The sequence below is a fragment of the Stenotrophomonas lacuserhaii genome (assembly GCF_014836545.1).
GTDB lineage: Bacteria > Pseudomonadota > Gammaproteobacteria > Xanthomonadales > Xanthomonadaceae > Stenotrophomonas > Stenotrophomonas lacuserhaii.
Map to the genome: position 1 here is coordinate 222,607 of NZ_JACSQS010000003.1, position 57,671 is coordinate 280,277.

Annotated in this window: 46 protein-coding genes (1 of these 46 running past the window's edge); 18 read left to right on the forward strand and 28 right to left on the reverse strand. The window is 67.4% G+C overall.

Annotated features, from left to right (window positions below; all coding sequences use genetic code 11):
• From H9654_RS05225 to H9654_RS05265, 9 genes are all read right to left on the reverse strand, one after another.
• On the reverse strand, positions 1-1,175 hold the start of the coding sequence (locus H9654_RS05225) for a methyl-accepting chemotaxis protein (protein ID WP_191769552.1). The gene continues 1,390 nt to the left of window position 1, outside the view; the window shows 1,175 of its 2,565 coding nt (coding positions 1-1,175); the start codon lies at positions 1,173-1,175; the stop codon falls past the left edge of the window.
• A gap of 280 nt (positions 1,176-1,455) precedes the next feature.
• Positions 1,456-2,280: an alpha/beta fold hydrolase gene (locus H9654_RS05230; protein WP_101101395.1), complete on the reverse strand. Its 825-nt coding sequence runs from the start codon at positions 2,278-2,280 to the stop codon at positions 1,456-1,458.
• Positions 2,281-2,316: 36 nt separating this feature from the next.
• Positions 2,317-3,951 carry an MFS transporter gene (locus tag H9654_RS05235; RefSeq protein WP_191769554.1) on the reverse strand — a complete coding sequence of 545 codons (1,635 nt, stop codon included), beginning with the start codon at positions 3,949-3,951 and terminating at the stop codon, positions 2,317-2,319.
• Positions 3,945-5,243 (reverse strand): alginate export family protein, encoded by a 1,299-nt coding sequence (locus H9654_RS05240; protein ID WP_191769646.1) that lies wholly within the window; start codon positions 5,241-5,243, stop codon positions 3,945-3,947. The genes H9654_RS05235 and H9654_RS05240 overlap by 7 nt, the downstream gene beginning before the upstream one ends.
• Positions 5,222-7,069: an amidohydrolase gene (locus H9654_RS05245; protein WP_191769644.1), complete on the reverse strand. Its 1,848-nt coding sequence runs from the start codon at positions 7,067-7,069 to the stop codon at positions 5,222-5,224. Before H9654_RS05245 ends, H9654_RS05240 begins: the two co-directional genes overlap by 22 nt.
• Before the next feature lie 122 nt (positions 7,070-7,191).
• A complete protein-coding gene (locus H9654_RS05250) occupies positions 7,192-7,620 on the reverse strand; it encodes a DoxX family protein (protein ID WP_191769555.1) in 429 nt (142 codons plus the stop codon).
• 2 nt (positions 7,621-7,622) lie between these two features.
• The gene (locus tag H9654_RS05255; RefSeq protein WP_191769557.1) at positions 7,623-8,279 is read right to left on the reverse strand and encodes a hydrolase; all 657 of its coding nucleotides are present in this window, start codon (positions 8,277-8,279) and stop codon (positions 7,623-7,625) included.
• Positions 8,280-8,309: 30 nt separating this feature from the next.
• The gene (locus H9654_RS05260; RefSeq protein WP_101116329.1) at positions 8,310-8,699 is read right to left on the reverse strand and encodes a helix-turn-helix transcriptional regulator; all 390 of its coding nucleotides are present in this window, start codon (positions 8,697-8,699) and stop codon (positions 8,310-8,312) included.
• An 80-nt stretch (positions 8,700-8,779) separates the two neighbouring features.
• Positions 8,780-9,121 carry a hypothetical protein gene (locus tag H9654_RS05265; RefSeq protein ID WP_191769558.1) on the reverse strand — a complete coding sequence of 114 codons (342 nt, stop codon included), beginning with the start codon at positions 9,119-9,121 and terminating at the stop codon, positions 8,780-8,782.
• A 103-nt stretch (positions 9,122-9,224) separates the two neighbouring features.
• Here H9654_RS05265 and H9654_RS05270 point away from each other — a divergent pair, with 103 nt between their 5' ends.
• Both H9654_RS05270 and H9654_RS05275 read left to right on the forward strand, forming a co-directional pair.
• A complete protein-coding gene (locus H9654_RS05270; RefSeq protein WP_225211882.1) occupies positions 9,225-12,263 on the forward strand; it encodes a sensor histidine kinase in 3,039 nt (1,012 codons plus the stop codon).
• Positions 12,260-12,913 carry a response regulator gene (locus H9654_RS05275; protein ID WP_191769560.1) on the forward strand — a complete coding sequence of 218 codons (654 nt, stop codon included), beginning with the start codon at positions 12,260-12,262 and terminating at the stop codon, positions 12,911-12,913. Before H9654_RS05270 ends, H9654_RS05275 begins: the two co-directional genes overlap by 4 nt.
• A 6-nt stretch (positions 12,914-12,919) precedes the next feature.
• Here H9654_RS05275 and H9654_RS05280 read toward each other — a convergent pair whose 3' ends face one another.
• The 4 genes from H9654_RS05280 to H9654_RS05295 form a co-directional block, all read right to left on the reverse strand.
• The gene (locus tag H9654_RS05280) at positions 12,920-14,179 is read right to left on the reverse strand and encodes a carbohydrate porin (RefSeq protein WP_191769561.1); all 1,260 of its coding nucleotides are present in this window, start codon (positions 14,177-14,179) and stop codon (positions 12,920-12,922) included.
• Between the two features lie 151 nt (positions 14,180-14,330).
• Positions 14,331-14,909, reverse strand: a complete 579-nt coding sequence (locus tag H9654_RS05285) for a GIY-YIG nuclease family protein (protein WP_191769563.1) — start codon at positions 14,907-14,909, stop codon at positions 14,331-14,333.
• Entirely contained in the window at positions 14,906-15,634 is a 729-nt protein-coding gene (locus tag H9654_RS05290; RefSeq protein ID WP_191769565.1) for a DNA-formamidopyrimidine glycosylase family protein, read from the reverse strand. The genes H9654_RS05285 and H9654_RS05290 overlap by 4 nt, the downstream gene beginning before the upstream one ends.
• A complete protein-coding gene (locus tag H9654_RS05295) occupies positions 15,627-16,382 on the reverse strand; it encodes a DUF72 domain-containing protein (RefSeq protein ID WP_225211884.1) in 756 nt (251 codons plus the stop codon). Before H9654_RS05295 ends, H9654_RS05290 begins: the two co-directional genes overlap by 8 nt.
• Positions 16,383-16,496: 114 nt before the next feature.
• Between H9654_RS05295 and H9654_RS05300 the strand changes: the two genes are divergently transcribed.
• Complete coding sequence (locus tag H9654_RS05300; RefSeq protein WP_191769569.1) at positions 16,497-17,108, forward strand: DNA-3-methyladenine glycosylase; 612 nt, start codon at positions 16,497-16,499, stop codon at positions 17,106-17,108.
• A gap of 33 nt (positions 17,109-17,141) precedes the next feature.
• Here H9654_RS05300 and H9654_RS05305 read toward each other — a convergent pair whose 3' ends face one another.
• From H9654_RS05305 to H9654_RS05320, 4 genes are all read right to left on the reverse strand, one after another.
• Positions 17,142-21,893: an ATP-dependent helicase gene (locus tag H9654_RS05305; protein WP_191769571.1), complete on the reverse strand. Its 4,752-nt coding sequence runs from the start codon at positions 21,891-21,893 to the stop codon at positions 17,142-17,144.
• 116 nt (positions 21,894-22,009) lie between these two features.
• Positions 22,010-22,693, reverse strand: coding sequence for a type 1 glutamine amidotransferase domain-containing protein (locus tag H9654_RS05310; protein WP_191769573.1), 684 nt, complete (start codon positions 22,691-22,693; stop codon positions 22,010-22,012).
• Positions 22,694-22,786: 93 nt separating this feature from the next.
• On the reverse strand, positions 22,787-23,401 hold the full coding sequence (locus tag H9654_RS05315; protein WP_191769575.1) for a TetR/AcrR family transcriptional regulator: 615 nt from the start codon (positions 23,399-23,401) through the stop codon (positions 22,787-22,789).
• Between the two features lie 62 nt (positions 23,402-23,463).
• On the reverse strand, positions 23,464-25,749 hold the full coding sequence (locus H9654_RS05320; RefSeq protein ID WP_191769577.1) for a hybrid sensor histidine kinase/response regulator: 2,286 nt from the start codon (positions 25,747-25,749) through the stop codon (positions 23,464-23,466).
• Positions 25,750-26,098: 349 nt separating this feature from the next.
• Here H9654_RS05320 and H9654_RS05325 point away from each other — a divergent pair, with 349 nt between their 5' ends.
• From H9654_RS05325 to accC, 4 genes are all read left to right on the forward strand, one after another.
• Positions 26,099-28,702: a TonB-dependent receptor plug domain-containing protein gene (locus H9654_RS05325; RefSeq protein WP_191769579.1), complete on the forward strand. Its 2,604-nt coding sequence runs from the start codon at positions 26,099-26,101 to the stop codon at positions 28,700-28,702.
• Between the two features lie 176 nt (positions 28,703-28,878).
• Complete coding sequence (gene aroQ / locus H9654_RS05330) at positions 28,879-29,322, forward strand: type II 3-dehydroquinate dehydratase (protein WP_191769581.1); 444 nt, start codon at positions 28,879-28,881, stop codon at positions 29,320-29,322.
• Between the two features lie 62 nt (positions 29,323-29,384).
• Positions 29,385-29,867 (forward strand): acetyl-CoA carboxylase biotin carboxyl carrier protein, encoded by a 483-nt coding sequence (gene accB, locus H9654_RS05335; RefSeq protein ID WP_042614743.1) that lies wholly within the window; start codon positions 29,385-29,387, stop codon positions 29,865-29,867.
• A gap of 10 nt (positions 29,868-29,877) precedes the next feature.
• Complete coding sequence (gene accC, locus H9654_RS05340; protein WP_191769583.1) at positions 29,878-31,245, forward strand: acetyl-CoA carboxylase biotin carboxylase subunit; 1,368 nt, start codon at positions 29,878-29,880, stop codon at positions 31,243-31,245.
• Positions 31,246-31,283: 38 nt separating this feature from the next.
• Here accC and H9654_RS05345 read toward each other — a convergent pair whose 3' ends face one another.
• The 5 genes from H9654_RS05345 to H9654_RS05365 all read right to left on the reverse strand — a co-directional run bounded on the left by H9654_RS05345 (position 31,284) and on the right by H9654_RS05365 (position 35,462).
• Complete coding sequence (locus H9654_RS05345) at positions 31,284-32,369, reverse strand: fimbrial protein (RefSeq protein WP_191769585.1); 1,086 nt, start codon at positions 32,367-32,369, stop codon at positions 31,284-31,286.
• Positions 32,354-32,932 carry a hypothetical protein gene (locus tag H9654_RS05350; RefSeq protein WP_191769587.1) on the reverse strand — a complete coding sequence of 193 codons (579 nt, stop codon included), beginning with the start codon at positions 32,930-32,932 and terminating at the stop codon, positions 32,354-32,356. The genes H9654_RS05345 and H9654_RS05350 overlap by 16 nt, the downstream gene beginning before the upstream one ends.
• 305 nt (positions 32,933-33,237) lie before the next feature.
• Positions 33,238-33,975: a fimbrial biogenesis chaperone gene (locus H9654_RS05355; RefSeq protein ID WP_191769589.1), complete on the reverse strand. Its 738-nt coding sequence runs from the start codon at positions 33,973-33,975 to the stop codon at positions 33,238-33,240.
• A 141-nt stretch (positions 33,976-34,116) separates the two neighbouring features.
• Positions 34,117-34,491, reverse strand: a complete 375-nt coding sequence (locus H9654_RS05360; protein ID WP_101101439.1) for a hypothetical protein — start codon at positions 34,489-34,491, stop codon at positions 34,117-34,119.
• Positions 34,488-35,462: a hypothetical protein gene (locus tag H9654_RS05365; RefSeq protein ID WP_191769590.1), complete on the reverse strand. Its 975-nt coding sequence runs from the start codon at positions 35,460-35,462 to the stop codon at positions 34,488-34,490. The genes H9654_RS05360 and H9654_RS05365 overlap by 4 nt, the downstream gene beginning before the upstream one ends.
• A gap of 159 nt (positions 35,463-35,621) precedes the next feature.
• Here H9654_RS05365 and prmA point away from each other — a divergent pair, with 159 nt between their 5' ends.
• From prmA to purD, 5 genes are all read left to right on the forward strand, one after another.
• The gene (prmA, locus tag H9654_RS05370; RefSeq protein WP_191769604.1) at positions 35,622-36,542 is read left to right on the forward strand and encodes a 50S ribosomal protein L11 methyltransferase; all 921 of its coding nucleotides are present in this window, start codon (positions 35,622-35,624) and stop codon (positions 36,540-36,542) included.
• A 49-nt stretch (positions 36,543-36,591) separates the two neighbouring features.
• Positions 36,592-37,365: a DUF3426 domain-containing protein gene (locus tag H9654_RS05375; protein ID WP_191769606.1), complete on the forward strand. Its 774-nt coding sequence runs from the start codon at positions 36,592-36,594 to the stop codon at positions 37,363-37,365.
• 117 nt (positions 37,366-37,482) lie between these two features.
• On the forward strand, positions 37,483-37,758 hold the full coding sequence (fis, locus tag H9654_RS05380; RefSeq protein ID WP_042612679.1) for a DNA-binding transcriptional regulator Fis: 276 nt from the start codon (positions 37,483-37,485) through the stop codon (positions 37,756-37,758).
• 76 nt (positions 37,759-37,834) lie between these two features.
• The gene (purH, locus tag H9654_RS05385) at positions 37,835-39,418 is read left to right on the forward strand and encodes a bifunctional phosphoribosylaminoimidazolecarboxamide formyltransferase/IMP cyclohydrolase (RefSeq protein ID WP_191769608.1); all 1,584 of its coding nucleotides are present in this window, start codon (positions 37,835-37,837) and stop codon (positions 39,416-39,418) included.
• Between the two features lie 78 nt (positions 39,419-39,496).
• The gene (gene purD / locus H9654_RS05390; RefSeq protein WP_191769610.1) at positions 39,497-40,780 is read left to right on the forward strand and encodes a phosphoribosylamine--glycine ligase; all 1,284 of its coding nucleotides are present in this window, start codon (positions 39,497-39,499) and stop codon (positions 40,778-40,780) included.
• Positions 40,781-40,882: 102 nt separating this feature from the next.
• On the opposite strand, the gene rpoH is transcribed toward purD, so the two are convergent.
• The 6 genes from rpoH to rhlB all read right to left on the reverse strand — a co-directional run bounded on the left by rpoH (position 40,883) and on the right by rhlB (position 47,198).
• Complete coding sequence (gene rpoH / locus H9654_RS05395; RefSeq protein WP_042612682.1) at positions 40,883-41,758, reverse strand: RNA polymerase sigma factor RpoH; 876 nt, start codon at positions 41,756-41,758, stop codon at positions 40,883-40,885.
• 373 nt (positions 41,759-42,131) lie between these two features.
• Positions 42,132-42,833 (reverse strand): uracil-DNA glycosylase, encoded by a 702-nt coding sequence (gene ung / locus H9654_RS05400; RefSeq protein ID WP_182656216.1) that lies wholly within the window; start codon positions 42,831-42,833, stop codon positions 42,132-42,134.
• The gene (locus H9654_RS05405) at positions 42,833-43,672 is read right to left on the reverse strand and encodes a response regulator (protein ID WP_042612686.1); all 840 of its coding nucleotides are present in this window, start codon (positions 43,670-43,672) and stop codon (positions 42,833-42,835) included. Before H9654_RS05405 ends, ung begins: the two co-directional genes overlap by 1 nt.
• A gap of 10 nt (positions 43,673-43,682) precedes the next feature.
• A complete protein-coding gene (gene ftsX, locus H9654_RS05410) occupies positions 43,683-44,657 on the reverse strand; it encodes a permease-like cell division protein FtsX (protein WP_191769612.1) in 975 nt (324 codons plus the stop codon).
• On the reverse strand, positions 44,654-45,340 hold the full coding sequence (gene ftsE, locus H9654_RS05415; protein ID WP_101101455.1) for a cell division ATP-binding protein FtsE: 687 nt from the start codon (positions 45,338-45,340) through the stop codon (positions 44,654-44,656). Before ftsE ends, ftsX begins: the two co-directional genes overlap by 4 nt.
• A 121-nt stretch (positions 45,341-45,461) precedes the next feature.
• Complete coding sequence (gene rhlB / locus H9654_RS05420) at positions 45,462-47,198, reverse strand: ATP-dependent RNA helicase RhlB (protein WP_191769614.1); 1,737 nt, start codon at positions 47,196-47,198, stop codon at positions 45,462-45,464.
• Between the two features lie 526 nt (positions 47,199-47,724).
• Between rhlB and trxA the strand changes: the two genes are divergently transcribed.
• From trxA to H9654_RS05450, 6 genes are all read left to right on the forward strand, one after another.
• Positions 47,725-48,054 carry a thioredoxin gene (trxA, locus tag H9654_RS05425; RefSeq protein ID WP_042612690.1) on the forward strand — a complete coding sequence of 110 codons (330 nt, stop codon included), beginning with the start codon at positions 47,725-47,727 and terminating at the stop codon, positions 48,052-48,054.
• A 226-nt stretch (positions 48,055-48,280) separates the two neighbouring features.
• Positions 48,281-50,065, forward strand: a complete 1,785-nt coding sequence (gene rho / locus H9654_RS05430; protein ID WP_191769615.1) for a transcription termination factor Rho — start codon at positions 48,281-48,283, stop codon at positions 50,063-50,065.
• Positions 50,066-50,372: 307 nt separating this feature from the next.
• Positions 50,373-51,386: a LacI family DNA-binding transcriptional regulator gene (locus H9654_RS05435; RefSeq protein WP_182656218.1), complete on the forward strand. Its 1,014-nt coding sequence runs from the start codon at positions 50,373-50,375 to the stop codon at positions 51,384-51,386.
• 318 nt (positions 51,387-51,704) lie between these two features.
• Positions 51,705-54,695, forward strand: a complete 2,991-nt coding sequence (locus H9654_RS05440) for a TonB-dependent receptor (RefSeq protein ID WP_191769617.1) — start codon at positions 51,705-51,707, stop codon at positions 54,693-54,695.
• A gap of 6 nt (positions 54,696-54,701) precedes the next feature.
• A complete protein-coding gene (locus tag H9654_RS05445; RefSeq protein ID WP_191769619.1) occupies positions 54,702-55,733 on the forward strand; it encodes a cupin-like domain-containing protein in 1,032 nt (343 codons plus the stop codon).
• A gap of 355 nt (positions 55,734-56,088) precedes the next feature.
• Positions 56,089-57,657: a sensor domain-containing diguanylate cyclase gene (locus tag H9654_RS05450; RefSeq protein WP_191769621.1), complete on the forward strand. Its 1,569-nt coding sequence runs from the start codon at positions 56,089-56,091 to the stop codon at positions 57,655-57,657.
• Positions 57,658-57,671 lie beyond the last annotated feature (14 nt).

Below are 57,671 nucleotides of genomic sequence, written 5' to 3' on the forward strand. Positions count from 1 at the left end.
CGCGCACGGGCGTTCTCCTGCGCCACCGCCCGTTCGTGTTCGATGCGTGCGCGCAGCTGCTGCTGCATGTGGCCCAGCCGCTGCGCCAACTGGCCGATTTCATCGTGCGGGTTATGCACGCGCAACACGGTATCCAGGCGGTCCTCGGCGATGTCCTGCGCGAAACGCAGGGTGTCCTGGATCGGTCGGCGCACGGCATGCAGCACCATCAACAGCGTGCCGATCAGCACCACGGCCACCACCAGCAGCGAGGCGGCGAACAGCACACCGAGGCGTGTGGCCTGCGCCTGCTGGCGGCTGCGCGCCTGCTCCAGGCTGGCTGCCTGCGCCTGTTGGAAGGCCTGCAGCGCGGGGGTGATGCTGGCCGCCGTATCCACCAGCGACTGCGCTTCCACGTCCAGCCCCATGCGGGCGGCGGTGTAGGTCAGCAGGGCGCCCTGGTAGGTATCCATCAGATCGCGCAGCTGCTGCTGCGCATCGTCCGGCAGGCCCGCCAGCGCGAGATCGAACGGGAGTTTCTCCTCGCTGGCGCGGTCGGCATGCCGGGAGTCGCCGCTCAGCAGCAGCAGGCTTTCCTGCCGGCGCATGCGCTGCACATGCAGGGCCAGCAGCGGGCGTTGCGTTGCGTCCACCGCCGCCTGCACCGCGTCGGCCGCCTGCGCCAGCTGCGCCGACATCGCTTCGTCACCACGTCCCATTTCATCCACGCGCGCGTTGAGCGCGGCGATGCCTTCAGCAAACGCGTCGGCCTGGGTGGTCAGTTCGGCCAATGCCTGCCGACGCGTCGCGTCCATCGGCAGTGCCCGCAGCTGCTGCAAGGTGGCCCGCAGCCGCTGCTGGGCAACCTGCAGCGCATCGCGGTCGGCGGCATCGAAACTGCGTGCATACTGGGTCTGCAGCCGCCTGGCTTCGGCGATGTCGGCGGCCAGCGTGGCGGCCAGTCCGGTGCCCTGCTGGTAGACCGCGAAGCTCTGTGCGGCACGTTCGCTGCCGTGGCTGGTCCAGCCGTACATCGCGGCAATGGTGACCAGGCCCAGGCCACAGACCAGCAGGCTGGCCTTGATCTTGGCGGCCACGCTGAGCCGGGCCAGGTGCTGCAGGGAAGGCCGCGCGCGTGCTGCAAGGCGGCGCAGGCGGAGGGAGGCGGAACGCAGGATGTGGGGGGCAGCCGGCATGACAGGATCCGAGGCGGAATGACGCATCGGTATCGGCCCGTGCTGGCCGGACTTTAGCCCGTTGTTGCCGGAATGTGCCGCGCTGCACGCGGGACGCTGCTCGTTGTAACAGCGCCGCAAGTCGCATCGATGACAGTGCACGCTCCAGGCTGTGGCCTGGTTCGCCGCGGCACCCCGGTCATTGCGTACCTCACCGCGATCCTGCAACGCCGGAAACGAACTGGCCGAAGCGCTCGCACGCTCCGGCCATTCCGATGTACCGCTCGTGCGTGGGGCCTGATCAGGCCCTGGCGAAGGCCAGCAGGTCGGCGTTGAACTGATCGGCGTGGGTCGAGGTCAGGCCATGCGGCGCACCCGGGTAGACCTTCAGCGTGCCGTTGGCGAGCAGCTTGATCGACTTCTCGGCAGCGGCCTTGATCGGCACGATCTGATCGTCGTCGCCGTGGATCACCAGCGTCGGCACGTCGATCTTCTTCAGGTCTTCGCTGTAGTCCACTTCAGAGAACTCACGCACGCAGTCGTACTGGCCCTTCACACCGCCCAGCATGCCCTGCAGCCAGAACGAATCGCGCATGCCCTGGGTGACCGCGTTGCCATCACGGTTGGCACCGAAGAACGGCGTGGCCAGGTCCTGGAAGAACTGCGAGCGGTCACCCCCGGTGCCCTTGCGGATGCCGTCGAAGACGTCCAGCGGCGTGCCTTCCGGGTTGCCGGCGGTCTGCAGCATCAGCGGCGGCACCGCACCGACCAGCACCACCTTGGCCACGCGGCTGCTGCCATGGCGACCCACGTAATGCGCCACTTCACCACCACCGGTGGAGTGCCCGACCAGGATCGCGTCCTTGACCTCGGCCTGCTCCAGCACGGCGGCCAGGTCGTCGGCGTAGGTGTCCATGTTGTTGCCGTCCCAAGTCTGGCTGGAACGTCCGTGGCTGCGACGGTCGTGGGCGATGACGCGGAAGCCGTTCTGGCCCATGAACAGCATCTGCGGGTCCCAGGCGTCGGAGCTGAGCGGCCAGCCATGCGCGAATACGATCGGCTGGCCGGTGCCCCAGTCCTTGTAGAAGATGCGGGCGCCGTCTTTGACGGTAACGAAGTGGCTCATGTGGTTGGCTCCTGTCGAAGTGGATGGAACAGTGGGTCAGATGTCACTGTGGGTGTGCGGCACGGCGGCTTCCAAGGCATCACTTCCGCCGACGAAATGGCGTACCACCGGGTGCCGCTCGCCCCGGTGCAACGCACGCAACTGCTCCTGTACGGCCTTGTCATCGGAGGTGATGCGCTCGTGCTGGCGCAGGTGCTCCAGCCACGACGCGGTGACGAAATACTCCAGGTGCACGCCGGGGCTGGCGACATCTTCGGCCACGCCCCACAGCACCGCGCCATCGCGGCGGCGCACGCGGCCAAGCAGCCGCATGCACGCATGGAAAGCCGCGCGATCGGCGGCATCGATGCGGTATTCCACCGTCACCAGCACCGGTCCGCGGTCATGCGCCACCGCCACCGACAGTTCCGGTGCAGGCCAGTGGCCAGCCGGACGCAGGTCCAGTTCTTCGGTGCCAGAGATGCGCACGCGCCATACCAGCAGGCCCGCCACCACCGAACCGACGGCCGCCACCAGCAGCGCCAGGGTGGGCGTGCTGCGCTGGGCGAGTGCGCCCCAGCACAGTCCACCGGCCGCCATGCCGAGCGAAAACACCATGATGTACAACGCCAGCGCACGTGCCCGCACCCACGCCGGAACCGCGGTCTGCGCGGCGATCTGCAGCGAGGACAGCACGGTGATCCAGGCAAAGCCATTGACCAGCATCGCCAGCGGCAACAGCACCCAGCTGCGCAGCAGGGCCAGCCCGACCAGGCTCAGCGCCAGTGCCAGCGTGGCCAGCAGCACCAGCAGGTCACGGTCCAGCCGCGCACGCAGTTTCGGCAGCAGCAGGGCACCACTGACCGCGCCGATGCCCACGCAGCCCAGCAACATGCCGTACTGCCCTGCCCCGCCCTGCATCTGCCCGCGCACCACCACCGGCAGCAGCGCGGTCATCGCACTGGCGAAGAAAAAGAAGCCTGCGGATTTGATCAGCACCGCCTGCAGGTGGCCGGCCCGGCTGGCATAGCGCAGGCCGGATTTCAGCCCGGCGCCGAAGCCTTCCGGCGGCAGGCTGGAGGCCTTCGGATCGCGCTGCCAGCGCAGCAGCACCACCAGCATGGCCGCGAAGCTGATCGCATTGAACCCGAACGCCCACGTGGCCCCCAGCTGGGCGACGATCACCCCGCCGATGGCCGGGCCCAGCGAACGCGCGATGTTGATGCCGATCGAGTTCAGCGCCACTGCCGAGGCCAGCATCGGCGGCGGTACCAGTTCGGACACGATCGCCGCCTGCGCCGGCATCGCCATCGCCGCGCCGCAGCCCATGCAGAAGGTGAGTACCACCAGCAGGGTCGGGCTGAGCATGTCCAGGTGGGTCAGCACGGCCATGGTGCCGGCCACCGCCAGCATCCAGCCCTGGGTGGCCAGCAGGTAGCGGCGACGGTCGACGATGTCGGCCAGGGTGCCGGCCACCAGTGCCAGCAGCACGATCGGCACGGTGGTGGCCGATTGCACCAGCGCGACCATCAGCGGCGAGCCGGTGCGTTCGGCCATCACCCAGGCCGCGGCCACGTCGTTGACCCAGGTGCCGATGTTGCTGCCCATGATGGCCAACCACAACGCGCGGAACATGCTGATCTGCAGCGGCGCCCAGGCGCCGGGTGCAGCGGGGGAAGCGGTGTTTACCATTGCCACGCTCCTACGATGGAGGCAAAAAGAGTGTTGCGGCCGCCGGCCTGGCGCAGTGCCGGACCGGCATCCACCCAGGCCAGCTGCCATTGCCATAGCCAGTCCTCGCTGGCCTGCCAGCGGGTCTCGGCCTTGTACTGGGTGCCGATGCGGCGCGCGCCACCGGCACTGCCGGGCAACGGAACCAGGGGTGCCGGCGTGGTGTACACCGCATCGCTGCGCTGTTGTTTCCAGGCCAGCTGCACGCCAAGCTGCGTGCTGAGGCGCTCGCTGAGCTGCAGGTCCAGGGTCGGCTGGACGTCGAGCAGGTTGGCCGGCGCCAGCAGGCTGGCCTCGCTGAAATAGGACGACTTCGGGTACAGCGCATTGAAGGTCTGCAGGCGCCCATCGCCTGCATCGCGGTCACCGCTGGCGATGTCCAGCTTCACCCCCAGCCGTGGTTGCAGCGGCGCCTGGTGCCAGCGCCAGCCGGTATCGCTGGCCAGCGTCCAGGCACGGACGTGCAGCCGCTGCGTGGCGGTGTCCAGATGACCCCGCTGTGCCACTGCTTCCACGTTCCAATCGAGTGCATCGGCCTGGCCGAACCAGCGCGTACCCAGCGTCTGCCGCCGTTCGCGCCCGTTGCCGTCGGCGAAACGTGCGCCGTCGCGCTGGTAATCCAGCAGGTAGGCATCCCATTGGCCGCTGCCGGCCCTTGCTGCGCTGGTCGCGTACGCGCCCCACAGGTGGGCACCCGGCTCGCTGCGGTCGTCGAAGGCGCCGGGGCGGTTGTCCACCGCGCGCAGCGCCAGCAGATCCAGCCGGCCGGCTCCGCCACGCCAGCCCAACCGCACGCCATCGAACGCCAGCCGGATGTTCGGCCCATCGCGCACCGACAGCAACCGCGAGCTGCCATAGCTGGCTTCCTGCCGGCCCAGCTGCAGCCAGGCGTGCTGTCCCTGCCAGCGCCAGTAGGCCTGCTGCACGTCCAGCGCGCCTTGATCGGTGCCACCGGGCCCACCGGCGCGTCCCTGTTCGGCATGCACGCCCAGCTGCAGGCGCGCCTGCCAGTCATCGCGGCGATACATCGCCGATCCCAGCGCGCGCAGCAGGCCATAGCCATCTTCGCTGCCGCCAATGCCGAAGCGGGTGGGGTCGAAGTACATCCCACGCAGCCGCAGCGAGGCGTCCCACTGCAGGTCGCCGCTGCCCAGCGCGCTGCAATGACCCGCCTCGCAGCCGTCCTGCGCCCGCGCCTGTGCCAGCGCAGGCAGCGCCAGCACGGCGAGGGTCAGAACGCGAAGCACGAGCAGCCCATGGCGCCCCAGAACGCCTGCAGGTCACCGGTAGGCGCCGCATGGTGGGCCGCATGGCCGTGTGCGCCGTGGGTGGCACACGACGCGCCATGGTGATGGTGATGCGCCATCGCCAGACCGGTCGCCGTACAGCCGACGTGGTAGCCGCCGAAGCGGTTGACCGGTGACCAGTCCGGCATCGCCGGCGGCAGTACCGGTGCCAGCCCATCGTAGTCTTCGGCGGCGTGCACGATGCGTCCGCCCAGTACGGTCAGCACACTGGTGATGTCGGCGATCTGGTTGTCGTCCACGCGGAAGTAATCGGCCGAAAGCACGATGAAATCGGCCAGCTGGCCGGCCTTCAGCGTGCCCTTGTGGTCTTCATCGCCAGAGAACCACGCGCTGCCCTGGGTCCACAGGCGCAGCGCCTGTTCGCGTTCCAGCAGGTTCTCATCGCCATACAGTGCCAGCCCGCCCACGGTACGGCCGGTGACCAGCCACGACAGCGCGACCCACGGGTTGTAGCTGGCCACGCGCGTGGCGTCGGTGCCGGCGCCCACCGGGACGCCTTCAGCCAGCATCCGCTTCACCGGCGGCGTGTGGCGTGCCGCCTGCACGCCGTAGCGCTCGACGAACGCCTCGCCCTGGTAGGCCATGCGGTGCTGGATCGCCAGCCCGCCACCCATCGCGCGGATGCGCTCGATGTTGCGCGGGGTGATGGTCTCGGCGTGGTCGATGAACCAGTGCAGGCCGTCGAACGGCACCTCGCGGTTGACCTGCTCGTAGACGTCCAGGATGCGCGAGATGCTTTCGTCGTAGGTCGCATGGATGCGGAACGGCCAACGCTTTTCCACCAGCAGCCGCACCACGTCATGCAGTTCCGGCTCCAGTTCCGGCGGCAACTCCGGGCGTGGCTCGTTGAACAGTTCGAAGTCCGCCGCGGAGAACACCAGCATCTCGCCCGCGCCATTGTGGCGCAGCAGGTCGTCGCCCTGGCGTGGTTGCAGCATCTCGCTCCAGCGCTGGAAGTCACCGACTTCACCGCCCTTGTTCTGGGTGAACAGGTTGTAGGCGATGCGCACGCTGAGCTGGTCATCGCGGTGCAGCTGTTCGATGACCTGGTAATCCTCGGGATAGTTCTGGAAGCCACCGCCGGCATCGATCACCGAGGTGATCCCCAGCCGGTTCAGCTCGCGCATGAAATGGCGTGTCGAATTGGCCTGGTACTCGATCGGCAGCCTGGGGCCCTTGGCCAGCGTGGCGTACAGGATCACCGCGTTCGGCTTGGCCAGCAGCAGGCCGGTGGGATTGCCCAGTTTGTCGCGCACGATCTGGCCACCGGGCGGATCCGGCGTGTTCTTGTCATAGCCGCAGGCCCGCAGCGCAGCACGGTTGAGCAGCGCGCGGTCGTACAGGTGCAGCAGGAACACCGGCGTATCCGGGGCGATGGTGTTGATTTCTTCCAGCGTCGGCAGGCGCTTTTCGGTGAACTGGGCAGCGGTGAAGCCACCGACCACGCGCACCCATTGCGGTGCGGGCGTGCGATCGACCTGCACTTTCAGCATGGCCAACGCATCGGCCAGCGACCGCAGGCCATCCCAGCGCAGTTCCAGGTTGTAGTTGAGTCCACCGCGGATCAAGTGGGTATGGCTGTCATTGAGCCCGGGCACCAGCCGGCGGCCCTGCGCATCGATGATCGTTGCCTCAGCGGACCAGCCGCGCATGATGTCCTCGTCGCTGCCGACGGCGACGATGCGCCCATCCTGCACGGCCAGTGCCTGTGCGTGCGGCTGCGCCGGGTCGAGGGTGGTGATGCGGGCATTGCGGATGACCAGGGTGCTCATGCGACGCTCCTGCGATGAGGGGGAAGAAGCCGCTGCCAGGCCGCGGCCGGCCAGGCCCAGCGCGAGTGCCGCGCCAGCGCCCAGCAGCACCTCGCGGCGGCCAGGCAGGGAGGGGTCGGGGCTCATGACGGCACTCCAGGGGAAGCAAGGAAGGAATCAAGCGAGAACGTACCGGCGCCAGCCAGCGCGACCGACAGCAGCAGCAGCGTCCACATCACCGGGTACTCCACGCCGCCGCGCATCCAGAACCACCCGCGTGGCAGCGCCAGCAGCGCGGTGAACGCGATGAACGCTGCGCCGACCAGCGCGGCGAGGTGGGTCTGCCAGCCGAGCAGCACCGACAGCCCGGCCAGCACCTGTACCCCCGCCAGCAGCAGCGGCAACGGTGCCGCGGCCGGCAGGCCGAACCCACGCAGCTCGCCGGCAAAGCCGGCAAGGCCCGGGCCGTTGAACCAGCCGAACAACTTGCCCAGCGCGTGTGGCAACAGGAATCCTCCCACCGCCACGCGCAGCATCAGCAGCGCCACGTCCAGGGCATGGCTGCTGCCCATGCTCAGTGACCGCCTTCCTGTGCGCCGAACATGGTCTTGGCGTACTGGATACCCACCCCATAGCCCCCTGCATGCTCGCGGGCGATGCCGGTGGTGAGGTCGTAGGTTTCACCGCGCGCCCAGTCGCGCTGCAGCTCCAGCAGGTACTGCACGCTGGTGATCGGCACCGCGCCGGCCTGCACCATGCGGGTGACGGCGCGCTCATGCGCCTCCTCGCTCACGTCGCCGCAGGCGTCGGTGATGACATAGATCTCGAAGCCCTGCTCGATCGCCGACAGGGTCGGGCCGACGATGCAGACGCTGGTCCACAGGCCGGCGATGACCAGGCGCTGCTTGCCGATGCGGTTGATCTCATCGATCACGCCCTGGTCTTCCCAGGCGTTCATCGAAGTGCGGTCGAACACCGGCTGGCCCGGGAAGATCGCCGGCAGTTCCGGGAACAGCGGACCGGAGAACGACTTCTCCGCCACGGTGGTCAGCACCACCGGCACCTTGAAGCCTTTGGCGCCCTTGCTGATCAACGCGACGTTGTTGCGCAGCGCGGAGATGTCGATGGTGTGGGTGGCAAACGCCATCTGCGACTGATGGTCGATCAGCACCAGCGCGTGGTCGGTCGGGGACAGCAGCGCGTTGCCGGGGACGGCGGTGGCCTTGTTCATGCGGTTGGCTCCAGGGAGGGTGGGAGGGAATCAGTAAGGAGACGCAGCGTGCAGCGCGTAACGGCGCGGGCTGCAACCGGTGGCGGCGCGGAAACTGCGGGTGAAGTGGCTCTGGTCGAAGAACGCCAGTTCGCTGGCAATACGGCCGACCGGCTGCGAGCCTTCGCGCAACCAGTGGCGGGCCTGGTCGATGCGACGCTGGCGCAGCCATCCGGTCGGGCTGAGCCCGGTGGCACTGCGGAACAAGCGGGCGAGGTGGAAGCGGCTGACACACGCAGCGGCGGCGATCTGCACCACGTCGATCGGCTGGCCGAGGTTCTGCTCCATGAACGCCTGCGCGCGGCGGACCGCTGCCGCCTGCCCCGCATTCAGACCAGGCATCGCCGAAGGTGCGCCGCGGCACGGGGTGTCGGTGGCCATCGGCAGTGCTCGTGGTGGGGAGTGAATAGCGTGGCGGCAGACGCGCCGAGGCCCTACCCCCGACGGGGTGGGCAGCACGCTCACTCTTTCGGGGGGGGCATCCGCCGGGCGGCCAGCAGCACCCGCCGACCGAACAGACAGGCATCCAGCGAGTAGGCGCCGGGACCGAGCAGCAACAGGCAAGCAGGCAGCAGGACCAGCGCCGCGCCGCCCTTACCGGTCCACAACACCAGCGTGGCCAACGCCACGGCCAGCGGGGTCAGCCCGCCGAGGGCCAGCAGCAGCGCCGCCGAGGCCGCGCCCCATTGCTGCCACGCGGCCACCGGCCAGGGCCAGCACATCGCAACCGCCAGGCACAGGCGTATCCACAGCAGGCCGATACCCGGGGCACGATCAGGAAACATCACGAACAGACGCTGCATTCCACCCTCCCGTGGACAGGCCTGCATGGTTACCTGATCCAGCACCGGCCCACCTGCCCCGATCGGGTAGGCCGCCAGTGCCCCCGGCCTGCGAGAATGCAGCATGCCGCTTGCACCTTCCCTGCTGCTGCGCCACGTGTGCACCTGCCTGCTGCAGGGGGTGTTGCTGTGGCTCGCGGTGCCGATGGCGGCGCGTGCGGCGCTGCCGGTGCCACCGCAGGCGCAGGCCGGGCTGCCCGGCTTCCAGCACAGCGCCTGGCGCGTCGGCCAGGGCGCGCCGGGAGATGTCTGGGACATCGCGCAGGATCGCCAGGGCACACTGCTGCTGGCAACCGGATCCGGGCTCTACCGGTTCGATGGCCACCGCTTCGAGCGCGACGCGGCGCCGCCGGGCAGCAAGTTCCCGTCCACCAACATGGTGTCGTTGCTGCTGGATCACGACGACAGCCTGTGGATCGGTTATTTCCAGGCCGGCATCAGCCATCTGCAACCAGACCGGCTGCGCAGTTTCCATACCGGGCGCGATGTCCCCAACGGCCCGGTTCCGCGCATGGCGCGCGATGGCGGTGGACGGCTGTGGGCGGCGCTCAAGGGCGGCCTGCGCTGGTACGACGGCCAACAGTGGCAGCCGCCCACGCCGGCGATGCAGGTTCCTTCCCAGCCCGCGCACTGGCTGCAGCGCGACCACCAGGGAACGCTGTGGCTGCTGGCGGGCAACGCACTGTGGCGGCTTCGGCGTGACGCCAAGCAGTTCGAGCCCACCGAGGTGGGGGCATCACCGCAGTCGGTGCTGGCCGAGCGCGCCGATGGCAGCCTGTGGCTGGCCGACCGGCGACGCGGCATCCTGCCGGTGGCGCGCGACGGCACCCTGCTGTCGCCCGCGCAACGCGAATCCCGACGCCTTGCCGACCTGCGCGCCGATCGCATCCTGTTCGCGCGCGATGGCAGCCTGTGGGGCACCCGCATCGGCAGTGGCGGCGTGTTCCGGCTCAGCTTCGACGGCACCCAGCCCACACTGCTGGAAAACTTCGACGTGGCGCAGGGACTGACGTCGACCTCGGCCTCGCCGCTGCTGGAAGACCGCGAAGGCAACATCTGGATCGGCACCAACCTGGGCCTGAACCGGTTCCGTGCGCGCAGCGTGCATGCGCTGCAGGATGTCGGTTCGTCGGGGCCGTACCGGACGCTGTACCGCACCGCGGGCGGCCAGGTGCAGGGCTACGATGACGACCTGCGGATGTTCGACCTGCAACGCAGCCTGGTCCACGCCGGCGCGGCGGCGATGCAGCGCGCCAGCCTGCAGTCTGCTGTTCCACTGTGGCTGTTCCATGATGACGTGCTGTACCGACGTACCGCTGGCCGGACGGTAGCGTTCGCCGCGCCGAGCTGGACCGCCGGGCAATCCTTCAATTCGGTGTTCTTCGCCACGCAGGACGAAGCGTGGGCGTGTGCCGGCCCCTACACGCTGCACTTCAAGGACGGTCGATGGCGCAATGATCCGCGTCTGCCCGCACGCAGTTGCAGCCTGGTCAGCGTGGACGAGCGCGGGCGTGTGCTGGTCGGGCATGACGATGGAACGCTGCACGTGCTCGATGGCCGCTCGGTACGGGCCTACGGTCCGGCGCAGGGACTGGATGTCGGTCCGGTCACCGCCGTGTACGCACGCGGTGAGGAACTGCTGGTCGCCGGGGAGTCAGGCCTTGCCGCATTGGAAGGCGCGCGCTTCCACGTGCTGCAGGCCGATATCCCCGGCGTGCTGGAAGGCATTACCGGCATCGCCGGTGAAGCATCGGGTACGCGCTGGTTGAACGGCAGCCGCGGCCTGCTGCGTACCGATGCCGATGCGCTGCGGGTGGCGGCAGGCAGCGCTCGCGCGCTCTCCCCGCGCCTGTTCGACGATGCCGACGGCATGCCGGGCATCGCGCTGCAGAGCAGCCCCACCGCCACGGCGATGCTGGCCGATGATGGGTTGCTGTGGCTGGCGACCAACCAGGGCCTGGCGTGGCTGGACACCACCCTGCCCCATCGCAACGAACGTGCGCCGGACGTGCGCATCGGCGAGGTTTCCTTTGATGGGCAGCATGCGCTGCTGCGCGACGGACTGCGGCTTCCCGCCGGCACCGACCAGGTGCAGATCGACTACGTGGCGCTGTCACTGGCGCGACCCGAGCGCACCCGCTACCGCTACCAGCTGTCCGGCGTGGACAGCAGCTGGCAGGAGGCGGGCGGCCAGACCCGCGCGCACTACACCAACCTCATGCCCGGAACCTACCGCTTCGAGGTGATGGCCGCCAACGAAGATGGGGTCTGGAGCAGCACCCCGGCGGCACGCACGTTCCAGATCGCCCCCACCTTCATGCAGACGCTGTGGTTCAAGCTGCTGTGCGTGCTGGCGGTGCTGGCCTTGCTGGTGATGGCCGTGCGCATCCGCAGTGGGCAGCTTGCCGCGCTGGTGCGGGCCCGCTTGCAGGAGCGCCATGGCGAACGCGAGCGGATCGCGCGCGACCTGCACGACACCCTGCTGCAGGGCAGCCAAGGCCTGATCCTGCGCCTGCATGCCATCAGCCAGTCCGCCCAGGCCTCGCCCGCCGTGCGCAGCAGCCTGGAGGCGGCCATGCAGCTGGCCGAACAGAACCTCGCCGAAGGCCGCGAACGCGTTGCGGCGCTGCGCGATGGCCCCGCTGCCGGCCAGGACCTGGTGACCGCCTTGGCCCATGTGCATGAAGAGTTCGCCGGCCAAGGCGTCAATCCACTACGGCTGACCATCGAAGGGGCGGCACCGCCGTTGCAGGCCCACGCGGCCGAAGAAGTCTTCCTGATCGGTCGCGAAGCGATCCGCAACGCCCTGCACCATGCCCAGGCCGGGGCGATCGAAGTGGAACTGGCCTACGGGTGCAGTTGCCTGCTGCTGCACGTGCGCGATGACGGCCGCGGCATGACCGACACCCACGGCGCCGCCGACGGCCACTGGGGCATGCAGGGCATGCGCGAGCGCGCACGCCGACTGGGCGGAGAACTCCGCGTCTGGTCGCGTCCCGGGCTGGGCACCGAGATCGCGCTGTCGGTGCCCGCCAATCGCATCTACCGGCAACGCCCCTCGCCATGGCGACGCTGGCTGCCCAACAGGAAACCTCCAGCATGAACCCCAACGATTCCATCGGCGTGCTGATCGTCGACGACCATCCGCTGCTGCGCGATGGCCTGGGCGCGCTGCTGTCCACCCAGTCGGACATGCATCTGGTGGGCGAAGCCGCCGATGGCGAACAGGCGGTGGAATGCTATCTGCGGCTGCACCCGCAGGTGGTGCTGATGGACCTGCAGCTGCCCGGCATCGATGGCGTTGAAGCCATCATGCGCATCCGTGCACAGGATCCCAAGGCCCGCATCATCGTGTTGACGACGTACCGCGGCGATGTCCGCGCGGTACGCGCGCTGCAGGCCGGTGCCAGTGCCTACCTGCTCAAGGACATGCTGCGGCATGAGCTGATCGACACCATCCGCAGCGTCGCTGGCGGTCGCCGCGCTGCCATTCCGGCTCAACTGGCCGCCAGCATCGCGGCCCACGTTGTGGAAGACCGGTTGTCCCCGCGCGAAACCGAAGTGCTGGTCCACGTAGCGGCCGGCATGTCCAACCGGCGCGTAGGCGAGCAGCTGCAGATTTCCGAGCAGACGGTCAAAGCGCACATGAAAAGCATCATGGAGAAGCTGGGCGTCGGTGACCGCACGCATGCGGTCACCATGGCCCTGCGCCGCGGCATCATCAGCCTGGATGATGAAACCGGCGAACGCTGAGACGGCTCAGAAGCGCACGTCCGCCTTGATGCCTACCACCACCGCATCCTTGCGCGATGCCAGCCCACCGGGGTGGCGCACATACTGGACGCCGGGCTGCAGGTCCAGTCCGGCGGCGGGCTTCCAGCCGTAGAAGACCTCGACGACCTGTTCGCGCCTTGCGGGCGGACCATGGTGGCGCTGTCGCTGGCTGTCGGCCACGCGTGGATTGACCCGGGTACTGGCAAGCCCCAGGCCGATGCGGTCATCCGGCCGCGAGCGTATGGTTCCGGTGTGGACGAGCTGCAGGCTGAGCATCTGGTCGATCTCGCCAGTGCGGCGATCACCCTGTGCGAAGGCCAGTTGGGCCCGCAATCCCGATGATTCGCTGCTTGCGTTGCCGTGGGTCAGCTGCTGCTGCGCGCTGGCCCATCCGCCGTAGGCACCGGTGCGCAGCAACGCCATGCCGCCGCCCGCATGGATCGGGAGCGGCTGCACCGCGTCCGCACGCGGCGCACTGCTGTACCAGCCACCCACCGCATACCGACCCCTGCGCCCCTCGAATGACGGCTCCCAGCCCAGTTCCAGCGGTGTGAGGGTGCCGACCGTGCCGGCCGGTGCCAAGCGCAGGCCACCCCCACGTTCATCGGCATAGCGGGGGTTGATCTGGTACGCAGCCGCGCGCAGGTAGACCGCGGGCAGCGGCCGGTAGGTGACCACCGCGCCCCATTGGCTGAGCGGCGAATTGAACCAGTAGTCGCCCCCGAACAGCGCCACCTGGCCACCGCACAGCGCCAGGTTCATGGCAACGCAGTCGAGCATGTTGAAGTCCTCCCCCACCGCAAGCCGGCCCGCCTTTGCATCGAAGCGGCCATCGGCGGACTGCCGCCCCAGCCACAGGCTGCCCAGCCGCGGGATGTGGCCACGCCCATGGATTTCCTGGCTTGCCATCAGGCTGCCCAGGCCGGCCCGGGCGGTGACGCTGTCTCCGTCGCGCAGGCTCAGGGAAAGCTGGGCACGGGTGCCGGACCAGCCCCACAACCGATCCAGATCCAAGCGTGCGCTTGCGGACAGCTGGCCCGCATGGGCACTGGTGCGGCGCTGGCCGCCGGAGGTGTTGCGCGCCGCTTCCACGGTGTAGCCGAGATCCAGCGTGATGCCATTGTCCTGCCATGCCGGGCGACGGCCGCCCCAGTCACCGGTGACACCCTGTGCGAGCGCACCTTGCGCTGCCGCGGCGAGACCCAGGCCGGCCAGAACACGCAGCCCGATGAAAGAATTTTCCACGTCGACTCCTTGCTGCAAGGAGCCTCAACGTGGCACGCCGTGCTTCGTTCACCCTGCGCAGCGATACGGGTCTGCGGAGAAGGTCACAGCCTGCGCTGCAGGAAGGGCGAAGAATGTCAGCGTATGTCCGCGTGACTGGCGCGCCGCGTAGTCAGAAGCGACGTGGGCCACCCCCGGCGTACCAGCTTGCCACGTGCTCCGGCAACCAGGGGCACGGGTCAATGCCCAATGCGGTATAAGCATCGAGCGCGTCGCGCAGCGCCGCTTCCACCTCGATGCGCCCATGGCGGAGATCGTCCTCTTCAGGCAGCTGCGCGGCAGACCACGCGTACAGCCGGTCAACACGCTGCAGCAGCATCGCCTGCAACCAGGCACGCAGCGGATACACATGATGGCCGCGCGCTGCCAGCCCGCGCACGGCAGCGTCCAGTCCCTGGCTGGCGCCACGGACCCATTCGGTCTTCCCGCCCGCCTTCTGCTGCACGGTCAACGGTGCAGGCGAACGATGCAGCTTCAGCGGACCGCGCAGTTCCAGTTCCAGGTCACGCGCATCACGCTGGGTTTCCGATTCCACCAGCCACCCATTCTCCAGGTCGAAGAATTCGAACCATCGCCGGTGCAGCGCACCGATGCGTCCGAGCGGATCGCGCGAGAAGCCTATCTTGCAGTAGTCCTCCCACGCGCAGGGAAACACATAGGTGAACCATTGGCCGTCGATCCGCACGTTCATGGCAGCGGCTGGCAGACCGGGCAGAAGAACGTGCGGCGCCGGGTGGTCCCCAGGTACTGCTTGGACACCGGTCCGCCACAGCGGGGGCACGTCCGGCGGGTATGTACCTGCCAATGCTTCTTGAGCTCGTACGCCTTCTTCCAGGCCAGGAAGTCGAAGCTGTACTCGCGTGCCTGGGTGATCACCTGCCCCAGCTTTCGCGGCGGGATGCTGGCGATGGTCGCAGCCGGATGCACGCGCGTGCGGAACAGCACCTCGTTCTTGATGATGTTGCCCACCCCGGCAAAGATGTCCTGGTCCAGCAAGGCATCGCATATCAGCGTGTCCGGCCGTGCTTTCAGCTTGCGCCGCGCCAGCCTGGGATCCCACGCGGGATTCATCACGTCCGCGCGCCAGTCGTAGGCATCGTCGAGTGGACCTTCGATGTACTTCAAAGAGCAGGTGTAGAGATTGAGCTCGCCGTTATCGAAGGCCAGCGAGGCACGCGCGGTCGTCGGCTTCCTTTCGTCGATGCGCCACGTGCCGAACATCAGCAGGTGGGCGCGCAGGCTGAAGCCACCGAACTCCAGCAGGAAATGCTTGCCCCAGCTGCGCACGGACACCACGCGTCGGCCCTGCATGCGGGCAAGGTCGAGGCTGCTGTTGCCGGAAGCCACGCGCACCGTGTGGTTGCGGAAACGCGCTGCGGCTTCGCGCAGGATGACGATGGAAGGACCTTCAGGCATCGGCGGGCTCCAGCAGCGCCTGCAGGCGCAACGCGTTGGCCGTGGCGAAGCCGTGCGCGGTGTTGTCGAAGATCACCCAGGATGGGTGCCCCTCGGTGGATGCCACACGCACCTCTGCCGCCAGCCGATGCAGTGCCTGCTCGTCATAGTCGCTGTAATAGGTCCGCGGGCAGCCATGCCAGCGCCAGTAGCGCCAACACGTCGCTCCAGCGGGCGTGGCGCCTGCATCCTTGCGCGGCGGATCCGCTGCGACACGCGCGATGCCATGGCGATCCATCAATGCCTCCGCCGCCTCATCGAACCAGCCTGCGTGGCGGGGCTCGCACGCCACGGGCACGGCAGTACGCCGGCGCAGCATCGCAAAGAACGTGGCGGCCACGCGCGCATCGAAGGCCAGTGACGGCGGCAATTGGAGCAGCAGCCCGCCGAGACGGTTGCCCAGGTGGCCGCTTTCATCCAGGAACCGGTCCAGCAAGGCACCCGTGCCGCACAGCCGCAGCTCATGCGAGATGGCGCGTGGCATTTTCACGGTGAACCGGAAATGCGCCGGCACCGCTGCCGCCCAGCGCGCATAGGTTGCCGGCTGGTGCGCGCGATAGAACGAGGAATTGATTTCGGCCACCGACAGACGCGAAGCGTAACGCTCCAGTGCACTGCCATCGTCCTCGAACGCTGTCCGGTAGCGCCCCGGTATCGACCACCCCGCACATCCCACGCGCACCTCGGTTGCCACTGCCTGTCCTCCCAACGCCTGCCCGCAGCGTCTCCCCGCGACCGTTAGCAACAAGCGAAGTGCGCATGCCTGCGCCGTGCAGGCGCCGCTTTGACTTGGTGCACACCGCTGTCGGTGCAGCCTGTTGGCATGCTCGATCTTCTTCCCCCGCAGTGGTCGGTCCTGCCCCGCGCGTTCTATCGCCGCCATCCCACGATGGTGGCTCCGGAGCTGTTGAACAAAGTGCTGCTGCGCGCGGATGGCCGCGCCGCGCGCATCGTCGAGGTGGAAGCCTATGCGGGCAGCGAAGACCCGGCGGCGCACTCCTACCGAGGCATGACCGCGCGCAACGCCACCATGTTCGGCGAGCCGGGGCATCTGTACGTGTACTTCACCTATGGCATGCACTGGGGCAGCAACGCGGTCTGCGGCGAGGTCGGCGAGGGCGTGGGCGTTTTGCTGCGCGCTGCCGAGCCCCTGCTGGGCCTGGACGCGATGCGCCAGGCCCGGACCAAGGCGAAGCGCGACCGCGATCTCGCCAGTGGCCCGGGGAAACTCTCGCAGGCCTTCGGCATCACCGGCGCGATGGACGGTGCCGATCTGGTCGGTGCCGACCGCGGCATCGTGCTGGCCGATGATGGCACCGCGCCGCCGCGCGATCCGGTGGTGGGCCCGCGTATCGGCATCAGCCGGGCCATGGACTTCCCATGGCGCTGGCACGTGGCCGACCATCTGCATGTTTCGGTGCGCCCGCGGCGATGAGCACTGTCACCAGACGCGCTGCTGCCGGCAAGCTCAGCCCTCCCAGCTCAGCCCGCGCGGTGCATTGCGGAAGCCCGCCGTACGCAGTGCCTCGGTAACCGGGCCGCGACCGATTTCCGCATCGTTGATCCGGTCCAGGGTGAACGACTGGCGCCGGCCCCGTCGCAGCGCCGCGGCCAGCGCGCAGGCCGAGGCCGCCAGCAGATCGGCGTGAGCGGGATCCTCGCCGTCGAAATACAGCAGCAGGGAACGTCCGCCCTGCGCCAGGTATATCCGCAACGCACCGCCTGCCAGCACCACCAACGCGCCGGACCGGCGCACCGGCCGCTGCCGGGCCACATGCGCCGGCCACGCCAGCACCGTGCCGTAGGCATTGGCAGGGTCCACCGCCGACAGGCCGATGGCCGTTGCGGATGCGTCAGGCGTGGTGTCATCGGCGATATCGCGCAACCGGTCGACGCTGGAGCGTTCGGCGAACTGCGCACCGCCCAGTCCTTCCACGAAGCGTCCACGCAGCACCCGGCCGGCATCCTCCATGCCCCGGTAGACCTGCTGCAACGCAGGGAATCCGCCGGCGATGCCTTCTGCCACCGCAGCGCCGCGGGTCACCACGCCGTGGCGATCCAGCAACGCCTCGGCCAGTGCGACCGCACGCACGGTGTCACTGGCAGCATCCCGCTGCAGCAGCGACCAGCGGCCGGCCAACGACGGCGCGTCGTAGGTCGCCGGGCCGGATGACGGCACCCCGGCGGCAGGCACTGCATCGTCCATCGGTACGCCCATGAACCCGCGTCGGCGCCGCGACGCGTGCGATGCGCGTGCGCGGGATGGCGCGCGGGCCATTGACAGCGCCCGCAGCGGCGCCCAGATATCCGTTGCCACGCGGCCTTGCCAGGCAAGCCCCCACAGTGCGGCATGCAATGATTCCGGCGACAGATCGATGCCTGCTGCGAGGTGCTCCGCCGCCTGTATCCGGGCATGGATGCTCGTCGCAAGCTGCCGTGCAAAGAATCCACCGCCGTCTGCCAGCACCGACAGGATCACCGCCTGCAGCGGCGACACCGCGCCTTCGCTGATCACCGGCAGCGTCTGCGCAGCCCCCTGCTGCAGATGCAGCGACACCAGCCCATCGTCCTCGCCCAGCGTGCCGTGCCCACACCACAGCACGCTGCCGGTGGCCAGCAGCTGGTCCAGCAACGCAGGCGCATAATCCCGTACACGCGCCGGCAGGACCTGGTTCTCCCAGGCAGAGACCGGCAGCGGCACGCCGGCCAGTTGTTCCACCACCCGCAGCACGCCTTCGCTGCCTTCCAGCGTGCCGATGACCTGCACAGCCGAACCCAGTGCGGCATGCCCGGCCGCCGATCCCAGCAACGCGTGGCGTTCCAGCAACATGCGCACATACGCGGTTCCCGGCACCGGTCGGGTGGCTTCGCGTGCCGCGTGCAGCGAGCGCACGCGCAGTCGGCGGAACACCGCCTCGGCCATCCATTCGTGGCGCGCCAGGGGCGTGCCGTGCGCGGACGGCGTGGTGCCGAACTGGCCGCTGAGCAGCTTGCCCTGCTCAGCCAGGCGTGCCAGTGCGTTGTCGGCCACCGCCACACCCAGCCCGAACCGGGCGGCGACATCGGCCGTGGTGAACGGACCACGCGTGCGCGCGAACCGGGCGAGCAGATCGCCCAGCGGATCCGGCGACGGCAGCAGGAACACCGCGGGAATCCGTCCGGGAAGCGCGATTCCCAGTGCATCGCGCAACCGGCCGGCATCTTCGATCGCCGCCCAGCGTGCTTCCCCTGCCAGCGCGACGGCGATGATGCGTTGCTCTTCCTGCAGCGCCGCCAGGTGCGCGCGCACGTCACCATCGGCATCATGCAACCGCACGGCAAGCTCGGCCACAGACAACGGACCCAGCTCGCGCAGCAGGTCGGCAACGCCCTCCTTGCCCGCGGCACGCCGATCCGACGCAAGCCGCTGCAGCTCGTCCACCACGCGCTCGACGACGCCAGCATCCAACAGCTCGCCTATATCCACCTGGCCCAGCAGGTCAGCCAGCAGGCCACTGTCCAAGGACAGGATCGAGGCGCGACGCTCGGCCAGCGGGACATCGGTGCCGTACATGAACTCGGCGACGTAGCCGAACAGCAGGTTGGCCGCGAACGGCGATGGCACTGCGGTGGTCACCTCGGCGATCTGCACCTGGCCGGCCTCCAGGCGTTGCATCAGCCCGCCCAGCGCATCGAGGTCGTAGACATCCTGCAGGCACTCGCGTGCGGTTTCGATCAGGATCGGGAAATCCGGATAGGCGCTCGCCACGTCCAGCAACTGGCCCGCGCGCAGACGCTGCTGCCACAGCGGCGAGCGGCGTCCTGGCGTGCGCCGTGGCAACAGCAACGCGCGCGAAGCACATTCGCGGAAGCGGGCAGCGAACAGCGCCGAGCTGCCGACCGCAGCGGTTACCTGGCGCCGCAGCGGTTCGGGCTCGAACAGAAACAGATCTGCACCCGGCAGGTGCCCGCTGCTGTCCGGAATGCGCGCCATGATGCCGTCCTCACTGGATACCACGGAAGGATCGACGTGCCAGCGTTCGCGGATCCGCTCTGCGATCGCCAGCGCCCACGGATCATGCACGCGGCGGCCATACGGCGAATGCAGCATCACCCGCCAGTCGCCCAGTTCATCGCGGCAGCGTTCAACCACCAGTTGCCGGTCCGTCGGCAGCACGCCGGTCGCCTGCCGCTGCTCACCGAGCAGGCCGAGGATGTTGGTGATGGCGCGTCCATCCAGGCCGCTGGCCTGAAGCCGTGCGGCCACTGCCTCTGGAACGGCGCCCTCGGCCGTCGCCGCGCCATCCAGGTCAGCCAGGAACGCGCCGATGGCCGCGCCGAGTTCGGCCGGACGGCCGGCATTTTCGCCGCGCCAGAACGGCAACCGTGCCGAGCGACCCGGTGCCGGAGTGACGATCACCTGGTCATGGGTGATCTGTTCCACCCGCCACGAGGTGGCGCCGAGGGTGATCACATCGTTCACCCGCGACTCGTGCACCATCTCTTCGTCCAGCTCGCCGACCCGGCGCGAGCCGGCGCGCTCCTCGCCTTCCGGCAGCACCACGCTGAACATGCCACGGTCTGGGATGGTGCCACCACTGGTCACCGCCAGCTGGCGCGCACCGGGGCGCGCGGTGAGTTTTCCGCTGTCGCGGTTCCATACCAGGCGCGGTCGGAATCCGGCGAAATCATCCGAGGGATAGCGTCCGGCCAGCATGTCCAGCACCGCATCGAAGGCACTGCGTGGCAGCTCGCGGTAGGGTGCGGCGCGGCGTACGCAGGCGTACCAGTCCTCCACGTCCAGCGCGTCCATCGCCACTGCGGCCACGGTCTGCTGGGCCAGCACGTCCAACGGATTGCGCGGTGGATCCAGCGCTTCGATGCGACCGGCCAGCATGCTGTCGACGATCACCGCGGCATCGATCAGGTCACGCCGGGTGCGCGGGTAGACGAAGCCGGTGGAGATGCCCCCCACCTGGTGGCCGGCGCGCCCGACCCGCTGCAACGCACTGGCCACCGAAGGTGGCGCGGCGACCTGGATCACCAGGTCCACCAGTCCCATGTCGATGCCCAGTTCCAGGCTGGAGGTAGCGACCACGCAGCGCAGTGCGCCGGACTTGAGCGCTTCTTCGATCTCGCGCCGCTGTTCCTTGCTGACCGAGCCGTGATGCGAGCGCGCCAGCAGCGGCTCGGCACCAGTGGAGCGCCCGGCAGTGCCGCCATTGAACGAACCGAACGCCGTGGCATCGCGCTGGCCCGGCGACCCGCCGCCCGCATCGGTCTCCAGGCGTTCGGCATACAGTGCGTTGAGCCGCGCGGTCAGCTTTTCCGCCACGCCGCGCGAATTGGCGAACACGATGGTGGAGCGCCAGCGCAGTACCTCTTCGAGGATGCTGGCCTCGACATGGGGCCAGATTGAACCCACCCGCGTGGACGACTCGCCCGCGCCGGAACCCGCCCCCTGCGTAGGCAGGTCGGCCATGTCCTCCACCGGCACCACGATGCGCATCGCCAGCTGGCGCGAAGACGGTGGCTGCACCACGCTGACCGCACGGCCGCCACCAAGGAAGCGCGCCACCTCGTCCACCGGGCGCACCGTGGCCGACAGCCCGATTCTTTGTGCAGGGGCCTGCAGCAGGTTCTGCAGCCGCTCCAGGCTGAGTGCCAGGTGCGTGCCGCGCTTGCTGCCGGCCACCGCATGGATTTCATCGATGATCACCGTATGCACGTGGCCCAGCGTGTCGCGCACGTTGGAGGTGAGCATCAGGAACAGCGATTCCGGCGTGGTGATCAGGATGTCCGGTGGTCGCCGCGCCAGCCGCGCGCGCTCGGACGCGGTGGTGTCACCGCTGCGTATCGCCACCGACAGGTCCACGTCCGGATCGCCGCGCCGCGCGCGCTCGGCACGCACGCCCTGCAGCGGCACCTGCAGGTTGCGTTGCACGTCCGCCCCCAGTGCCTTGATCGGAGAGATGTACAGCACGCGGGTGGTCCCACGCTGTGGCAGCAGGCCAGTGCGCGCCTGCTGGTCGCGTTCGGTGAACAACTGGTCGATGGCATGCAGGAACGCGGCCAGCGTCTTGCCCGAACCGGTGGGCGCGATGACCAGCGTGTGCTGCCCCTGGCTGATCGCCGCCCAGGCGTCTACCTGCGCTGGCGTTGCAGCGGGGAACGCGCCGCTGAACCACGTGCGCGTGGCGGGGGCGAAGGCGGCGGGAAGGGCGTCGAGGGTGCTGGGCATGGCCCATTATGCGAGCCGCGGCGTGCATGCTGCGGGCAGCCCGCCGCCGGTGCCGTTGAAGCGCAGTGCGGTGTGGCGCTGCAGCCACAGCAGCGCCACGGCAGGCGGCGCCGTGATCAGTGGATCGCGAGCTGCCTGATCAGTACGTCCGCCGCTTCGGTGGAGGACGCCGGATTCTGCCCGGTGATCAGCAATCCATCGCGGACCACGTACGAACCCCAGTCCGGGCCCTTGGAATAGTGGCCACCGTTGGCCTTCAGTTCGTCCTCGACCAGGAACGGCACCACCTGGGTCAGGCCCACGCCCTCCTCTTCGGTGTTGGTGAAACCGGTCACCTGCAGGCCTTCCACCAGCGGGCGACCGGTGGCGGCCTTGACGTGGCGCAGCACGCCGGGGGCGTGGCAGACCAGCGCGACCGGCTTGTCCGCTGCGATGAACGATTCGATCAGGGCAATGGAATCACGATCTTCGGCGAGATCCCACAGCGGCCCGTGGCCACCGGGATAGAACACCGTGTCGAAATCGGCCTGCGACACGCTGTCCAGGCGCACGGTGCGGGCCAGCTGTGCATTGGCCTCGGCGTCGGCTTCGAAGCGCCGGGTCAGCGCGGTCTGGAAATCAGGCTCGTTGCTCTTCGGATCCAGCGGCGGCTGCCCGCCTTTCGGCGAGGCCAGCACGATCTCAGCGCCGGCGTCCTTGAAGGTGTAGTACGGCGCGGCCAGTTCTTCCAGCCAGAAGCCGGTCTTCTTGCCGGTGTCGCCGAGTTGGTCGTGGGAGGTGAGAACGATGAGGACTTTCATGGGTGTGCTCCAGTGAGGTGCAGATACAACGTGAATTAGACCGGTCGTCTAGACAATTACGCGTGAAACGGGACAACGTGCCGTGCCCTGCTTTCAGGGAGCAGCGGTGTTGGCGGGAAGACCCAGCAGGTGACGGGTGGTGCGCAGCGCGTTGTCGAACGGCTGCGGAGTACGGACGATCTTGACCATGATGCTGGCGCCCAGCCACAGCTGGTAGAGGCTGTGCGCCAGCGCCTTGGCGTCGTCCTGGACCGGCAACGAGCCTTCCGCCTGCCCGGCTTCGATCGCCGCAGCCATGCCGGCGATGATCGCCGCGGTGCCGCGATCCAGCGCCGATCGCATGCTGTCGGAAAGGTCTGCCACTTCGGCGCCCAGCTTCACCGCCAGGCACTTGCCCTGGCAGTCCTCGAAGGATTGGTTGTCCTGCCAGGCGGCGAAATAGTCTTCGATCTGCGCGGCCTTGATCTTGCCGGGCTGGCGGAAGATGCGCTCCATGTCGGCCACATAGGCCTCGAAGTACCCTTCCAGCAGCGCCTCGCCGAAGGCGTCCTTCGAGCCGAAGTAGTGGTAGAACGAGCCCTTGGGCACGCCGGCCGCGGCCAGCACTTCATTCAGTCCGACCGCCGAAAAGCCCTTGCCGCCCATGATCCGCTGGCCAGTGGCCAGGATCTTTTCGCGGACGTTGGCGGTGGCGGGGACGGTGTTCATGAGAGTGACTGTACAGCCAATTAGACCAGTCGTCTAGTGGTTGGCCGCAAGCCAGGTCCTGCTCATACCCGGATCGGCCCCGCCCGCGACAGGCTTGCCAGTTGCGCGTCGATTTCGTCCAGCGCCGGGTCCGGATCCATTTCCGGATCGGCTTCCAGCCGGGCGGCCAACGCGGCCAGCGCCGGCCGCCCGACCAGCCCGGCGGCCCCATGCAGGCGATGCGCGTAAAAGATGATGCGCGCGAGATCGCTGGCATCCACCGCGTCGCGCAGTTTGCGCAGATCGTCGGCCAGCAGCAGACGCAGGTCTGGCTCCAGCCGGTCGACGGTGTCCCGTTCGATGGCCTCCAGCGCGGCGGTCTGCCCCGCCCTGTCGGCGGATCCCGCTGCGGCAGCGCGACCGGTCCACAGCGCCAGCATGCCCTGCAGTTCGGCCAGGCGGATCGGCTTCTTCAACACGCCATTCATGCCGGCCTGCTGGCAACGCGCCAGGTGGGCAGCGTCGCTGGCAGCGGATATGGCGATGATCGGCAGGTCGGCCACGCCCGGGATGCCCGCCGTGCGGATCATCCGGCTTGCCTGGTAGCCGTCGATGTCCGGCATGAAGCAGTCCAGCAGCACGATGTCCGGCAGGGCCGCGGTGAGCGTGGCCAGCGCCTGTGCGGCACTGTCTGCCAGCATCGCCACCGCACCCAGGCGGCCGAGCTGTTCCTCCAGCACCATGCGGTTGGGCGCATGGTCATCGACCACCAGCACGCGTACGCCCCGCAGCACGCCGCCCGGCGTGGCGACGGCAGGTGCGGCCGCGGCATCGGCACGCTCGGCCGGGATCCGCAGCGACACCGTGGTGCCTTCGGCTTCCACGCTGTGCAGGTCGATCTGGCCGCCCATCAGCTGCACCAGATCGTGGCTGATCGACAGCCCCAGGCCGGTGCCGCCGTACTGGCGCGAGATGCTGCCGTCGGCCTGCGTGTAGGGATCGAACAGGTGGCCCTGCAGCGCTGCGGGAATCCCGCAGCCGGTGTCGGTCACCGCCGCGTGCAACCAGGTGCCGGCCGGTGCGTCCTGCACCTGCAGCGCCAACCGGATGCTGCCGCGCTCGGTGAACTTGCGCGCGTTGCCGAGCAGGTTCATCAGCACTTGGCGCAGCCGGGTCGGGTCAAGCATCAGCCAGCTGTCGTGCGCCGGTACCTCGACGATCAGCGCGATGCCGCGCTTTTCAAGTTCGCCCTGGAATACCGCCGCGACGCTGCGCCCCAGCGCGCGCACATCCACCGGGATCTTCTCCAGCTGCATGCGGCCTTCGTCCAGCCTGGACAGGTCCAGCACGTTGTCCAGCAGGCCGGTCAGCGACTCGGCCGCCTCCTCGGCGGCCCGTACCAGCGCGCGCGGCCGGCCGGCGGGAACGTGGTCGGCCAGCACTTCGATGGCCCCCAGCACGGCGTTGATCGGGGTGCGTATCTCATGGCTCATGGTCGCCAGGAAACGCGCCTTGACCCGTTCGCTTTTGATCGCCGCCGCGCGTGCGCGCCAGGCCCAGCGCGCGACCACGCCCAGCGCCAGCACCAGCAGGCCGATCGCCAGCAGCCACGGCCAGTTGTAGCGCAGCACGGTGGCCACGCTGGGCGCACCGTAGTCCTCTTCGCGCAGCCATTGCTGGCGGATCTGCGATTCCTCCTGGGTATTGATCGACGCCATCGCCTTGCCGATGATCACCTCCAGCTGCGGCCAATCGCTGCGTACCGCGAACTGCGCCTGCATCACCAGGTCGATGCGCGGCCTGGAGATATGCAGCTCATCGAGATACCGGCGCGCGACAAACGGCTGGAAGGTCGCGTTGGTGCCCATCGCCGCGTCGGCCTGGCCGTCCAGCACCATCTGCATGGAGGCCTGCGGGGTGTCGGTCGGCACGACGGTCAACTGTGGATAACGGGCCTGCAGGATCCGGGCATAGTCCCCGGCCGCACGTGCGGCGACCCGACGCCCGGCCAGCTCCTGCAGATCCCATACGGCCGGCGAATCCGGTCGCGTGAATACAACGCTGTAGGCCGACAGATAGGGCCGGCCCAGGCGCACCGCCGCACGCGTTGCCGGTGACAGGCGCTCGTCCATGGCATTGAGCAGCATGTCCGCCTCGCGCGATTCAAGCGCGCGCTGCGCGGCCGGCCAGTCAGCGGCCTGCACGAACTGGAACTGCAGCCCGGTGCGCGCGCTGATCAGCCGGAGGTAATCCCCGGACAGGCCCCGCAGCTGACCATCACGCACATATTCCAATGGCGGAAGGGTGGCATCGGAGGTGACCCGGATCACCGGATGGGCAGTGATCCAGGCCTGTTCAGACGGGTCCAACAGCACAGTGGTCGGCGTCGCGGCGCCCGCCGGCAGCGCCGCAGCCCCGACCAGCAGGCAGAACGCGGCACAGGTGCGGGCACGAAGGCGCGACCGCCGGTGCGTCGGAATAAGAGTCCCCATGCGGCAAGGATACGCCGCGAAAGGCCCGCTGGCGGCGGGTACGGCGCGTCGGCCCATCGACCACCGCGCCAGTGAACCGCCAAAGTCGGCACACATTCGTTGCAGTACGGTTAATCTTCTGTTAATTATTGATGCAGCGCAACAGATCCGCTGACGCGCAGGGAGAACCAACAGGATGAGCCACTAACCGAACGACAACTCAACAATCCGACTGCAAGGTGCACGCATGAACGACCGCATTGGCAAGTGTGTTCACGCTCCGAAAGCCTTTTCGCCATTGGCATCTGCAGTAAACGTGGCGCTGGCGACCGCCCTGCTGGTCACCAGCACGGGAGCGCTGGCACAGGACAGTCCGGCCACGCCCGAAGCGGCCACCAACCTGGACACCGTGTCGGTGCTGGGCAGCCGCACCAAACCACGTACCGTGTCCTCCTCGGCGGTACCGATCGACATCATCAGCGGTGAAGAATTCCGCAACCAGGGCGCTACCGATGCGCTGGACCAGCTGAAGGTGCTGGTGCCCTCCTTCAACGTCAGCACCATTCCCATCGATGACGCTGCCAGCCTGGTACGCCCAGCCAACCTGCGCGGCCTGCCGCCGGACAACACCCTGCTGCTGGTCAACGGCAAACGCTTCCACCGTGCGGCGGTGATCACCTTCCTCGGCCATGGCCTGTCCGACGGTGCGCAGGGTCCAGACCTGTCGGTATTCCCATCGTTGGCGCTGGAACAGGTGGAGGTGCTGCGCGATGGCGCCGCCGCCCAGTACGGCTCGGACGCCATCGCCGGGGTCATCAATTTCGGTCTGAAGAAGCTGCGCGAAGGCGGCACCGCCGAAGTGTTCACCGGCAAATACTACGAAGGCGACGGCCTGACCACGCAGTACTCGGCGCAGATCGGCCTGCCGCTGACCGAACGCGGGTTTGCCACGCTGACCGCCGAATGGCGCAACGCCGATGACACCTCGCGCAGCGTGCAGCGTGACGACGCCGCCGCCGCGATCGCCGCGGGCTACCCCGGGGTCGGCCAGCCGGCGCAGGTGTGGGGCTCGCCGAAGATCGATGACGACTTCAAGCTGGTCTACAACCTGGGCCTGTCCACCGACAACGTGGACTTCTATCTGTTCGGCAACCATGCCAAACGCGACGTGGACGGCGGCTTCTACTACCGCGATCCCACCTCGCGCTCCGGCGTGTATTCCAACGATGGCGGCGACACCCTGCTGGTCGGCAACCTGACCGGCGCCGGTGCCTGCCCTTCCATCGCCCTGCGCGACGGCAGCGGCACCCTGCTGCCGTACGCCGGCGTCAGTGCAGCGGTCGCGGCCCTGCCCGCGAACTGCTACACCTTCCTGTCCAGCCTGCCGGGCGGCTTCACCCCGCGCTTCGGCGGGTCGCTGGAAGACACCTCGGTATTCGCCGGCGCCAAGGGCACCTGGGAGGACTGGTACTGGGACGTCAGCGGTTCCTGGGGCCGCAACGAGATCGACTTCACCATCTACAACACGGTCAACGCCTCGATGGGCCCGGTGCAGCCGGCTGGCCTGTCGTTCAAGCCCGGCGGCAACACCCAGACCGAAAAGAACCTCAACGTGGATGTCAGCCGCGATATCGCCACCGGCTTCAGCAGCCAGCCCCTGCGCCTGGCGATGGGCGCGGAATGGCGCGAGGAAAGCTTCACCATCAGTCCCGGTGACGGCCCGTCCACCGCCATCGGCCCGCTGACCCAGCAGGGCTTCGCGCTGGGCTCCAACGGCTTCAACGGCTTCAGTGCGCGCACCGCCGGCACCTTCGACCGTCGCAACTGGGCCGCCTATGCGGACCTGGAAGCGCAGCTCACCGAACGCTTCCTGCTGGCCGGCGCGCTGCGCTACGAAGATTACGATTCGTTCGGCAGCACCACCACCGGCAAGCTCACCGGCCGCTTCGACTTCACTGAAAACTTCGCCGTGCGCGGTGCCTACAACACCGGCTTCCGTGCCCCCACTCCCGGCCAGGCCAACATCAGCCAGATCAGCACCGTGTTCGGGGGGACGGCGCTGGAAGACATCGCCACCCTGCCCCCTACCGATCCGATCGCCCAGCTCAAGGGCGCCCAGCCGTTGACCCCGGAAGAGTCGAAGAACGTCTCGCTGGGGGCGGTGTGGACGCAGGGCGACTGGCTGTTCACCGTGGACGGTTACCAGATCAAGGTGGAGGATCGCATCGCACTGAGCACCAGCTTCGCGGTGACCCCGGCCGAACGCGCCGCGCTGGTGGCCGGCGGCAATCCGGAAGCGGCATCGATTTCCCAGGTCACCTATTTCGGCAACGCCTTCGACACCACCACCACCGGCGTGGACGTGGTCACCAGCTACCGCAGCGATCATTTCGGTGGCACCACCACCTACGCGCTGGCCGCCAACTGGAACCGCACCGAAGTGGACCGCTTCGATACCGACTTCATCGATGCCGCCCGCGTCTACAAGCTGGAAGAGTCGCTGCCGCGCACCAAGGGCTACTTCAGCGTCAACCACCAGCGCCAGGTCTTCCATGCCAACCTGCGCTTCAATTACTACAGCAGCTGGTACGAAGACCACCTGGACAGCGGGGTCGTCTCCGCCGAGGACGGTGGCCTGCCGATCCACGCCGGCAGCGCGCTGATCGTGGATGCCGAAGTGGGCTGGAAGTTCGCTTCCGGGCTGTACTTCAGCCTGGGCGCGCAGAACCTGTTCGACCGGGTGCCCTCCAAGAACCCGTGGGCCGGCGTGGCCGGCGCGGAATACCCGGTGCATTCACCGTATGGCTTCAACGGCGGGTTCTACTACGCCCGGCTGGGCTGGACATTCTGACCTGAGCGGAACAGAGGGACAGGCGGCGGCGTGCCATGATGGGCCGCCGCCTGCCAGAGAACCGCCGCGCGGCCGGCAGATTTCAAACGAATGCTTGAAACGCGCATAACTTCGCCGAACTGGACATCAACTCCAGCTTCCGCCAGACTGCCGCCCTTTCCCGTTGTTCGGCTCCCATGGCGAAACTGCTGGTACTGCACGGCCCCAACCTCAACCTGCTCGGCACGCGCGAGCCGGGCGTCTATGGCCACACCACCCTGGCGCAGATCGACCAGGCGCTGCACGCGCAGGGGGCGGCGGCCGGGCACGCGGTGGAAAGCCTGCAGTCCAATGCCGAACACGTGCTGGTGGACCGCATCCAGGCTGCGCGCAGTGACGGCACTGCCTTCATCCTGATCAACCCCGCTGCGTTCACCCATACCTCGGTGGCCCTGCGCGATGCGCTGGCCGCGGTGGACGTGCCGTTCATCGAAATCCACCTGTCCAATCCTCACTCCCGCGAACCCTTCCGCCAGCACAGCTATTTCAGCGACAAGGCGGTCGGTGTCATCTGCGGTTTCGGTGCCGACAGTTACCGTTATGCGATGGATGCCGCCCTGCAGCGGTTGTCCAACGCCTGAGCTTCGAACGGGCGCCTGCGCCCTTCCCACCCCAGATAATCAAAACAGAAGAAGAGGCCCTCATGGATCTGCGCAAAATCAAGAAGTTGATCGACCTGCTGGAAGAATCCAACCTCGCCGAGATCGAGATCAAGGAAGGCGAAGAGTCGGTGCGCCTGTCGCGTGCGCCGGTCGGCACCTTCGCGCAGATGGCCGTGCAGCCGCAGATGATCGCCGCGCCGGCCGCCGCTGCCGCCCCGGCCATGCCGATGCAGTCGCCGACCGAAGCCTCCACCGGTGGCACCGCCAAGCCGGGCAACGCGCTGCCGGAAGGCCACGTGCTGCGTTCGCCGATGGTCGGCACCTTCTATGCGTCGGCCTCGCCGGACAAGCCGGCCTTCGTCAGCATCGGCCAGCAGGTCAAGGAAGGCGAGACCCTGGCGATCATCGAAGCGATGAAGATGTTCAACCCGATCGAAGCCGATGCGTCGGGCACCATCGTCGCCATCCTCGGCGAGAACGGCCAGCCGGTTGAGTTCGACCAGCCGCTGTTCGTGATCGGCTGAGGGGCCGGCCATGCTCGATAAAATCGTCATTGCCAACCGAGGGGAAATCGCGCTGCGCATCCTGCGCGCGTGCCACACCCTGGGCATCCGCACGGTGGCCGTGCACTCCACCGTCGACCGCAACCTCAAGCACGTGGCCATGGCCGACGAGTCCGTCTGCATCGGCCCGGCCGCCTCCAGCGACAGCTACCTCAACATCCCGGCGTTGATTGCCGCCGCTGAAGTAACCGACGCCCAGGCCATCCATCCCGGCTACGGGTTCCTGTCGGAAAACGCGAACTTCGCCGAACGCGTGGAAGAATCCGGCTTCATCTTCATCGGCCCCAAGGCCGACACCATCCGCCTGATGGGTGACAAGGTGGAAGCGATCCGCGCGATGAAGGCCGCCGGCGTGCCGTGCGTGCCGGGCTCGGGTGGTCCACTGGGCGATGACATCGTCGCCAACACCAAGATCGCGCGTGAGATCGGCTACCCGGTCATCATCAAGGCCTCCGGCGGCGGTGGTGGTCGCGGCATGCGCGTGGTGCATGCAGAAGCCTCGCTGAAGACGTCCATCGAAACCACCAAGAGCGAAGCCAAGGCAGCGTTCGGCAACGGTGAGGTGTACATGGAGAAGTACCTGGAGAATCCGCGCCACGTGGAAATCCAGGTGCTCGCCGACGGCCAGGGCAACGCCATCCACCTCGGTGAGCGCGACTGCTCGATGCAGCGCCGCCACCAGAAAGTAGTGGAAGAGGCACCGGCACCAGGCATCAGCGACGAGGCCCGCGCGCAGATCGGCAAGGTCTGCGTGGAAGCCTGCATCCGCATCGGTTATCGCGGCGCCGGCACCTTCGAGTTCCTGTACGAAGACGGCCGCTTCTATTTCATCGAAATGAACACCCGCATCCAGGTGGAGCATCCGGTCACCGAAATGGTCACCGGCATCGACCTGGTGGTGGAGCAGCTGAAGATCGCCGCCGGCCAGAAGCTGTCGATCAAGCAGAGCGACATCGTGCTGACCGGGCATGCCATCGAATGCCGCATCAACGCGGAAGATTCGGAAACCTTCGTGCCGAGCCCGGGCCAGATCACCGCTTTCCATGCACCCGGCGGCCCCGGCGTGCGCGTGGATACGCACATCTATGCCGGCTACCGCGTACCGTCCAACTACGATTCGATGATCGGCAAGCTGATCGTGCACGGGCCGGACCGCGAGACCGCCATCGCCCGCATGCGGGTGGCGCTGAGCGAGATGGTGGTGGATGGCATCAAGACCAACGTCGCCCTGCAGCAGCGCATCATGCGCGACAAGGGCTTCCAGGCCGGTGGACAGAACATCCACTACCTGGAAAAGCGCCTGGCCGAGCGCAAGACCAAGTCGATCGCGCTGACCTGATCGCACCCAGGCGCCGGCCAGCAGGCCGGCGCCGAGGCTCATTCGTAGCGCAGCGTCACCACCATCGCACCATTGGCCGGACCTCCGCGCACACGTTCCTCCGTCTGGTAGTAACGGGCGCGCAGCGGGATGGTGTAGCGGCCGTTGGGCGTATCGCTCAGCACCAGACCGCTCGCCCGGAACACGCCATAGCCCACCGGAGTGTCGTTCGGCAGGGCGACCTGTATTCCGACGCCCTGTGCCGGCACGGTGCCAGGCGCACGCTGCAGTGCCATGACCGACTGGGCGGCATCCAGGATCGCGGTCTGGGGATCAATGCGGAAACCGATCGCATTGGCGCGACCCTCGCTCAACCGCTCTGCCGTGCCGCTGTTGCTGGTATGGAAGGAGCGACGCCAGCCGGGAAACACCGGGCATTGCTCCAGTGCCACGGAGAAATCAACCCACGGCGTTGCGCTGCCAGGTCCGGTAAGCAGGCGCGCGGGATGGCTGCCCAATGGCACGGTGGCGTCGCGGACATTGCAGGTGCCGATCACGACATTGAGCTGCCCTTGTACGTTCGCCTCATACGCCTCAAGCTCCATTCCCGGGCCCCAGCGCACCACCATTCGCGGCGTGGGCAGACTGCTGGCCAGCAGCGTACCCGGTGAAATGGGTCCGGTCTTGATCAGCTCGAAGGTCAGCGTCGGCAGAATGTCGCGCCGGAGGTAACCTGCGCCCAAGGAATCGCTGACGATGACATCCGGCACCGTTTTGGACGCTCGCCACCAGCGGATCGCAACGCCGGGAATGCGCGTCGCGTAGAAACCAGCCCGTCCTGGTACCGGGACCCCCGGGTCACCGATGTACTCCAGCTGCCAATCGCTGCGCCCCGTGCCGCCGCCACAGACGACCGCCCCGGGAATGGTCGCACTATGGCCGCTGTAGTAGATGACGCTTCCGACAGGCACGTCGGCCCCCACCGTGATGGTGCCCTGCAAGGGCATCGTCACGCGCTGCGGACCGGTTATTCCACCATCGTAGGTGCATGTCTGCGCCAACGCCGGCCCCACCCAGCACAGGGCCAATGGCAACAGCAGGCGGAGTACGGAACAACGTTTCATGGTCATCACCAGACAGGACAAGAAGAAATCGTCGCAAAAGGCCCGACTGGATCGAATTCTCCGCTGCGGGCCCGCCATGCGACATCGGATCGGTCGGAATCATGGCGCTGAGGCGAACCTGCAGCGCTCATTCGTAACGCAGCGTCACCACCATCGCGCCATTGGCGATGCTTGTTGAAGGTCACACGCAGAGGGGCGGTACCGACGGTGTAGTCACCCGGATCGAACGGGAAATTGGTTCCGGCGTACCACACCGCAATGCCGACGCCGGGAATGGAGGTCTTGTAGATCCCGGGCAACGCCGATGGTTCGCCCGGGACCCCTATGTAGCCATTCTCCCGCTGCACACGACCGGGTCCACCCGTACACCTGATGAAAGCACCTGAGCCGCTGTTATGCCCTGCGGTATAGATCTCCGTGCCGTCCGGCACATCGGCTCCCACGGTGATCGTGCCCTGGAGGGGCAGGATTATCTGGAACGGCGTCGGCCATTCAGAGGGATGTTCGCAGCTCTGCGCCAACGCAGAACCTGCGTTGCACAACGCCAGCGCGGTCAGCAGCCGGTAGAAAAGAATCTGCTTCATGTCATCACCAGTTGTGAAGTAGGCCGGGCGTCGACCGGGCCCGCTCATCAGGAGTGTCCCCAACCCCCGCCATACACGACATCGGATGGGTCTGATTCCGCGCTGTTCGTAGCGCAATGCCACCCCTCCCTGGCCCTCCGCGCACTCGGCACGCCCCCCTCCGGTCTGCCAGCAAGGCAGCGGGTTTCACTGGCTTCACCGACCGGGCAGGCAGCGTACCGTCGAGGTCAGCCCGGCGCTTGCACAGGGTCAGCCGTTGCCGTGTGGCCTCCCATCAGATGCGTCCGAAATGCGAGGGCGCCGCCTCAGTTGGCCAGCGATGCGCTGGCCGGCTGCACCGCGCCGACGTCGGTGATGGTGCTGTACTCGATACCGATCACGCCTTGCGGCCGTGTGGCAAGCCCATCCAGCGGGAACACCTGGGTGGCACGCGGCGCGACCATACCGCCTCCGGCATCAGCCGATACCTTGCCGTCGACGGTCAGCGAGATCGCCGCGAAGCTGACGTGCCACGGCGTCGGATTGTCGACCTGCACGGCCAGGCCGCCCGCACGCTGCTGCAGCGACCAGCGCAGTTGGCGATGGGCAGTGTCTGCCTCGCCGGACAATCCGGCAGGACGATAGAACAGCTTGATGCGGCTGCGGAAGGCCAGGTCCAGCTTGCCCTCTGCGGCGCTGGACGGCGGGATCTCCAGCACGTTCACCCAGTACAGCGATTCGCGGTCGCCAGGCTGCGCCGGGCCGGTGAAGCGGATGCGCACCGCCTGTCGGGCACCGGCGTCCATGCGCAGCAGGGGCGGCGTCATCACGAACGGGGCCTTGGCCTCTTCCGGCGGGGTGTCCTGGTTACCGTCATCGATCCACAACTGCACCAGCGACGGGCGTTGCGCCTCGTTGTTCAGCCCCAGGGTGACTTCGCGCTCCTGCGCGGGATAGACAAGCCGGGTGCCGGCAATGACCACGCCGGCTTCGGCGGCCTGCGGGCACAGCAGGACGGCTGCAAGGGCAAGGGCCGATAGTGATCGCATCACGACGGTAAGCATGGGTTTCTCCGACGGGACAGTGCCGCCGGGGACCACGCGGGCCGACACTGCAGATGTCGCCATTAGAGCCCCCTCACGCCATCCTGCGGAATAGGACGCGACCGATGAAGGGGCGCCAACCGGCCGCCCCTCTGCGCCGCATCAGCGACGCTCTGTCACGCGTGCGGGAACCTGGCTGCCCGCCAACGGACGTACGCCATTGGGCGAAGACGGGTCGACGATCACCATGGTTTCAGTGGAGCCATCCGGCCACACCACCTGGAAGGTGCTGCCCGCCGGCAGCGAGGTGAATGGCATGGCACTCTGCGCACGGTACACCGCGGCAACCTGGCTGGCGCCGACACGGCGCGCTTCCGGCGTGGACTGCACCTTGGTCAGTTCCACCGCAGACAGTCGTCGGTAACGATCTTCCTGGGTATCGATCAGCAGCAGGCCGACCGCACCCGCCGAATAGGCGACGAACAGCGCCACCCAGAACCAGAATTTCGCCCCGTGCAGGATTCGACGGTACTTCATCGCCTTTTCCTCTTTCCAATCAGTTCTTCGACCCATTCGGTCATTTTTTCGGCACCCTGCCGCGATACCGCAGCGTCGTATACAAAATCAGTGAAGTCCTGCCCCTCATCCTGGCTGCAGATGCCACCGTTGGCGCAGAAGCTGTTCATCAGCACGCTGTCGCTGCCGCACGGCATGCCCAGCTCGCAGGCCGCCACGCGCCAGGCCAGTTCGCTCAGTGCCTCGCCGGCCACCATGCCGGTCATGGCCCGGTCGCCGGACGCGCGCAGCCCCATTGCCGGGGCCAGCGCCATGTAGGCTTCCGGATCATGCGAATCGCGCACGCGCTCGACCAGGCCGCGCCGGTAGTCTTCGTCGGTCTGCAGCGGCTGTCCGTCGGCCAGCAACGAGGCTTCGGCGGCCAGGTTGCCGCCCTGCGCAGCTTGGCGGCGCTGCGCGAACACCAGTGGGTAACCCAGGCCATCACTGGCCACGAAGCCACCGCACCGTGCGGCAACACGCTGCCGCGCGGCGGCCATGGCAGTCGATGCCCGCTCGCCCATCCCGGTCAGTACGCTGTTGTCCAGCTGGTACCCGCCGGGATCACTGGCGTACTGGCTGCAGTAGTCGTAGACCCGGCTCAGCATCCAGCGCGCCTCGACGTTGCCACTGTCGGCCTGGCCGCGCAGGCGCTGTGCGAACGCAAACAGATCGGTGTTGCCTTCCATGTCGGCGCGGATGTCCAGCGGCAGCCCGGAAGGCACGGCGTTGAGCTGAAGTTCGCTGGCCCCAAGCCGGCGTGCCAGGGCCGCAGGCAATGCCGTGGGCGTGGCCTGCGTGTCCACTGGTTGCGACATTCCTGCGTCAATCGCGGCAGGACCGGATTCCTGCGCATGCAGCAGGTGACCGCCCATGCGCATGCCCGCTGCGCCGAGCAAGGCCACGGCCGGCACCACGAGCAACCAGGTTTTAAGGGCCGGGGCAAACGCCATGAGGGGACAAGCCATTGACAGGCAAGGCAGGAACGCGAGTCTACCAAGGGGATTGTCGCCTGTCTGGCCCGCCGCATTCATTCTCCGCAGCCCTTGAGATGGCTGCCGCCGTCCAGGATCGACTAGCATTCCCTTCTTTGCCGGACCTCGCCTGCCACCATGCCGTTCCTGGAACTGACCCTGCGCTGCACTGAAGCCACCCAGCCCCGCTACGAAAACGCACTGGAGGACGTCGGCGCGTTGGCGGTGACCCTGCTCGATGCCGAGGCTGACACCAGCAACGAACAGGCCATCCTGGAGCCCGGCGTCGGCGAGACGCCGATGTGGGACACGCTGGTACTGAGCGCGTTGTTCCCGCATGACGCTGATGGACTGCTGCTGCTGGCCGCGCTGGAAGCCTTCGACGATGGCCTGGACTGGTCGACGGTGAGCTTCCGTGCGGTGGAAGACCAGGACTGGGAGCGCGTCTGGCTGGACCAGTTCGAACCGCTGTCCTTTGGCGAGCGCACCTGGATCGTGCCGTGGAACCATGAATTGCCCGACGCCGCGCAGGCCGCCGATGCGGCCGTGGTGCGGCTGGACCCGGGCCTGGCGTTCGGCTCCGGCACCCACCCGACCACCGCCCTGTGCCTGCGCTGGCTCGATGGCCTGGCCGGTGAGGGCCTGCTGCAGGGACAACGTGTGCTCGACTTCGGTTGCGGCTCGGGGATCCTGGCACTGGCCGCGTTGAAGCTGGGCGCGGCCGAGTCGATCGGCGTGGACAACGATCCGCAGGCGCTGATCGCCACCGCCGACAATGCCGAGCGCAATGGCGAACTTCCGCGCATGCATGTCTACCTGCCACAGGACGAACCGGTGGCCACCTACCCGGTGGTGGTCGCCAACATCCTGGCCTCTGCGCTGGACGCACTGGCCGACCTGCTGGCTGCCCGCGTTGCCGCCGGCGGGCGCATCGCGCTGTCGGGCATCCTGCACGGCCAGGAAGACGAACTGCTGCAGCGTTACGCCGCCTGGTTCGATGACCTGCAGGCGACCCAGGACGGCGACTGGATGCGCATCACCGGCGTGCGACGCGCCTGATCGCACGCAGACGTGATTGAATAGCCACTGGATCCGAGCCGGTACATTCATGTCCGAACCGAACCCGCCCCGTCGACCATTGGCCACCTTCCTGCGTCCACACGCCGGATCGCAGGCCGACGCGGATGCGACCCCGTTGGCGGAGCCGTCGGTACCTTCAGCCGACGCCTCCCCGGTCACCGCAGACGACACCGCCGAAGCGCTTGTGGACCCCGTCACGGAGGCTGCCGCGATGGCCGGGGAAGTACCGGTGCAGGCCACCGCGACGATCTCCGCGCAGGCCCCTGCTGCGGCTGCGGCACCCACGCTGTCCCAGGCAGAGCCGGTGTTCCTGCGCGGTGGCGGGCATCGATTGCGCACGCCCCGCTGGCAATGGGCCATGGTGGCCGCGCTGTCGCTGCTGTTGCTGCTGCAGATCGCGCTGGCCGACCGCGCCCGCCTGGCGGCAGATGCCGGCACCCGTCCCTGGGTTGCAGGCCTGTGCCGTGTGCTGCGCTGCGACCTGCCCGCCTGGCGCGAACCGGCGGCCTTCACCATGATCAGCCGCGACGTGCGGCCGATGCCGCAACAGGCCGGCGCACTGCAGGTACAGGCGAGCATCCGCAATGACGCACGGTGGGCACAGGACTGGCCCGTGCTGCGGCTGTCACTGTCCGACGCCGACGGCCGGGTGATCGGCAGTGGTGTGTTCGCGGCATCGGACTATCTCGGCGCCGGGGCACGGACGGCGGGGCTGCTGGAACCCGGCCAGAGCGCGCAGATCGCCTTCCAGGTCAAGGAGCCGTCGGCGTCCACGGTCGCCTTCAATTTCGAATTCCTGTGAGGCCGACCGGGCGCCCGCCCCGTGCAGGGGCGGCCTGCTCGCGCTAGACTGGCCGCCACCACCTTCTTCGCCAGCGCCAGCCTTCGCTCCGGCGCGGCCACCAGATCGGGATTCCCATTGAACGCTGTACTCTCTCGTCCTGACACCAGTCGTGGCGCTGCGCGTCCTCCGCTCCGCGAACATGTTGCCCAGTCCGTGCGCCGCTACCTGCGCGACCTGGATGGCTGCGATGCCGATGACGTGTACGAGATCGTGCTGCGCGAGATGGAAATTCCCCTGTTCGTGGAAGTGCTGAACCATTGCGAGGGCAACCAGAGCCGCGCTGCGGCGATGCTGGGCATCCACCGGGCCACCCTGCGCAAGAAGCTCAAGGAATACGGCATCACGGCCTGAGCCGGCACTGCATTACGTGTGAGGGCGCCCCAAGGCCTACAATATCGGCCCCGCCTGCTGCCGTTGCCCTGTCCCCATGAGTGCTGACCTGCTGCCCGTCCGTCGGGCCCTGCTTTCCGTTTCCGACAAGACCGGCCTGATCGCGCTGGCCACTGCCCTGTCCGCACGCGGCGTGGAACTGCTGTCCACCGGCGGCACCGCCAAAGCGATCCGCGAGGCGGGCCTGGCGGTCAAGGATGTCGCCGACGTCACCGGCTTCCCGGAAATGATGGATGGCCGGGTCAAGACCCTGCACCCGATGGTGCATGGCGGCCTGCTGGGCCGCGCCGGTACCGATGATGCGGTGATGGCCGAGCACGGCATTGGTGCCATCGACCTGCTGGTGCTGAACCTGTATCCGTTCGAATCGGTCACCGCCAAGGCCGACTGCGCGCTCGACGATGCCGTGGAGAACATCGACATCGGCGGCCCGGCCATGCTGCGTTCGGCAGCAAAAAACTTTGCCCGCGTCGCGGTCGCGACCGACCCGTCGCAATACGACGAACTGCTGGCCGAACTGGCCGCGCACGATGGCCAGCTGTCTGCCGCCAAGCGCTTTGCCTTCTCGGTGGCCGCGTTCAACCGCGTTGCCCAGTACGACGCGGCGATCAGCAATTACCTGTCCGCGGTTGCCTCGCGCGAGACCGCGGTGCCGGTGCGCAGTGAGTTCCCGGCGCAGATGAATTCCTCCTTCGTGAAGGTGATGGACCTGCGCTACGGCGAGAACCCGCACCAGAGCGGCGCCTTCTACCGCGACCTGTATCCGGTACCGGGCACGCTGGCCACGTTCCAGCAGCTGCAGGGCAAGGAACTGAGCTACAACAACCTGGCCGATGCCGATGCCGCGTGGGAATGCGTGCGGCAGTTCGAGGCGCCGGCCTGCGTGATCGTCAAGCATGCCAATCCGTGCGGCGTCGCCGTGGGTGCCGGCAACGGCGATGCCTATGAGTTGGCCTATGCCACCGACCCGACCAGCGCCTTCGGTGGCATCATCGCCTTCAACAAGCCGCTGGACCTGGCCACCACGCAGGTGATCCTGGACCGTCAGTTCGTTGAAGTGCTGATCGCCCCGGAGTACGAACCGGCCGCGCTGGAATACGCCACGAAGAAGGCCAACGTGCGCGTGCTGCGCATCCCGCACGGTGAAGGCCTGAACAACTACGACAGCAAGCGGATCGGATCGGGCCTGCTGCTGCAGTCTTCCGACAACCGCGGGATGACCCGTGACGAACTGAAGGTGGTCAGCAAGCTGGCGCCGACCGACAAGCAGTTCACCGACCTGCTGTTCGCCTGGAAGGTCGCCAAGTTCGTGAAATCCAACGCCATCGTGTACGCCAGGGACAACCGCACCATCGGCGTCGGCGCCGGCCAGATGAGCCGCGTCTATTCGGCCCGCATCGCCGGCATCAAGGCCGCCGATGCGAACCTGGTGGTGGAAGGTTCGGTGATGGCCTCCGATGCGTTCTTCCCGTTCCGCGACGGCATCGATGCGGCCGCTGCGGCCGGCATCAAGGCGGTGATCCAGCCGGGTGGTTCGATGCGCGACGCCGAAGTCATCGCGGCCGCCGACGAAGCCGGCCTTACGATGGTATTCACCGGCGTGCGTCACTTCCGTCACTGACGTGCAGCGGATCCCTGGGGGTGCCGGCCCGTTCGGCACCTCCCGTCTCCTTTCCCCGCGTATCGGAAACCCCTCAGCATGAAGATCCTCGTCATCGGCTCCGGCGGCCGCGAACACGCCCTGGCCTGGAAGCTGGCCCAGTCCGCGCAGGTCAGCGAAGTGCTGGTCGCGCCGGGCAATGCCGGCACCGCCACCGAAGCGAAATGCCGCAACGTGGCCGTCAAGGTCACTGATCTGGATGGCCTGCTGGCGCTGGCCCGGTCCGAAGGCGTCGCCGTCACCGTGGTCGGCCCGGAAGTGCCGCTGGTGGCCGGCGTGGTCGATGCGTTCGGCGAAGCCGGCCTGCGCATCTTCGGTCCGACCGCCGCCGCTGCCCAGCTGGAAGGCAGCAAGGCCTACGCCAAGGACTTCCTGGCCCGGCATGGCATCCCGACCGCGTATTACGCCGTGCACACCGACGTCGACGCCGCGCTGGCGTACCTCCGCGAAAAGGGCGCGCCGATCGTGGTCAAGGCCGATGGCCTGGCCGCCGGCAAGGGCGTGATCGTGGCGATGTCGCTGCCCGAAGCCGAGTCGGCGGTGCGTGACATGCTGTCCGGCAATGCCTTCGGCGACGCCGGCGCGCGCGTGGTGATCGAAGAATTCCTCGACGGCGAAGAGGCCAGCTTCATCTCGATGGTCGATGGCGTGCATGCGCTGCCGATGGCCACCTCGCAGGACCACAAGCGCGTCGGCGACGGCGATACCGGTCCCAACACCGGCGGAATGGGCGCGTATTCGCCGGCCCCGGTGGTCACACCGGAAGTGCACGCACGGGTGATGCGTGAGGTGGTCGAGCCGACCGTGCAGGGCATGATTGCCGATGGCGTGCCGTTCACCGGCTTCCTGTATGCCGGCCTGATGATCGACGCCAGCGGTGCGCCGAAAGTGATCGAATTCAACGTGCGCTTCGGCGACCCCGAAACCCAGCCGGTAATGCTGCGCCTGCAGTCGGACCTGCTGGACCTGGTGCAGGCGGCGATCGACGGCAGGCTGGACCAGGTGCAGGCGCAGTGGGATCCGCGTCCTTCGCTGGGCGTGGTGCTGGCCGCTGCGCCGTATCCGGAAGCGCCGATCACCGGTGATGTGATTTCCGGCCTGGACCGCGTGCCGGACACCGCCAAGGTGTTCCACGCAGGCACCGCGCTGGATGGGCAGGGCAACGTGGTCAGTGCCGGCGGACGGGTGCTGTGCGTGGCCGCACTGGGCGACAGCGTGCGCGATGCGCAGGCCAATGCATATGCCGGCGTGGCCCAGGTAACGTGGGCGAACGAGTTCCACCGCAGTGATATCGGCTGGCGCGCGATCGCCCGCGAAAGCTGAGGCGGTAACGGCGTGACGACCCACGGTCGTCACCCACCATCTCCGATCACAAAAAAACGCCGGGCAGTGCCCGGCGTTTTCGTGTGCGGCATCTGTTTCCGCTTACGCGGTAAACAGCGCCTTCATCTTCTTCAGTGCGTTCGCTTCGACCTGGCGGATGCGCTCGGCGGAAACGCCATACTCATCGGCCAGCTCCTGCAGCGTGACCTTGCTGTCGGCATCCAGCCAGCGGCGGGCGATGATGTCGCGCGAGCGCGCATCGAGCTCGGCCATGCCTTCGCGCAGCAGCTGCAGCTGGTTGTCTTCGCTGTCGGCGCGCTCGTAGGCCATCGAAGGATCTTCTTCATTGGCCATCAGGTAGGCAGCCGGCGACGGCGGCGCATGGTCGTCGTCTTCGTCGCTGGGGGCGTCGAAACCAATATCACGGCCGGACAGGCGCGACTCCATCTCCATCACTTCGCGTTCGGAGACGTTGAGATCCTTCGCCACTGCGGTCACTTCGGCCGCGTTCATCCAGCCCAGGCGCTTCTTGGAACGGCGCAGGTTGAAGAACAGCTTGCGCTGCGCCTTGGTCGTGGCAACTTTCACGATGCGCCAGTTCTTCAGGATGAACTCGTGCATTTCGGCACGGATCCAATGCACCGCGAAGGACACCAGGCGCACGCCCATGTCCGGGTCGAAGCGCTTGACCGCCTTCATCAGGCCGATGTTGCCTTCCTGGATGAGGTCGCCCAGGGCGAGGCCGTAACCGTTGTAGCCGCGCGCCACGTGCACCACGAAACGCAGGTGCGAATGCACCAGTTCGCGGGCCGCGTCCAGATCGGTCTGATCACGGAAACGACGCGCCAGGTCCTGCTCATCATCGACCGAAAGCACCGGAATCTGGTGCACGGCACCGATGTAGGCGTCCAGCGAACCGAGCGCACTGGGAATCGGGAGATTGTTTGCCACAAGGGCAGTAGAGGTGTTCTGGCTCATGGGTCTCATCTTAGCAGTCCGATACTTCGACTGCTAAAGGTCAAAAAAGTTCCAGTGTTCCGGTGGCAGAACAATGGCGCTGACTACCCGTCTACCCTACCGCGATTTGGTGACAGTGGCGATAGTGAATCTGGTCAACATAAAACCCTTCAAGATCAATATATTGGCCCATGAATCAGCGGGAAAAACCGTGCAGATTGGCTGAACGGACGGCGCCAACCACGCATTCAGTCGGGAAAAAGTTGTCGGTCGTTCAGCGCCTGGCGTCCGGTAGCGCCGAGCCATGCTCGGCGAGCGCAGCGGGAAAGGCAAAAGCGTGACGACCAACGCTCGTCACCCACCATCTCCGATAGTCACCCACCGTCTCCGGTGGTTACCCTGCCGGTGGCAGCGACCAGTCGATCGGTGTCTTGCCGCGGCGCTGCAGGTACTCGTTGGTGGCCGAGAAATGGCCACAGCCGAGGAAGCCACGGTGGGCGGACAGCGGCGAGGGGTGCGGTGCCTTCAATACCCGATGACGCGCGGTGTCGATGACCTTGCCCTTCTGCTGCGCGTAGCTGCCCCACAGCAGGAACACCAAGCCTTCGCGTTCGCGGTTGAGCGCTTCCACCACGTGGTCGGTGAAGCCTTCCCAGCCACGCTTCTGGTGCGCCCCGGCGCTGCCCTCTTCCACCGTCAGCACCGCGTTCAGCAGCAGCACGCCCTGCCGCGCCCAGGGCAGCAGGCAGCCATGGTCCGGCCGCGGGATACCGAGGTCGCGTTCGATTTCCTTGTAGATGTTCAACAGCGACGGCGGCACCGGCACGCCGGGCTGCACCGAGAAACTCAGGCCATGCGCCTGGCCACGACCGTGGTACGGATCCTGGCCCAGTATCACCACCTTGGTGGCATCGAACGGGGTGGCATCGAAGGCGGCGAAGATCTGCGGGCCGGGCGGGAACACGTTCGCGCCCCCCGCCTTGCGCTCGCGAAGGAAGCGCGACAGCTCGCGCATCTGCGGCTGCAGCAGCCAATCGCCGACGTGTGCTTTCCAGCTCGGCTCGAGCTGGATGGAAGGAGGTACTGCTTCGTTCATCACACCACGGATCTTGGATTCAGTCGGGACAGGCGCAGCTGGAACAACACCTTGGTGACCAGCAGCCGTTCTTCGATCGGCTTGAGCACCAGGTCGTTGGCACCGGCCTGCAGCAGCGCGGTCTGGTTGAGCGGATTGCCGTCACCGGTCATCACCAGCACCGGCAGGCGGCGTTTGCCGTAGCCGAAGTCCACCCGCACCCGTTCCACCAGGTCACGTCCGCTGAGCTCACCTTTGAGCGTCACGTCGGTGAGCACCAAATCGATCCGGTGCTGGTTGCGGCCCAGCGACTCGGCGGTCAGCAGGGTCACGGCTTCTTCGGCGGTCATCACGTGCAACACGTTGAGCTGCTGGCGCTCGAGCATCCGCTTGGTGGCTTCGGCCACTACCCGGCTGTCTTCCACGTACAGCAGCGTGGCACCGGGAATGATCGCCGGCTGCACGTAGCCGCGGATGAAAGCGGCCAGCGCTTCATGGCCCAGCGACTTGTCGAAGTAATCGGTGACGTAGTCGGTGAAGCGGCGTTGTTCCAGGTGCGACTGGGCATCGCCTGAGACCACGATCACCGGCACGTAGGCCTGCCCCGCCGATTCGCGCACGGTCCTGGCCAGCGCCAGGCCGTCGCCGTCGGGCAGCGACAGCGAGGTGGTCACCAGGTTGACCGGCCCGTCGGCCAAGGCCTGGCGTGCCTCGGCGATGCTGGCGCAGCCGACCACCTGCACGCCGGGGAGGTCGCGCTGCAGCACATCGGCGATCAGCTTGCGGACCAGCCGCGAGCCATCGACCACCATGACCCGGGTGGCATCATCGTGCAGATGCTTGAGTGCTTGCGGCTGCATGCGGAAGGGCTCAGGTCTCGGTGGGGCGCGTCTGGCGCAGGAAATGTCCGGTGACCAGCCATGCACCCAGCCAGCCCACCAGCACGATGGCCAGCAGCACGACAGAGGAATGCAGCAGGTCCAGCCCCTTCAGCGCGAAGGGACTGGCGTAGCTTTGCGACAACTGGGCAAGCGGTCCGGCCAGTGCGGCACCGGCGGCGGCGATCAGCCCCAGCGCCACCACGCCCGCGCCGAGGCCGTACCACGCGCCAAGGTACAGGAACGGGCGCCGGATGAAGCCATCGCTGGCGCCCAGCAGCTGCAGCACGCCGATCTCTTCGCGGCGCGCCTGGATGTCCAGCCGCACGGTATTGCCGACCACCAGCACCGCACCCAGCCCCAGCAGCAGCGACAGCACCTGAACCAGGCGCGCGCCGAAGGCCAGCCAGCCGTCCAGCCGGGTCCGCCACAGCGCATCGTGCTGCACCAGGTCGGCCTGCGGCAGGGTGCCCAGCGCACGCGCCAGGCGCGCGTCGTCGGCCTTTTCCGCCGGCGTCACCACCAGCAGGCTGGGCAGTGGATTGGACTGCAGGGCATCGATCGCCTCGCCGAGGCCGGCATTCTCGCGCAGTTCTTCCAGGCCCTGTTCGGGGGTGCGCAGGGTCACTGCGGCCACGTCGTCACGCGCTCTCAGCTCGGTGGCCAGGGCCTCCGCGCTGGCGGCATCCAGCTCGGCCTTCAGGAACAGGTTGATGTCACGGGACTGCTGCACGCTGCCGGTGAAGTGCTTGAGGTTGTCCAAGGCGATCGACAAGCCCAGCGGCAATGCCAGCGCGAGGGCCATGACCATCACCGTCAGCAGCGTGGCCCATGGTTTACGGAAAGCACGGCCCAGGCTGAACACCACGCTGTGCAGGTGGTGCTGCCACCAGATGCCCAGCTTCGAAGGCGCCGCCGCCGGGGCATTGGCATTGCGCTCGGGCGCGGGAGTGGATTCGGTACTCATTCGGCCAGGTCCTGCGGCGAGATGTCGTCCACCAGGCGGCCATGGTCGAGGATCAGCACGCGCTTGCGCATGCGCCGCAGCAGGGCCAGGTCATGGCTGACCACCAGCACGCTGGTGCCTCGCGCCGGCAGCTCGGCGAACAGCGCCATGATCTCCGCGGCCAGGGTCGGATCGAGGTTGCCGGTCGGTTCGTCGGCCACCAACAGGCGCGGTTCACCGACGATCGCGCGGGCGATGCCAACGCGCTGCTGCTCACCGGCGGACAACTGAGAAGGCAGGGCCTTCTCGCGATGCCCCAGGCCCATGCGCTCCAGCACCGAACGCACGCGCTTGCCGATGTCGGCACGGCGGGTGCCGCGCAGGATCAGCGGCAGGGCCACGTTTTCGGAAATGCTGCGATCCATCAGCAGGCGGTGGTCCTGGTAGACCGCGCCCACCTCGCGCCGATGCCGTGGCACGTCGCCGCCGCGCACCTTCAGCAGGTTGCGCTCGTTGAACACCACCGCGCCGCGGCTGGGCCGCTCGTCAAGGTGGATCAGTTTCAACAGGGTGCTCTTGCCGGCGCCGGAATGGCCGGTGACGAACACCATTTCGCCCGGTGCCACGTCGAAGCTGACATCGGTCAGCGCCTCGTGACCACCGGCGTACTGTTTGCTTACGTTGTCGAACCGCAGGACGCTCATCCCCTGATTATGCAGGACAGTCGCCACGGCGTGGAGACATCGCGCCAGGGCCTGGCCCTGCGTCGGCCGGGGCCGGGGAGACCACTGCCCCCGGAACCGGGGGCAGTGCAATCAATACCGCTTATCCGCCGGCCAACATCCGGCGGATCTTGCGGCCGATGCGGGTCAGGAAGGAGTCGCCCGGGTCCGCGGTGCGGACCGGCTTGGCCACCACCTGCACCGGGGCACCCTGCGCGGTGGACGCGCCGTGGGTTGCACCTTCGGCACCTTCCAGCGGACGGCCGTTGCGACGGCGACGGCGCTTGCGCGGCTTGCGCTCGCCGTCCTGCAATGCGGGATCCTGCGCGGCGCCAGCGTCGGCACGCGGCGGACGCGGCGCCTGCACGGCATCGGCGGTGGCGGTAGCAGCGGCCTCGCCATTGCCGGCGACAACGGCGCCTTCCGCTGCAGCGACCACTTCGCCTTCCACGCGCGGCTTGCGCGGCGGACGCGGGCGGCGTTCGCCACTGCGCTCGCCACTGCGTTCGCCGCGGCCAGCGGAGGGCTTGCCACCACGTCCGCCACCACGACGCTCTTCTTCGGCGGCACGCGCTTCACGCGCTTCGCGGAAGATCTGGCTGACGCTTTCGTTCTCGTCGCCTTCCTCGCCCGGCGCAGGCGGAGCACGTTCCGGACGCGGCAGCGAGGTCAGCAGTTCGGCGGTCACCGCTTCGACCGGGATCTTCTGGTCGATATAGGCCTCGATGTCCGGCAGGCCCATCGCATAGCGTTCGCAGGCGAAGCTGATCGCATCGCCTTCCTCGCCCAGGCGCGCGGTGCGGCCGATGCGGTGCACGTAGTCTTCGGCGTCGAACGGCAGATCGTAGTTGTAGACGTACTTGATTCCGTCGATGTGCAGGCCGCGGGCGGCCACATCGGTGACCACCAGGATTTCCAGCTGGCCCTTCTGGAAGCGGTTCAGCAGGCTTTCGCGCTTCTTCTGCGGGACATCACCGGACAGCACGCCGACGCGGTAGCCGGAACGTTCCAGCGCGCGCGCGACGCGCTCGACGAACACCTTGGTGTTGACGAACACCATCGTACGCGCGCCTTCGCTGCGCGACAGCAGGCCCAGCAGCAGCGGGATCTTCTCTTCGTCGGCCGGGAAGTACATGCGCTGGCGCACGCGGGCGGCGGTGATGGATTCGCTCTCCACCACCATTTTCTGCGGCTCGTTCATGTGGTCATACGCCAGTTCCAGCACGCGGTGGCTGAGCGTGGCGCTGAACAGCAGGGTCTGCCGGGTGGTGCGCTCGGGCATGCGGCGCAGCAGGAAGCGGATGTCCTTGATGAAGCCCAGGTCGAACATGCGGTCGGCTTCGTCCAGCACGCAGATTTCGCAGGCGTGCAGCGAAACCACCTTGTGCTGCTTGACGTAGTCGATCAGGCGGCCGGGGGTGGCGATGATCACGTCCACGCCCTGCTGCAGAAGTTCGCGCTGCTTGTCGTAGTCCACGCCGCCGTACACCAGCGCGAAGCGCAGCCCCAGGTCCGAACCCAGCTTCACCGCATCCTTGTGGATCTGGATGGCCAGTTCGCGGGTGGGTGCCAGGATCAGCGCACGCGGGTCTTCCGGCTTGCGGTCGGCCAGTGCCGGGCGGGTCAGCAGGCGGTTCACCACCGCGACCAGGAAGGCCAGCGTCTTGCCGGTACCGGTCTGTGCCTGGCCTGCGACGTCGCCACCGGCGAGTGCGACCGGCAGCGTCAACGCCTGGATCGGGGTGCAGCGGGTGAATCCGGCTCCTTCAAGACCGGCGTGCAATGCCGGATGCAGATCGAAGGAGGAAAAGGTCAAATCGGTCAGCGGTTTGTCGCTCATGTGTCCGTCTTGGTCTGGCCGCCACCTGCAATCGGGCGGCTCGGCGTCATCTGGGGGCTCCGTCGCAAACTGCGGCCCCTGCGGCGGGTCGGCGGGCCTTGGAACCCTCGGGGTCCCTTGCCGCTCAATGAAGCAGTTTAGCGTAATCGGGCAGGCAACCGGGCCAAAGCGTCTCACCGCCCCCGGAGACTAACTGCCCATTGCGCATTCATCCATGCCACCGCCCGCTGAATCGTTCCCGGCGCTTCCCCTTGTGCACCAGGGACGGACCCCTATCCCATAGGTGTGGACAGTGAAATCCGACACATTCCGTCGGTCATATTGATCGCGATACGCTGGGTTCCAGCCGCCCCCTGTCTCCCTGTGCCGATAGGGGTAAACTGCCGGCCGTGAGCGTCCAGGCATCCTGCCCAGCGCACCGTGGAGCCTGCTCCACCAGGCAACGACGAGGGTTGCGCCAGTCTGGTCCAGCCCAGTTCACCCACCTCCGGCCCCGGCCGGGTGCCCCACAAGACGAGAAACCAAGATGAGCGACAACGTTGTACATGTCAGCACCGCTGATTTCGAAAGCACCGTACTGAACTCCAAAGAGCCGGTCCTGGTTGATTTCTGGGCCGAATGGTGTGGGCCGTGCAAGATGATCGCACCGGCGTTGGACGAACTGGCCGTGGCCTACGGTGGCCGCGCGAAGATCGTCAAGGTCAACGTCGACCACGAGCGCGACCTGGCGGTGAAGTATCACGTCCGTTCCATTCCCTACCTGGTCGTCTTCAAGGACGGTGAGAAGGTCGGTGAGCAGGTGGGTGCGGTGGGCAAGGCCCAGCTGGCTGGCCTGCTCGACAAGGCGCTGGCCTGAGGCCTGTGTCTCCCGGCAGCCGGTGACGCCGGCTGCCTGCAGCCCCTGCGCTGCCTGAATGTCGCGGCATCGCGGTGCTTGCAAGGCGCCGCGCGCCGGTGATAGTGTCGGCACATCCGGTCCGCGTTCGCGTGCCGCACCCGCTGGATGCAGTTCACTCCAGACCCCATCCCTTCGTTCGCCGCCCCAGCCGGGCGCTCGCACCTTCAAGCGAGGAATAACGCTCTTGTCCGATACCACTTCTGAAACCGGCAGCGCTGATGCGCCCGCCGAAAAGCGTGTGCGCAAGCCGCGCGTGACCAAGGCCGCCGCACCCGCGTCCGCCGAAACCAGTGCCCCGGCACAGGCCGGCCTGCCGCTGGCCAACGCGCCCGAAGCACCCCGTCCCACTCCGCCCCCCGCGCCCGCTGCCGCGGCGCCGAGCGCGCCCGCTGCCGATGCTCCCGCCACCAACGGCGGTGAGGGCAACGAAGGCCGCGAATCCGGCCAGGGTCGCCCGCAGCAGAACAACAACACCTCCGGCGGCGGCCAGCAGAACACCGCAGGCGGCCAGAACCAGGGCCCCTACCAGGGCAACCAGCAGAACAACGCGCAGGGCCAGGGCAACCGCCGTGACCGCTTCCGCAACCGACGCGACCGTGACCGCCCGGCACGTGGTGGTGGACGCGACGACGGCATGCCGCAGGACAACAACGAACAGCAGCCGTTCGTGCGTACCACCCAGCCGAACGTGCCGGAAGGCTTCCCGGTGTATTCGCTGAGCGACCTCAAGCGCATGCCGGCGCAGAAGCTGCTGGAAATCGCCGAACAGCTGCAGATCTCCGAAGGTGTCGCCCGTGCCCGCAAGCAGGACGTGATCTTCGCGCTGCTGAAGGTGCTGACCCGCCACGGTGATGGCGTCGCTGCCGACGGCGTGCTGGAAATCCTGCCGGACGGCTTCGGCTTCCTGCGCGCGGCCGAAGCCAGCTACCTGGCCGGCCCGGACGACACCTACATCTCGCCCAGCCAGATCCGCCGCTTCAACCTGCGCACCGGCGACCACCTGTCCGGCCGCATCCGCTTCCCCAAGGATGGCGAGCGCTACTTCGCGCTGTCCATCGTGGACACCATCAACGGTGAGCCGCTGGAAGCGTCCAAGAACAAGGTGCTGTTCGAGAACCTGACCGCCCTGTTCCCGCGCAAGCGCTTCACCCTGGAACGCGGCAACGGCTCCTCCGAAGACATCACCGGCCGCATCCTCGATCTGATGGCACCGCAGGGCAAGGGCCAGCGTTCGCTGATCGTTTCCCAGCCCAAGGCCGGCAAGACGATGATGATGCAGCAGGTGGCCACGGCCATCACCACCAACCATCCGGACGTGCACCTGATCGTGCTGCTGATCGATGAGCGCCCGGAAGAAGTGACCGAAATGCAGCGCACCGTGCGCGGCGAGGTCATCAGCTCGACGTTCGACGAGCCGGCCGCGCGCCACGTGCAGGTTGCCGAAATGGTGATCGAGCGGGCCAAGCGCCTGGTCGAGCACAAGAAGGACGTGGTGATCCTGCTGGACTCGATCACCCGCCTGGCACGTGCCTACAACAATGTGGTGCCGAGCTCGGGCAAGGTGCTGACCGGTGGCGTGGATGCCAACGCGCTGCACCGTCCGAAGCGCTTCTTCGGTGCCGCGCGCAACGTGGAAGAAGGCGGCAGCCTGACCATCATCGCCACGGCGCTGGTGGACACCGGCAGCAAGATGGACGAGGTGATCTACGAAGAGTTCAAGGGCACCGGCAACAGCGAAGTGCACCTGAGCCGTCGCATCTCTGAAAAGCGCGTGTTCCCGGCGATCGACATCAACCGTTCGGGTACCCGCCGCGAAGACCTGCTGATCGAGCCGGAGCTGCTGCAGAAGATCTGGATCCTGCGCAAGCTGCTGCATCCGATGGATGAAATGGCCGCCATGGAGTTCCTGCTGGACAAGATGAAGAACACCAAGTCCAACGACGAGTTCTTCGGTTCGATGAAGCGCTGAGTTCCTGGCGCCGGACGATCCACGACGAGGCCCCGCATTGCGGGGCTTTGTTGTTTCCGGGGTGCGAACATCCGCTGCTTCGCGGCCGCCCCTGACTCAGGGACTTCCTCCTACAGACGAGCTACGGTCATCGGTAGCGCCGACCCATGGTCGGCGAGCGCAGCGGGGCCGGGAGATCGGCAGGCACCGGCAACAGGCATCCACCGGCCCGTCCCTGCTGCGCTGCGCCGTGGCAATATCGGCCCGACGCTGCACCATCGCTCGGCGCGCACTGGCCGCCGCTGGCACATCGAGGACCACCTGCATCATGCGTAGTCGAATCGAAGACGTCGCTGCGGCGGCGGGAGTCTCCATCAAGACCGTGTCGCGGGTGCTCAACAACGAGCCCAACGTGCGTGAGCAGACCCAGTCGCGGGTGCGCGAGGCGGTCGCGCGGCTCGGCTACAAGCCCAATCCCTCCGCGCGCAGCCTGGCCGGCCAGCGCTCCTATTCGCTGGCGCTGGCCTACAACAATCCTTCGCGCAACTACCTGATGGAGATCCAGAGCGGCATGCTGGATGCCTGCCACGGCAACCACTACAACCTGCTGCTGGGTCCGGTGGGCATCGGCCGCCATGCCCTGCCCGACCTCAGCGCGCTGTTCGACAACTCACGGCCCGACGGCGTCGTGCTGATCCCGCCGCTCAGCGATGATCCGGTGGTGCTGTCCTACCTGCAGGAACATGACATTCCCTTTGCCAGCATCGCCCCGCGTGACCCCACCGGCGCCATCGGGGTGCGCATGGACGAGACCACGGCCGTGGTGGAGTTGATGCGCCACCTCATCGCGCTGGGCCATCGGCGCATCGGCCACATCAAGGGACCACGGGCGCACGGCGCCTGCCAGTGGCGCCACGCCGGGTATCGCGCTGCGCTGCGCGAAGCCGGCATCGCCTACGACGCCGCGCTGGTGGTCGGCGGCCAGTTCTCTTTCGAATCCGGCATCCCGGCGGCACACCGCCTGCTGGACCTGGCCGATCCGCCCACGGCGATCTTCGCGGCCAACGATGACATGGCGGCGGCCGTGTACCGGGTCGCCGGTGGCCGCGGCCTGCAGGTGCCCCGCGATCTGTCCGTATGCGGTTTCGATGACACCCCGATCGCCAGCCATATCTTCCCCGCGCTGACCACGGTGCGGCAGCCCACTGCGGAAATGGGCCGGCTGGCGACGCTGCAGCTGCTGGAGCGCATCCGTTCGCCGGGCGCCGGCAGGATGATCACCCTCGACCATGCGGTGCTGGTCCGCGAATCCACCGCCGCACCTGGAAAACGCAGGCGCTGAGCGCCCGCTGATGGCGCGCTTTTGTCGAGCGCTGTCAGTGTTAGCGCTACCTGCCCTGCGCAGAACCGTTCCGCATCGCAACACGATCATTCGCGTAGCGCCGCGCACGCGCGGCGGCTGCATGCGGGCCGATGACACTGCAATGACAAGGATTGCGGGACCTGCAGCACGGTCTCCCCCGGATCCGCCCGACCACTGGCGGGGGCGCTTTGTTGACAACGCTGTCAACGCATCCCCAAATCGCTCCCGTCATGTAGTTGCCGCGTTCCAGCCGAAGTCAAACCCGCTGTTTCCGCACTCCCTGGGGAGGGATCCGCAATGAGGATGTACAAGGCCGTACCCCGCAAGACACTGCTCACTTCCGCGCTGCTGGCGGCCATCGCCGGCCCCGCATGGGCGCAGGATGCTGCCACCACCGAACCCGCCGACCCGGCCACCCTGGACACCGTGCAGGTGACCGGCATCCGCGGCAGCCTCACCTCGTCGATGAACCTCAAGCGCGACAGCCAGGGCGTGGTGGACGGCATCGTGGCCGAGGATATCGGCAAGTTCCCCGATACCAACCTGGCCGAATCGCTGCAGCGCATCAGCGGTGTGTCCATCGACCGTACCTCCAGCGGCGAAGGTTCCAAGGTCACCGTGCGCGGCATCGGCCCGGACTACAACCTGGTGCTGCTCAACGGCCGCCAGATGCCAGCCTCCAACCTGGGCAACGGCGGCGGTGGACTGTCCGGCTCGCGCTCGTTCGATTTCGCCAACATCGCCTCCGAATCGATCTCCGCAGTGGAGGTCTACAAGACCACCCGCGCCGACAACCCCACCGGTGGCATCGGTGCGACGATCAACATCAAGACCCTGCGCCCCCTGGAAGCGGCACCGGTGGTCAGCCTTGGCATGAAGGCGGTGCACGATACCTCCAACGACAACGTGCCGCGCACGCTGCAGGGATCCAATGTCACCGGCGAGCTGTCCGGTGTTTTCAGCCAGACCTACGCTGACGGACGCTTCGGCGTGGCGCTCAGCGCCAGCCACCAGGAACGCGATTCCGGCTTCAACCAGGCCACCGTGGCCGAAGGCTGGGCGACGCTGCGCGGGGACGACACCAGCGACTGGCGCGCACTGCCGCAGCCGGGCACGGGCTATTCGGACCGCATCACCAACCGGCCGGGTGCCGATGATATCTACGGCCGTCCGCAGAACACCGCGTACAACGTCAACGCCGTGCAGCGCCAGCGCACCAACGGCCAGGCCACGCTGCAGTGGAAGCCGCTGGACAACGTCACCACCACGCTGGATTACACCTATGTCGAAAACAAGGTGCAGCAGCAGCGCAGCGAACTGTCGGTGTGGTTCAACTACGGCCCCGGTGACAGTACCTGGACCGATGGTCCGGTTGCCGCCCCCATCGTGTACAGCGAAGACGTGGTGAACGGCGACGTGGCGATGGGCGGCATGAAGCTGGCCACCCGGAACAGCATGGATTCGCTCGGCTTCAATGTTGACTGGGAAGTCAACGATGCGCTGGACATGTCCTTCGACTACCACCGCGCCAGTGCCGAATCGCAGCCCGATGGGCCCTATGGCTCGGCTGGCGTGCTCGGCGTGGCGGCGTACGTGCGCGGCACGACCACGGTGGATTACAGCGGCGACCTGCCGATCATCAACATCGCGTTGCCGCCGGGTGGGGTACAGGCCGCCGATGCACTGGTCACCGGTTCGGTATTCCAGAACAGCTACAACAAGTCCGAAGTGGAACAGCTGCAGGCCAAGGGCGTGTTCCGCTTCGCCGACTATTCCGCGCTCGATTTCGGCGTGGGCCACACCCAGGTGGACAACCGCTCGGCGGCGGCGATCCAGCAACGCGACAGCTGGGGCGGCGTCGGTACGCCGGTGGACTACGACGACAGCATCTGGTACGCCGATGACATGGGCAAATACTTCAAGGCGTTCTCCGGGCACGACGATCCGCGCCTGACCGGCCAGTTCCTGGTGTTCGATTTCGACCGCTTGCGTGACCGTGCGGCGCAGGTGGCCAACGGCACCGAGCCGGCCTGCCCGACTTGCTATCTCGCCCCGACCGAATACTCCGAGGACATCCGCACCACCGAAAAATCCAAGAGCGCCTACCTGCAGTACCGCACCACCTTCGACTGGAACATGCCGCTGCATGTCGCCGCCGGCGTGCGCTATGAGCAGACCGAAGTGGAGTCGTTGGCGCTGGTGCGCGTGCCGACTTCGATCAGCTGGAACTCCCTCAACGAGTTCAACATCACCTACGCCGACGACGGCGCGTTCATCGGCGGCAAAGGCAAGTACGATTACGTGCTGCCCAATGTCGACCTCAAGCTGGACATCAACGAGTCGCTCGCACTGCGCGGCAGCTACAGCCGCAGCCTGGGCCGACCGGGATGGACGCAGATCGAAAGCGGGCAACGCCTGGACAACATCGTGCGCACCCAGGGCGGCACCGGTTCACGCGGCAACCCGGCGCTGGAGCCATTGCTGTCGGACAACTTCGACCTGTCCCTGGAGTGGTACTACGGTGAAGCCAGCTACGCCTCGGTCGGCTTCTTCCGCAAGAACATCAAGAACTTCATCAGCAACACCATCGCCCGCGAAGATGCCGGCAGCCTGCACACGCCGGTCGGCGGTGCGTACTGGAACGAAGCGCTGGCGTCGGGCTGCGTCACCACCGACACGGTGTGCATCCGCAATTACATCTTCACCAACCATGCCGGCGACCCGGGCGTGGTTTCCACCGGGGTCAACTCGGCCGGCCAGCAGACCGGCAGCATCGTCGGCCAGCCGGGTGATCCCATCGCCGGGTTCGACATCACCCTGCCGGCCAACCAGCGCTCGGATCATCTGGAAGGCTGGGAGGTGGCGGTGCAGCACCTGTTCGGCGAGTCCGGTTTCGGTGTCGCGGCGAACTACACCAAGGTGAAGTCCGGGCTGACCTTCGACAACCTGAGCCTGGGCGACCAGTACCCGATGGTCGGCCTGAGCGATTCGGCCAACGCGGTACTGTTCTATGACAAGAACGCATGGCAGGTCCGGGCGGCCTACAACTGGCGCGACAAGTTCCTCAACGGCATCGGTGGCCAGGGCCCGAACCCGAACTACACCGAAGCCTATGGCCAGCTCGATCTGAACATCAGCTACGCGGTGAGCGAGCAGCTGACGCTGAGCGTGGAAGCGATCAACCTGACCGACGAAACGATGCGCACCTACGCCCGCCACAGCAACATGCTGCGCTATGCCACCCAGACCGGCCCGCGCTACATGTTCGGTGTGCGCTACAAGTTCTGAGTGGCGATGACCCTGCCCCCGCCCCGCCCCATCGACGAGGTTCAGCTCGCCGATCCTGCGGCACTGCCTGCCGCGCTGGGCAGCTGGACCACGCCGAAGGTGGTGCGGGGATTGGCCGCCGGGTGGCCGCTGGTACAGGCCGCCCGGCATGCCGACACCGCCGCGGTGGACTACCTGAAGCGGTTCGACCACGGTGGCATGCCGGTGACCGCCACCACAGCGGCGCCCGGCACGCAGGGCCGGGTCTTCTACAACGACGACCTCACCGGCTTCAATTTCCGTCGCGAACAGGTACCGCTGCGCGTGGTGCTGGACACCCTGCTCAAATACCGCAGCGAACCGGACGCACCGACCATCTACGTGGCATCCACCACGCTGGATACCTACCTGCCCGGGCTGCGGGAAGAGAATCCGCTGGTGCTGGGACAGGCCGATCCACTGGCCAGCATCTGGATCGGCAACCGCTCGCGGATCGCCGCGCACTACGATGCGCCGGACAATCTGGCCTGCGTGGCGGCAGGACGGCGACGGGTCATGCTGTTTCCTCCCGGCCAGGTCGGCAACCTGTATGTCGGCCCGCTGGACTTCACCCCCGCCGGACAGGCAATCAGCCTGGTCGACTTCGCCGCACCGGACCTGCAGCGGTTCCCGCGCTTCGCGCTGGCCATGCAGGAGGCACAGAGCGCCGTGCTGGAACCGGGGGACGCGGTATTCATCCCTTCCCTGTGGTGGCACCACATGGAAGGACTCGAGGCGTTCAACGTCCTTGTCAATTACTGGTGGCGCCCGGTCGAGGCATGGCGCGATGCGCCGATGAACGCCTTGATGCTGGCTCTGCTGGCGATCCGTGAGCTGCCTGTGGAACAACGCGCGGCCTGGCAGGCGATGTTCCAGCATTACGTGTTCGACGCAGACGATCAGGTTGCCGCACACGTGCCGGAGCATGCGCGTGGCGTGCTGGGCGAACTGGATGAGGCATCCGCCGCACGGCTGCGCGAGGTGCTGCGCACGCGGTTGCTGCGTGGGTCGAACGGGTGAACCGCCTCGCGGGTGGCTGCTTACGAGCTGCAGTTGGGGGCCGGTCGGGCGGGGAGGCTGTGCGGGGCACGCGCAAGTACGTTCATGTAGCTCTTCGCGGCTCCTGCCGCTCAAGGCCCCGCACAGCCTCCCCGCCCGCCCCCCCCCCCCCCCCCCCCCCCGCCACAAGCAGCTCTGCAGCTTTTGACCTTGACCGTGCTCTGCGTCCGCACGTGACCCGTCGCTTTCAGCGATAATGCCCGCGCAGTCCCCACCGAACCGTGCGCAGGCTGCTGCGTGCGGGCGCCGTCCCGCGCTGGCGTACCCTCCGGACAAGACCGGTCGGGCCAGCATCAGAACTGGCTGACCTGCCCGCATGCGCTCGCTTTCCAAACGCCTCAACCTGGGTTCGCTGATCCTTGCCCTGGCCCTGCTCAGCACCGTGGTGGCACTGGCCAACACCCTGCTGGCCAGCTACCGCGTGCAACGTGACCAACTGGTCAGCAGCACCCTGGAAGCGAACCGGGTGTACGCCAACAAGCTGGCCGAAACCACCCAGAACTTCGTGCTGTCCTCGCAGCAGCAGCTCGCCTATACCGCGATGCTGCTGGGCCGGGAAGGCATGCAGGACCGCCGTGCGCAGGACGAAGCCACGCGCCTGCAACTGCAGACCAACAGCTTCAACTCGATACTGATCGTCGACCACACCGGGCTGGTCCTGGCCACCTCGCCACAGACGTTGCACCTGAAGGGCGATACCCTGCGCAGCGAAGGCAACCGCATCGCACTGGAGCGCCGCCAGCCCATGGTCAGCGATCCCTACGACTCGGCCACCGGCAGGCTGCTGGTCGCCATGTCGCATCCAGTGTTCGACGTGCAGGGCCGCTACCGCGGCTACGTCAGCGGGACCATCTACCTGCGCCAGCGCAGCATCCTGCAGAGTCTGCTGGGCACGCACTACTACCGCGACGGGTCCTACCTGTACGTGGTCGATCGCAATGGCCGCCTGCTGTACCACGTTGACCCCGAACGGGTCGGCGGGTATGCGCCGGGCAACCGGGTGATCGATGCGGTCTCACGTGGGCAACGCGGTTCGGCGCAGGTCAACAACAGCCGTGGCGTCTCCATGCTTGCCGGGTACGCGCCGGTGCCCGCCACCGGATGGGGCGTGGTAGCCCAGCGCCCGACGGCGGCCACCCTGCAGCCCTTGTCACAGGTGATGTCATCGATCATCTGGCGCGCGATCCCGCTCGGAGTACTGTCGCTGCTGGTGACCTGGTGGTTCGCGCGCCGTATCTCGCTGCCGCTGTGGCAGCTGGCGCGCAACGTGCAGGAGGGCGACACCGGCCGGGCCATCTCCGATGTCGGCGGCATCCGCGCGTGGTACTTCGAAGTGGCGCAACTGAAGCAGGCCGTGCTGTACAGCTTCACGGCGCTGCAGGACCGCATCGGTACCCTCAACCGGGCCAGCCGCACCGATCCCCTGACCGGCCTGCTCAACCGCCGTGGGCTGCAGCAGGCGCTGGAAACCTGGAAGGCGCAGGGGCAGTCCTTCGCGATCCTGGCGTTGGACATCGACCGTTTCAAGATCATCAACGACCAGCATGGCCATGCGGTCGGCGATCAGGTCATCAGCCACATCGCCGAGCAGATGCGCCGCTACTCACGCGATGGGGACGTGCTGTGCCGCAACGGCGGCGAAGAGTTCCTGATGCTGCTGCCCACCACCGATGCCGACGATGCCCTGCTGATCGCCGAGCGGCTGCGGCAGCGGATCGCGGACCAGGTGCTGGACCCGGTCGGTCACGTCAGCGTATCGGTCGGCGTGGCGCATTACCCGACCTTCGATGCCGATGCCGAACAGGCCCTGCGCATGGCCGACAAAGCGCTGTACATGGCCAAGGAACAGGGCCGCAACCGCAGCGTCACCTACCCCTACCGCTGACCCGGTGACCCGGT

Bases quoted from the DNA above. Each gene is read 5' to 3' on its own strand.
- H9654_RS05230 (WP_101101395.1), bottom strand. From the start codon at position 2,280: ATGAGCCACTTCGTTACCGTCAAAGACGGCGCCCGCATCTTCTACAAG.
- H9654_RS05235 (WP_191769554.1), bottom strand. From the start codon at position 3,951: ATGGTAAACACCGCTTCCCCCGCTGCACCCGGCGCCTGGGCGCCGCTG.
- H9654_RS05245 (WP_191769644.1), bottom strand. From the start codon at position 7,069: ATGAGCACCCTGGTCATCCGCAATGCCCGCATCACCACCCTCGACCCG.
- H9654_RS05250 (WP_191769555.1), bottom strand. From the start codon at position 7,620: ATGGGCAGCAGCCATGCCCTGGACGTGGCGCTGCTGATGCTGCGCGTG.
- H9654_RS05255 (WP_191769557.1), bottom strand. From the start codon at position 8,279: ATGAACAAGGCCACCGCCGTCCCCGGCAACGCGCTGCTGTCCCCGACC.
- H9654_RS05260 (WP_101116329.1), bottom strand. From the start codon at position 8,699: ATGGCCACCGACACCCCGTGCCGCGGCGCACCTTCGGCGATGCCTGGT.
- H9654_RS05265 (WP_191769558.1), bottom strand. From the start codon at position 9,121: ATGCAGCGTCTGTTCGTGATGTTTCCTGATCGTGCCCCGGGTATCGGC.
- H9654_RS05270 (WP_225211882.1), top strand. From the start codon at position 9,225: ATGCCGCTTGCACCTTCCCTGCTGCTGCGCCACGTGTGCACCTGCCTG.
- H9654_RS05275 (WP_191769560.1), top strand. From the start codon at position 12,260: ATGAACCCCAACGATTCCATCGGCGTGCTGATCGTCGACGACCATCCG.
- H9654_RS05285 (WP_191769563.1), bottom strand. From the start codon at position 14,909: ATGAACGTGCGGATCGACGGCCAATGGTTCACCTATGTGTTTCCCTGC.
- H9654_RS05290 (WP_191769565.1), bottom strand. From the start codon at position 15,634: ATGCCTGAAGGTCCTTCCATCGTCATCCTGCGCGAAGCCGCAGCGCGT.
- H9654_RS05300 (WP_191769569.1), top strand. From the start codon at position 16,497: ATGCTCGATCTTCTTCCCCCGCAGTGGTCGGTCCTGCCCCGCGCGTTC.
- H9654_RS05305 (WP_191769571.1), bottom strand. From the start codon at position 21,893: ATGCCCAGCACCCTCGACGCCCTTCCCGCCGCCTTCGCCCCCGCCACG.
- H9654_RS05310 (WP_191769573.1), bottom strand. From the start codon at position 22,693: ATGAAAGTCCTCATCGTTCTCACCTCCCACGACCAACTCGGCGACACC.
- H9654_RS05315 (WP_191769575.1), bottom strand. From the start codon at position 23,401: ATGAACACCGTCCCCGCCACCGCCAACGTCCGCGAAAAGATCCTGGCC.
- H9654_RS05325 (WP_191769579.1), top strand. From the start codon at position 26,099: ATGAACGACCGCATTGGCAAGTGTGTTCACGCTCCGAAAGCCTTTTCG.
- aroQ (WP_191769581.1), top strand. From the start codon at position 28,879: ATGGCGAAACTGCTGGTACTGCACGGCCCCAACCTCAACCTGCTCGGC.
- accB (WP_042614743.1), top strand. From the start codon at position 29,385: ATGGATCTGCGCAAAATCAAGAAGTTGATCGACCTGCTGGAAGAATCC.
- accC (WP_191769583.1), top strand. From the start codon at position 29,878: ATGCTCGATAAAATCGTCATTGCCAACCGAGGGGAAATCGCGCTGCGC.
- H9654_RS05350 (WP_191769587.1), bottom strand. From the start codon at position 32,932: ATGAAGCAGATTCTTTTCTACCGGCTGCTGACCGCGCTGGCGTTGTGC.
- H9654_RS05355 (WP_191769589.1), bottom strand. From the start codon at position 33,975: ATGCTTACCGTCGTGATGCGATCACTATCGGCCCTTGCCCTTGCAGCC.
- H9654_RS05360 (WP_101101439.1), bottom strand. From the start codon at position 34,491: ATGAAGTACCGTCGAATCCTGCACGGGGCGAAATTCTGGTTCTGGGTG.
- H9654_RS05365 (WP_191769590.1), bottom strand. From the start codon at position 35,462: ATGGCGTTTGCCCCGGCCCTTAAAACCTGGTTGCTCGTGGTGCCGGCC.
- prmA (WP_191769604.1), top strand. From the start codon at position 35,622: ATGCCGTTCCTGGAACTGACCCTGCGCTGCACTGAAGCCACCCAGCCC.
- H9654_RS05375 (WP_191769606.1), top strand. From the start codon at position 36,592: ATGTCCGAACCGAACCCGCCCCGTCGACCATTGGCCACCTTCCTGCGT.
- purH (WP_191769608.1), top strand. From the start codon at position 37,835: ATGAGTGCTGACCTGCTGCCCGTCCGTCGGGCCCTGCTTTCCGTTTCC.
- purD (WP_191769610.1), top strand. From the start codon at position 39,497: ATGAAGATCCTCGTCATCGGCTCCGGCGGCCGCGAACACGCCCTGGCC.
- rpoH (WP_042612682.1), bottom strand. From the start codon at position 41,758: ATGAGCCAGAACACCTCTACTGCCCTTGTGGCAAACAATCTCCCGATT.
- ung (WP_182656216.1), bottom strand. From the start codon at position 42,833: ATGAACGAAGCAGTACCTCCTTCCATCCAGCTCGAGCCGAGCTGGAAA.
- H9654_RS05405 (WP_042612686.1), bottom strand. From the start codon at position 43,672: ATGCAGCCGCAAGCACTCAAGCATCTGCACGATGATGCCACCCGGGTC.
- ftsX (WP_191769612.1), bottom strand. From the start codon at position 44,657: ATGAGTACCGAATCCACTCCCGCGCCCGAGCGCAATGCCAATGCCCCG.
- ftsE (WP_101101455.1), bottom strand. From the start codon at position 45,340: ATGAGCGTCCTGCGGTTCGACAACGTAAGCAAACAGTACGCCGGTGGT.
- rhlB (WP_191769614.1), bottom strand. From the start codon at position 47,198: ATGAGCGACAAACCGCTGACCGATTTGACCTTTTCCTCCTTCGATCTG.
- trxA (WP_042612690.1), top strand. From the start codon at position 47,725: ATGAGCGACAACGTTGTACATGTCAGCACCGCTGATTTCGAAAGCACC.
- H9654_RS05435 (WP_182656218.1), top strand. From the start codon at position 50,373: ATGCGTAGTCGAATCGAAGACGTCGCTGCGGCGGCGGGAGTCTCCATC.
- H9654_RS05440 (WP_191769617.1), top strand. From the start codon at position 51,705: ATGAGGATGTACAAGGCCGTACCCCGCAAGACACTGCTCACTTCCGCG.
- H9654_RS05445 (WP_191769619.1), top strand. From the start codon at position 54,702: ATGACCCTGCCCCCGCCCCGCCCCATCGACGAGGTTCAGCTCGCCGAT.
- H9654_RS05450 (WP_191769621.1), top strand. From the start codon at position 56,089: ATGCGCTCGCTTTCCAAACGCCTCAACCTGGGTTCGCTGATCCTTGCC.